At 63.5% G+C, this 56,615-nt stretch carries 52 protein-coding genes and 1 CRISPR repeat array (2 of these 53 only partly in view); of the genes, 37 read left to right on the top strand and 15 right to left on the bottom strand.

The window, feature by feature from the left end:
- Positions 1-1,020 carry the 5' portion of an acyl-CoA dehydrogenase gene (locus tag C7A17_RS11510; protein ID WP_106738165.1) on the bottom strand. It extends 159 nt beyond the left edge of the window, so 1,020 of the gene's 1,179 nt are visible here — the first part of the coding sequence; the start codon lies at positions 1,018-1,020; its stop codon lies off the left edge, out of view.
- Positions 1,021-1,200: 180 nt separating this feature from the next.
- Between C7A17_RS11510 and C7A17_RS11505 the strand changes: the two genes are divergently transcribed.
- The 10 genes from C7A17_RS11505 (at position 1,201) to C7A17_RS11460 (ending at position 9,740) form a co-directional block, all read left to right on the top strand.
- Complete coding sequence (locus C7A17_RS11505) at positions 1,201-2,097, top strand: LysR substrate-binding domain-containing protein (RefSeq protein WP_106738164.1); 897 nt, start codon at positions 1,201-1,203, stop codon at positions 2,095-2,097.
- Between the two features lie 469 nt (positions 2,098-2,566).
- Positions 2,567-3,688 (top strand): Re/Si-specific NAD(P)(+) transhydrogenase subunit alpha, encoded by a 1,122-nt coding sequence (locus C7A17_RS11500; RefSeq protein ID WP_106738163.1) that lies wholly within the window; start codon positions 2,567-2,569, stop codon positions 3,686-3,688.
- An 11-nt stretch (positions 3,689-3,699) separates the two neighbouring features.
- Positions 3,700-4,014 (top strand): NAD(P) transhydrogenase subunit alpha part 2, encoded by a 315-nt coding sequence (locus C7A17_RS11495; protein WP_016490057.1) that lies wholly within the window; start codon positions 3,700-3,702, stop codon positions 4,012-4,014.
- Positions 4,015-4,016: 2 nt separating this feature from the next.
- Positions 4,017-5,453: an NAD(P)(+) transhydrogenase (Re/Si-specific) subunit beta gene (locus C7A17_RS11490; RefSeq protein ID WP_106738162.1), complete on the top strand. Its 1,437-nt coding sequence runs from the start codon at positions 4,017-4,019 to the stop codon at positions 5,451-5,453.
- A 354-nt stretch (positions 5,454-5,807) separates the two neighbouring features.
- Positions 5,808-6,023: a DUF1127 domain-containing protein gene (locus C7A17_RS11485; protein WP_106738161.1), complete on the top strand. Its 216-nt coding sequence runs from the start codon at positions 5,808-5,810 to the stop codon at positions 6,021-6,023.
- A gap of 225 nt (positions 6,024-6,248) precedes the next feature.
- Positions 6,249-6,452 (top strand): DUF1127 domain-containing protein, encoded by a 204-nt coding sequence (locus C7A17_RS11480; RefSeq protein WP_106738160.1) that lies wholly within the window; start codon positions 6,249-6,251, stop codon positions 6,450-6,452.
- A gap of 83 nt (positions 6,453-6,535) precedes the next feature.
- A complete protein-coding gene (locus tag C7A17_RS11475; RefSeq protein ID WP_106738159.1) occupies positions 6,536-6,859 on the top strand; it encodes a DUF2388 domain-containing protein in 324 nt (107 codons plus the stop codon).
- 91 nt (positions 6,860-6,950) lie between these two features.
- The gene (locus tag C7A17_RS11470) at positions 6,951-7,337 is read left to right on the top strand and encodes a DUF2388 domain-containing protein (RefSeq protein WP_234035910.1); all 387 of its coding nucleotides are present in this window, start codon (positions 6,951-6,953) and stop codon (positions 7,335-7,337) included.
- 130 nt (positions 7,338-7,467) lie between these two features.
- Positions 7,468-7,788 (top strand): DUF2388 domain-containing protein, encoded by a 321-nt coding sequence (locus C7A17_RS11465; protein ID WP_106738158.1) that lies wholly within the window; start codon positions 7,468-7,470, stop codon positions 7,786-7,788.
- Positions 7,788-9,740: a DUF7844 domain-containing protein gene (locus C7A17_RS11460; protein ID WP_106738157.1), complete on the top strand. Its 1,953-nt coding sequence runs from the start codon at positions 7,788-7,790 to the stop codon at positions 9,738-9,740. Before C7A17_RS11465 ends, C7A17_RS11460 begins: the two co-directional genes overlap by 1 nt.
- Position 9,741: 1 nt before the next feature.
- Here the strand turns inward: C7A17_RS11460 and C7A17_RS11455 are convergent, their stop codons facing one another.
- The 4 genes from C7A17_RS11455 to C7A17_RS11440 form a co-directional block, all read right to left on the bottom strand.
- Positions 9,742-11,406 carry a M48 family metallopeptidase gene (locus C7A17_RS11455; protein ID WP_106738156.1) on the bottom strand — a complete coding sequence of 555 codons (1,665 nt, stop codon included), beginning with the start codon at positions 11,404-11,406 and terminating at the stop codon, positions 9,742-9,744.
- Between the two features lie 14 nt (positions 11,407-11,420).
- Complete coding sequence (locus tag C7A17_RS11450; protein WP_106738155.1) at positions 11,421-11,786, bottom strand: hypothetical protein; 366 nt, start codon at positions 11,784-11,786, stop codon at positions 11,421-11,423.
- 2 nt (positions 11,787-11,788) lie between these two features.
- Complete coding sequence (locus C7A17_RS11445; protein WP_158704658.1) at positions 11,789-13,060, bottom strand: CHASE2 domain-containing protein; 1,272 nt, start codon at positions 13,058-13,060, stop codon at positions 11,789-11,791.
- Positions 13,061-13,247: 187 nt separating this feature from the next.
- Positions 13,248-13,652, bottom strand: a complete 405-nt coding sequence (locus C7A17_RS11440; RefSeq protein ID WP_106738153.1) for a GFA family protein — start codon at positions 13,650-13,652, stop codon at positions 13,248-13,250.
- Between the two features lie 68 nt (positions 13,653-13,720).
- Between C7A17_RS11440 and C7A17_RS11435 the strand changes: the two genes are divergently transcribed.
- Positions 13,721-14,626 (top strand): AEC family transporter, encoded by a 906-nt coding sequence (locus C7A17_RS11435; RefSeq protein ID WP_017676125.1) that lies wholly within the window; start codon positions 13,721-13,723, stop codon positions 14,624-14,626.
- A 20-nt stretch (positions 14,627-14,646) separates the two neighbouring features.
- On the opposite strand, the gene C7A17_RS11430 is transcribed toward C7A17_RS11435, so the two are convergent.
- Entirely contained in the window at positions 14,647-15,360 is a 714-nt protein-coding gene (locus C7A17_RS11430) for a substrate-binding periplasmic protein (protein WP_234035909.1), read from the bottom strand.
- 214 nt (positions 15,361-15,574) lie between these two features.
- Here C7A17_RS11430 and C7A17_RS11425 point away from each other — a divergent pair, with 214 nt between their 5' ends.
- Both C7A17_RS11425 and C7A17_RS11420 read left to right on the top strand, forming a co-directional pair.
- The gene (locus C7A17_RS11425; protein ID WP_106738151.1) at positions 15,575-16,705 is read left to right on the top strand and encodes a PilT/PilU family type 4a pilus ATPase; all 1,131 of its coding nucleotides are present in this window, start codon (positions 15,575-15,577) and stop codon (positions 16,703-16,705) included.
- Positions 16,706-16,810: 105 nt separating this feature from the next.
- Positions 16,811-18,451, top strand: a complete 1,641-nt coding sequence (locus C7A17_RS11420; RefSeq protein WP_106738150.1) for a Na/Pi cotransporter family protein — start codon at positions 16,811-16,813, stop codon at positions 18,449-18,451.
- 4 nt (positions 18,452-18,455) lie between these two features.
- Here the strand turns inward: C7A17_RS11420 and C7A17_RS11415 are convergent, their stop codons facing one another.
- Entirely contained in the window at positions 18,456-19,412 is a 957-nt protein-coding gene (locus C7A17_RS11415; protein WP_106738149.1) for a TAXI family TRAP transporter solute-binding subunit, read from the bottom strand.
- 142 nt (positions 19,413-19,554) lie between these two features.
- Here C7A17_RS11415 and C7A17_RS11410 point away from each other — a divergent pair, with 142 nt between their 5' ends.
- From C7A17_RS11410 to C7A17_RS11390, 5 genes are all read left to right on the top strand, one after another.
- Entirely contained in the window at positions 19,555-20,592 is a 1,038-nt protein-coding gene (locus tag C7A17_RS11410) for an AraC family transcriptional regulator (protein ID WP_106738148.1), read from the top strand.
- 104 nt (positions 20,593-20,696) lie between these two features.
- Entirely contained in the window at positions 20,697-21,008 is a 312-nt protein-coding gene (locus C7A17_RS11405) for a DUF465 domain-containing protein (protein ID WP_234035908.1), read from the top strand.
- Between the two features lie 223 nt (positions 21,009-21,231).
- Positions 21,232-23,484: a putative bifunctional diguanylate cyclase/phosphodiesterase gene (locus C7A17_RS11400; protein ID WP_106738147.1), complete on the top strand. Its 2,253-nt coding sequence runs from the start codon at positions 21,232-21,234 to the stop codon at positions 23,482-23,484.
- A gap of 198 nt (positions 23,485-23,682) precedes the next feature.
- Positions 23,683-24,684, top strand: a complete 1,002-nt coding sequence (locus C7A17_RS11395) for an LLM class flavin-dependent oxidoreductase (RefSeq protein WP_106738146.1) — start codon at positions 23,683-23,685, stop codon at positions 24,682-24,684.
- A gap of 179 nt (positions 24,685-24,863) precedes the next feature.
- A complete protein-coding gene (locus C7A17_RS11390) occupies positions 24,864-25,289 on the top strand; it encodes an OsmC family protein (protein WP_106738145.1) in 426 nt (141 codons plus the stop codon).
- A gap of 231 nt (positions 25,290-25,520) precedes the next feature.
- Here the strand turns inward: C7A17_RS11390 and C7A17_RS11385 are convergent, their stop codons facing one another.
- Complete coding sequence (locus tag C7A17_RS11385) at positions 25,521-25,943, bottom strand: PA0061/PA0062 family lipoprotein (RefSeq protein WP_106738144.1); 423 nt, start codon at positions 25,941-25,943, stop codon at positions 25,521-25,523.
- 123 nt (positions 25,944-26,066) lie between these two features.
- On the opposite strand from C7A17_RS11385, the gene C7A17_RS11380 reads away from it, so the two are divergent.
- Together C7A17_RS11380 and C7A17_RS11375 are read left to right on the top strand one after the other, a co-directional pair.
- A complete protein-coding gene (locus C7A17_RS11380) occupies positions 26,067-27,128 on the top strand; it encodes an aminopeptidase (protein ID WP_106738143.1) in 1,062 nt (353 codons plus the stop codon).
- A 64-nt stretch (positions 27,129-27,192) separates the two neighbouring features.
- A complete protein-coding gene (locus C7A17_RS11375) occupies positions 27,193-27,423 on the top strand; it encodes a DUF1161 domain-containing protein (protein WP_106738142.1) in 231 nt (76 codons plus the stop codon).
- A 166-nt stretch (positions 27,424-27,589) separates the two neighbouring features.
- On the opposite strand, the gene C7A17_RS11370 is transcribed toward C7A17_RS11375, so the two are convergent.
- Positions 27,590-28,237, bottom strand: a complete 648-nt coding sequence (locus C7A17_RS11370; protein ID WP_106742875.1) for an HAD family hydrolase — start codon at positions 28,235-28,237, stop codon at positions 27,590-27,592.
- A 312-nt stretch (positions 28,238-28,549) separates the two neighbouring features.
- Between C7A17_RS11370 and C7A17_RS11365 the strand changes: the two genes are divergently transcribed.
- From C7A17_RS11365 to C7A17_RS11355, 3 genes are read left to right on the top strand one after another with little or no spacing between them, the layout of a single operon-like run.
- Positions 28,550-29,719 carry an efflux RND transporter periplasmic adaptor subunit gene (locus C7A17_RS11365; RefSeq protein ID WP_106738141.1) on the top strand — a complete coding sequence of 390 codons (1,170 nt, stop codon included), beginning with the start codon at positions 28,550-28,552 and terminating at the stop codon, positions 29,717-29,719.
- Positions 29,713-31,671, top strand: a complete 1,959-nt coding sequence (locus C7A17_RS11360; RefSeq protein ID WP_158704657.1) for a MacB family efflux pump subunit — start codon at positions 29,713-29,715, stop codon at positions 31,669-31,671. The genes C7A17_RS11365 and C7A17_RS11360 overlap by 7 nt, the downstream gene beginning before the upstream one ends.
- Positions 31,672-31,682: 11 nt before the next feature.
- Positions 31,683-33,053, top strand: coding sequence for an efflux transporter outer membrane subunit (locus C7A17_RS11355; protein WP_106738140.1), 1,371 nt, complete (start codon positions 31,683-31,685; stop codon positions 33,051-33,053).
- Between the two features lie 9 nt (positions 33,054-33,062).
- Here C7A17_RS11355 and C7A17_RS11350 read toward each other — a convergent pair whose 3' ends face one another.
- Positions 33,063-34,022, bottom strand: coding sequence for a hypothetical protein (locus tag C7A17_RS11350; RefSeq protein WP_106738139.1), 960 nt, complete (start codon positions 34,020-34,022; stop codon positions 33,063-33,065).
- Positions 34,023-34,278: 256 nt separating this feature from the next.
- Positions 34,279-34,546: a CRISPR direct-repeat array (repeat unit 28 nt; unit sequence CTTCACTGCCGTGCAGGCAGCTCAGAAA).
- 54 nt (positions 34,547-34,600) lie between these two features.
- Here C7A17_RS11350 and cas1f point away from each other — a divergent pair.
- The 8 genes from cas1f (at position 34,601) to cas6f (ending at position 44,676) form a co-directional block, all read left to right on the top strand.
- Positions 34,601-35,569, top strand: a complete 969-nt coding sequence (gene cas1f / locus C7A17_RS11345) for a type I-F CRISPR-associated endonuclease Cas1f (RefSeq protein WP_106738138.1) — start codon at positions 34,601-34,603, stop codon at positions 35,567-35,569.
- Positions 35,566-38,805, top strand: coding sequence for a type I-F CRISPR-associated helicase Cas3f (gene cas3f / locus C7A17_RS11340; protein ID WP_106738137.1), 3,240 nt, complete (start codon positions 35,566-35,568; stop codon positions 38,803-38,805). The genes cas1f and cas3f overlap by 4 nt, the downstream gene beginning before the upstream one ends.
- A gap of 125 nt (positions 38,806-38,930) precedes the next feature.
- A complete protein-coding gene (locus C7A17_RS11335) occupies positions 38,931-39,182 on the top strand; it encodes a helix-turn-helix domain-containing protein (protein WP_106738136.1) in 252 nt (83 codons plus the stop codon).
- Positions 39,179-40,465, top strand: coding sequence for a HipA domain-containing protein (locus C7A17_RS11330; RefSeq protein WP_106738135.1), 1,287 nt, complete (start codon positions 39,179-39,181; stop codon positions 40,463-40,465). The genes C7A17_RS11335 and C7A17_RS11330 overlap by 4 nt, the downstream gene beginning before the upstream one ends.
- A 326-nt stretch (positions 40,466-40,791) precedes the next feature.
- Entirely contained in the window at positions 40,792-42,108 is a 1,317-nt protein-coding gene (gene csy1, locus C7A17_RS11325) for a type I-F CRISPR-associated protein Csy1 (protein WP_106738134.1), read from the top strand.
- Entirely contained in the window at positions 42,095-43,069 is a 975-nt protein-coding gene (gene csy2, locus C7A17_RS11320) for a type I-F CRISPR-associated protein Csy2 (protein ID WP_106738133.1), read from the top strand. The genes csy1 and csy2 overlap by 14 nt, the downstream gene beginning before the upstream one ends.
- Positions 43,070-43,081: 12 nt before the next feature.
- The gene (gene csy3 / locus C7A17_RS11315; RefSeq protein ID WP_106738132.1) at positions 43,082-44,110 is read left to right on the top strand and encodes a type I-F CRISPR-associated protein Csy3; all 1,029 of its coding nucleotides are present in this window, start codon (positions 43,082-43,084) and stop codon (positions 44,108-44,110) included.
- 2 nt (positions 44,111-44,112) lie between these two features.
- Positions 44,113-44,676: a type I-F CRISPR-associated endoribonuclease Cas6/Csy4 gene (gene cas6f / locus C7A17_RS11310; RefSeq protein ID WP_106742869.1), complete on the top strand. Its 564-nt coding sequence runs from the start codon at positions 44,113-44,115 to the stop codon at positions 44,674-44,676.
- 445 nt (positions 44,677-45,121) lie between these two features.
- On the opposite strand, the gene C7A17_RS11305 is transcribed toward cas6f, so the two are convergent.
- Positions 45,122-45,625 (bottom strand): GNAT family N-acetyltransferase, encoded by a 504-nt coding sequence (locus C7A17_RS11305; RefSeq protein ID WP_394337066.1) that lies wholly within the window; start codon positions 45,623-45,625, stop codon positions 45,122-45,124.
- Positions 45,622-46,164, bottom strand: coding sequence for a gamma carbonic anhydrase family protein (locus C7A17_RS11300; RefSeq protein ID WP_106738131.1), 543 nt, complete (start codon positions 46,162-46,164; stop codon positions 45,622-45,624). Before C7A17_RS11300 ends, C7A17_RS11305 begins: the two co-directional genes overlap by 4 nt.
- Positions 46,165-46,296: 132 nt before the next feature.
- Between C7A17_RS11300 and prlC the strand changes: the two genes are divergently transcribed.
- Both prlC and C7A17_RS11290 read left to right on the top strand, forming a co-directional pair.
- On the top strand, positions 46,297-48,345 hold the full coding sequence (gene prlC / locus C7A17_RS11295; RefSeq protein WP_106738130.1) for an oligopeptidase A: 2,049 nt from the start codon (positions 46,297-46,299) through the stop codon (positions 48,343-48,345).
- Positions 48,342-48,614 (top strand): YheV family putative zinc ribbon protein, encoded by a 273-nt coding sequence (locus C7A17_RS11290; RefSeq protein ID WP_106738129.1) that lies wholly within the window; start codon positions 48,342-48,344, stop codon positions 48,612-48,614. Before prlC ends, C7A17_RS11290 begins: the two co-directional genes overlap by 4 nt.
- 263 nt (positions 48,615-48,877) lie before the next feature.
- Here C7A17_RS11290 and C7A17_RS11285 read toward each other — a convergent pair whose 3' ends face one another.
- On the bottom strand, positions 48,878-49,669 hold the full coding sequence (locus C7A17_RS11285) for an AraC family transcriptional regulator (protein ID WP_106738128.1): 792 nt from the start codon (positions 49,667-49,669) through the stop codon (positions 48,878-48,880).
- A gap of 81 nt (positions 49,670-49,750) precedes the next feature.
- Here C7A17_RS11285 and C7A17_RS11280 point away from each other — a divergent pair, with 81 nt between their 5' ends.
- The 4 genes from C7A17_RS11280 (at position 49,751) to C7A17_RS11265 (ending at position 53,350) form a co-directional block, all read left to right on the top strand.
- On the top strand, positions 49,751-50,746 hold the full coding sequence (locus C7A17_RS11280; RefSeq protein WP_106738127.1) for a bile acid:sodium symporter family protein: 996 nt from the start codon (positions 49,751-49,753) through the stop codon (positions 50,744-50,746).
- A gap of 55 nt (positions 50,747-50,801) precedes the next feature.
- Positions 50,802-51,308, top strand: coding sequence for a hypothetical protein (locus C7A17_RS11275; protein WP_106738126.1), 507 nt, complete (start codon positions 50,802-50,804; stop codon positions 51,306-51,308).
- A gap of 72 nt (positions 51,309-51,380) precedes the next feature.
- Positions 51,381-52,442, top strand: coding sequence for a PA0069 family radical SAM protein (locus tag C7A17_RS11270; protein WP_106738125.1), 1,062 nt, complete (start codon positions 51,381-51,383; stop codon positions 52,440-52,442).
- Positions 52,443-52,621: 179 nt separating this feature from the next.
- Positions 52,622-53,350: a carbonic anhydrase gene (locus C7A17_RS11265; RefSeq protein WP_106738124.1), complete on the top strand. Its 729-nt coding sequence runs from the start codon at positions 52,622-52,624 to the stop codon at positions 53,348-53,350.
- A gap of 250 nt (positions 53,351-53,600) precedes the next feature.
- Here C7A17_RS11265 and oadA read toward each other — a convergent pair whose 3' ends face one another.
- Both oadA and C7A17_RS11255 read right to left on the bottom strand, forming a co-directional pair.
- A complete protein-coding gene (gene oadA / locus C7A17_RS11260) occupies positions 53,601-55,409 on the bottom strand; it encodes a sodium-extruding oxaloacetate decarboxylase subunit alpha (RefSeq protein WP_106738123.1) in 1,809 nt (602 codons plus the stop codon).
- A gap of 8 nt (positions 55,410-55,417) precedes the next feature.
- On the bottom strand, positions 55,418-56,615 hold the 3' portion of the coding sequence (locus C7A17_RS11255; RefSeq protein WP_106738122.1) for an acetyl-CoA carboxylase biotin carboxylase subunit. Its footprint extends 218 nt past the window's final position; only the last 1,198 of its 1,416 coding nucleotides appear in the window; its start codon lies off the right edge, out of view — the gene reads right to left on this strand; its stop codon occupies positions 55,418-55,420.

Genomic DNA, 56,615 nt, shown 5'->3' with positions numbered 1-56,615 from the left:
GCGGGCGATATCCAACGCCTTGCCGCAACTGTTGCGCTTCATGATCGAGGTGATTTCCACGGCAGCGGTGCCTTCGTCCTTCATCCGGCCGAGGCGCAGGCAGCCTTGCAGCGCCAGCGTGATCTCGGTCTGCATGTCGGCCAGTTTCTTCTGGATCAGCTGATTGGCCGCCAGCGGGCGACCAAACTGGTTGCGATCGAGTACGTACTGGCGCGCGGTGTGCCAGCAGAATTCGGCGGCGCCCAGCGCACCCCAGCTGATGCCGTAACGAGCGGAGTTCAGGCAAGTGAACGGACCACGCAGGCCACGTACATCCGGGAAGGCGTTCTCTTCAGGGCAGAACACATTGTCCATGACGATCTCGCCGGTGATCGACGCGCGCAGACCGACCTTGCCGTGAATCGCCGGAGCGGAGAGGCCTTCCCAGCCTTTTTCCAGGACGAAGCCGCGAATCTCGCCAGCGTCATCCTTGGCCCAGACCACGAAGACATCGGCGATCGGACTGTTGGTAATCCACATCTTGCTGCCGGTCAGGCGATAGCCGCCTTCGACCTTCTTGGCACGCGTGACCATGGCGCCGGGATCGGAACCATGGTTAGGCTCGGTCAGGCCGAAGCAGCCGATGTACTCACCGCTGGCCAGTTTGGGCAGGTACTTCTGCTTGGTCGCCTCATTGCCGAACTCATTGATCGGCACCATCACCAGGGACGACTGCACGCTCATCATCGAACGGTAACCGGAGTCGATGCGCTCCACTTCTCGCGCGATCAGGCCGTAGCACACGTAGTTCAGGCCGCTGCCACCGTAGGCTTCGGGGATGGTGGCGCCGAGCAGGCCGGTTTCGCCCATCTCGCGGAAGATCTTCGGATCGGTCTGCTCATGACGGAAGGCTTCCAGCACGCGGGGCGCCAGCTTGTCATCGGCGAACTGCTGGGCGCTGTCACGCACCATGCGCTCTTCTTCGGTCAGTTGCTGATCCAGCAGCAGCGGGTCGATCCAGTTGAAGCTTGCCTTGGCCATTACGAGAAACCTCGAAGCAGTGATGTGAGTGGTCGATCCAGCCGACCCGGAATGACATTCATCCTAGGCCGGCTTCAGGCGATGGACAAACGCAGATTTTGCACAGACCTGTGCTTTTTCCTCACTTCAAGCTAGCTTAACCAGCCATAAACACTACTGTTGAGTGAGGCTTTTGCATCAATGCGCCGCAAGATTCCCAGCACTGCTGCCCTCGTCGCCTTCGAATCGGCCGCACGCCATCAGAGCTTCACCAAGGCAGCCGACGAGCTGAACCTCACGCAGAGCGCGATCTGCCGGCAGATCGGCGGACTGGAGAGCTTTCTCAATGTGGAACTGTTCCGCCGATCACGGCGCGGCGTTGTGCTAACCGAGGCAGGAGTTGCCTACAGTCGCAAGGTCGCAGCGCAGCTCGATGCCGTGGAGCGCGACACCCTAGCCTTGATGGGCAATCAGGGCACGACCAGCATAGAACTGGCAGTGGTGCCGACCTTTGGCACTCAGTGGCTGCTCCCCCGCCTGCGCGCCTTTCAGCGCCTGCACCCGGAAGTGACGGTGCACCTGACCAACCGCACACGCCCGTTCCTGTTCGCCGACACCCACTTCGATGCCGCCATCTATTACGGCGATGCCGAATGGTCAGGCACCGAAGCGCACTTTCTGATGCACGAACACCTGCTGCCGGTTTGCAGCCCAGCATTGCTAGGCGACACCCCGGTGACAGTCGAGCAAATCGCCGCTCTGCCACTGCTGCAGCAAACCACCCGCCCCTACGCCTGGCGCCAGTGGTTCGCCGCCCAGGGCATGAACGTCGCCCGAGACATGACAGGCCCTCGCCTGGAACTGTTCTCCATGCTGGCCCAGGCAGCGAGGCACGAAATGGGCATCGCCCTGATCCCGCCCTTCCTGATCCAGCGTGAACTGGACGAGGGCAGCCTGGTGGTCGCCCTCGACCTCGCCGTGTCGAACAATGACCGCGCCTATTACTTGATGGTGCCGGAGCGCAAGGCCGAATCGGCAGCACTGAAGGCTTTTCGAGACTGGCTATTAGGCGAAGCGCACGCTTACCAGCAGCGATGACCAACTCGCCTTCAGTGCCACCATAAACCCCCAGCCCCCATAGAAAGAACAAATAGGGACTGGTAGCAAACAAATAGTCACGCTACATAAGCAATTGCCGCGAAAGTACGCCAAAGCCACTACTTTCGGGCTATAGCACTATTTCGAACACCCTGTGCATTACCTTCCACACCCGACACCAATCGACCAACGGTCATTCCCGTCATGAATGCCTGAGCAACGCCCTAGGCAGCGTCTTGCCTGCCGTTCCCCAGAATCCACGCGGGCTGCGCGCAGTATAAAAATCCCTCATAGACCCATTACTTGTAGTAATCCATTTTTTTTACTCCATAACTTCTTGTAAGGGTCTGCGTTCGATTGCACAATCGCCGCGCTCGCCACCTTCCGGCGGGTTATGTGCTGATCCCCAATCACCGGCGTGCCAGCGTAGTGCGCAGGTTCACCCAAAAGATCACGCAGGAGATTAGAAGTGCACATCGGTGTTCCTCTCGAAACCCATGCCGGGGAGACGCGGGTTGCCGCGACGCCCGAGACCGTCAAGAAGCTGGTTGGCCAGGGCCACCAGGTGACCGTCCAGGCCGGTGCCGGCATCAGTGCCAGCATCCCGGACAGCGCCTTTGAAGCCGCTGGCGCTACCATTGGCAACGACTTGGCCGCACTTGGCGCCGACCTCGTGCTGAAAGTGGTCGCGCCGACCGACGCCGAACTGGCTCACATCAAGCGCGGCGCCGTGCTGGTTGGCATGCTCAACCCGTTCTGCAACGACACCATTGCACGCATGAACGCTCGCGGCATCACTGCCTTCGCCCTGGAGGCCGCACCGCGTACCTCCCGCGCGCAGAGCCTGGATGTGCTGAGTTCGCAGGCCAACATCGCCGGCTACAAGGCTGTGATGCTCGCGGCCAACCACTATCCACGCTTCATGCCGATGCTGATGACCGCTGCCGGCACCGTTAAAGCCGCGCGCGTGCTGATTCTTGGTGCTGGCGTGGCCGGCCTGCAGGCCATCGCCACGGCCAAACGCCTGGGTGCGGTGATCGAGGCCTCCGATGTGCGTCCGGCGGTCAAAGAGCAGATCGAGTCGCTCGGCGCCAAGTTCGTCGATGTGCCCTTCGAGACCGACGAGGAACGTGAGTGCGCGCAAGGCGTAGGCGGTTATGCCCGGCCGATGCCGCAGTCCTGGATGGAGCGTCAGGCCAAGGCTGTGCACGAGCGCGCCAAACAGGCCGATATCGTCATCACCACTGCGCTGATCCCGGGCCGCAAGGCGCCGACGCTTCTCCATGAGAGCACAGTGGCCGAAATGAAGCCCGGCTCCGTGGTCATCGACCTCGCAGCCGCGCAAGGCGGCAACTGCCCGCTGACCGAAGCAGACCAGGTGGTGGTCAAGCATGGCGTGACCCTCGTCGGCCACACCAACCTGGCCGCACTGGTGCCGGCAGATGCCTCCGCCCTGTACGCACGCAACCTGCTGGACTTCCTCAAGCTCATGATCGACAAGGAAGGCCAGTTCCAGCTCAACCTCGAAGACGACATCGTCGCGGCCTGCCTGATGTGCAATGCCGGCGAAGTCGTGCGCAAGAACGGCTAAGGAGTAGGGACATGGATCTGATTTCCGACGGCATCTACAACCTGATCATCTTCGTGCTGGCCATCTATGTCGGCTACCACGTGGTGTGGAACGTCACCCCGGCCCTGCACACCCCGCTGATGGCCGTGACCAACGCCATCTCCGCCATCGTGATCGTCGGCGCCATGCTGGCCGCCGCGCTCACCGTCACCCCGCTGGGCAAGGCCATGGGCACCCTGGCCGTGGCACTGGCAGCGGTGAACGTGTTCGGTGGCTTCCTGGTCACCCGACGCATGCTGGAAATGTTCAAGAAGAAAGCGCCGAAAGCGCAGGCGGAGAAGCACTGACCATGAGCATGAACCTGATCACTGTTCTCTACCTCGTCGCCTCGGTGTGTTTCATCCAGGCGCTCAAAGGCCTGTCGCACCCGACCACATCGCGTCGCGGTAACCTGTTCGGCATGATCGGTATGGCCATCGCCGTACTGACCACCGTAGGCCTGATCTACAAGCTCGGCAGCGAGCTGGCCGTTCAGGGCCTGGGCTTCGTCATCGTCGGCCTGCTGGTCGGTGGCAGCATCGGCACCATCATGGCCAAGCGCGTCGAGATGACCAAGATGCCGGAGCTGGTCGCCTTCATGCACAGCATGATCGGCCTGGCGGCTGTGTTCATCGCCATCGCCGCTGTCGTCGAGCCGCAGTCGCTGGGCATCGTCGCCGCGCTGGGGGATGCCATCCCGGCAGGCAACCGCCTGGAGCTGTTCCTCGGTGCTGCCATCGGCGCCATCACCTTCTCCGGTTCGGTGATCGCCTTCGGCAAGCTGTCGGGCAAGTACAAGTTCCGCCTGTTCCAGGGCGCCCCCGTGGTGTTCAAGGGTCAGCACTTGGTCAACCTGGTGATCGGCCTGGCGATTCTGGGCCTGGGTCTGTACTACACCTTCACCGGCGACATCACCGCCTTCGCCGTGCTGGTCGCCCTGGCCTTCGTCATCGGCGTGCTGATCATCATCCCCATCGGCGGTGCCGACATGCCGGTGGTGGTGTCGATGCTCAACAGCTACTCGGGCTGGGCGGCTGCCGGTATCGGCTTCTCGCTGAACAACTCGATGCTGATCGTCGCCGGCTCGCTGGTCGGCTCCTCGGGCGCCATCCTCTCGTACATCATGTGCAAGGCGATGAACCGCTCGTTCTTCAACGTCATCCTCGGTGGCTTCGGTGCCGATGCCGACTCTGGTGGCCCGGCCGGCGCGCAACAGGAGCGCAACGTCAAGTCGGGCTCCTCCGACGACGCCGCTTTCCTGCTGACCAACGCCGACACCGTGGTCATCGTGCCCGGCTACGGCCTGGCGGTAGCGCGCGCCCAGCACGCACTGATGGAACTAGCCGAGAAGCTGACCCACCGCGGCGTCACCGTGAAGTACGCAATCCACCCGGTCGCCGGCCGCATGCCCGGCCACATGAACGTGCTGCTGGCCGAGGCCGAAGTGCCGTACGAGCAAGTGTTCGAGATGGAAGACATCAACTCCGAGTTCGGCCAGACCGACGTGGTGCTGGTGCTCGGCGCCAACGACGTGGTCAACCCGGCCGCGAAGAACGATCCGAAGTCGCCGATCGCCGGCATGCCGATCCTCGAGGCTTACAAAGCCAAGACCGTGATCGTCAACAAGCGCTCCATGGCCAGCGGCTACGCCGGCCTGGACAACGAACTGTTCTACATGGACAAGACCATGATGGTCTTCGGCGATGCCAAGAAGGTCATCGAAGACATGGTCAAGGCCGTTGAATAAACGCTGACCATCCCGACAGGAAACCCGGCTTCGAGCCGGGTTTTTTGTACCTGCCTGCAAGAAAAATCTGATTTTCAGGTCAGCTAGCAGAACAGATCAATTTGTAACTGTACTGCTCGAAAGCTTAAGTAAAGAAGGCCTCAAACAGGAAATTCTCCTGGTATTCAGCTATAGTTACAGGATATTCACTTATAGGCAGTACAGTTATATTAAAAAACTGCATAACACTTACAAAGCAAACTATCTAATAGCCATGCAATTTTCTATAGCTGTGACTACGTCATCGGTGGCCTGCTCGGGATAATGAACCCATCAACAGCACACCAACCCGCCACAAGCGGAAGGATGACCACCATGGAACGTATCCTCGGTTCCGCCCTGCTCCCTCAACGCACTGCTTCCAGCAATCATGCCTCGCTGCCGCTGCGCCTGATCGCTACCCTCGTTCTCTGGCAGCGCCGCATCGTCAGCCGTCGTCAACTGGCTCGACTGGATGCCCGCCTGCTCGCCGACGCCGGCATAAGCGAGAACCAGCGCTACACAGAACTGAACAAGCCGTTCTGGCGCTGATTCACCGTTTTGCTCCCTCCCAAGTTGGGATCTTCTGAGAGCTCCACCGTCTCTGCTGCGGTGGGGCTTTCGTTTTATCCGCAACAGTCAGCGCCATCAGGGCCGGTACAGTTGTCAAAAAATCACAACTGACCCTGCACAATTCCCCCTCATTGCCTCTGCACGCGCAAAGGCTCGCATACGATCATGTACTACCTATCCTTGTCTCTCGGCAGGAGAGCCGCCATGGAACGTACGCGCGAGCAACACTCGGAAATCATCCAATCCACTACATTTGACTGGCTGGGACTCTATGCCAGAGTCAGCCTCTGGTACCGCAACCTGCGCACACGCCGCCAACTCGCCCGCCTGGATGCACGGCAATTGGCCGATGCCGGCATCAGTCATGCTCAGCGCAGCGAGGAACTGGAGAAACCCTTCTGGCGCTGAGCCAGCAATGGAGCGAGCAACAGCGTTGGGCTAAGCTGCGCCAGCGAGCACCCTCTGCGCTCGCATCGTCTGGAGTGCCCTGCATGCATCTGAAGAAAACCCTGTTCGCCAGCCTTTTCATACTGGGCATGGCTGGTAGCGCCTGCGCCAGCAGCCTGGTTGCGACAACGGATACTTTGCTGGGAGCAGTGGCGGCCAGTGCCGAAGCCCTCTCGGACGCGACCAGTTCACTGCATGACAGCAAGGTGGTACGCGCCGCACGTGACGATGCTGCAAGCTTCGTCGCCAGCGCCGGAGCCATCCGTGGCGCACGCTTGGAAGCCGCACTGGCTCACATCCGCGGCCACGCCCCCGAACTGGCGAATACCGGAGATCTGCAACTGGCGCAGGCCATCCTCAGCCAGTAAGGCAGAAAGCATTCTGTGAAGCCTGCCGCCGCAGGCTTCACCTGAACGCCGTACACTCACCCCCTTCGCTACAACTATCCAAGGTTCATGGATGAACGCTCGTTTGCGCACAGGCAGCCTGGTGCTTTGCCTGTTTCTGCTTTGCCCCTTAAAACCCGCACACGCCCAGTCCAGCGATAGCTACGAAGGCTGGTTGATCCTGATGATGTCCTGGATAACCACGGTAGTTCCGATCATCGGCCCAACGATCCTGGCCAATGACCTCACCTCGGAACCGATAACCGAATCCAGCCAGGCCAGCCTACGCGACAAGAAGATGCTATTAGCTGCTCGGGACGAGGCGGCAGCATTCGTGGCAAGCCACGGCGCCATCATGGGCGTACGCCTGGAGGCCGCCCTGCAGCACCTGCGTCCGCACTACCCCGAGACCAGTGATGATCAGCTAGCGCAGGCCATCCTCGCCTGGGAGGACAGCTGAACGGCGACAGCTTGGCCCTCCCCACGGATTCCGCTAGCCTAGCGCCCGCTGGCGAAGCCGCGCGGTATCCGGGAACCGGCCGGCATCTACTTCGTCCAAGCCTTCATCCGCCGTTCTTCGGAGTCACTCCATGCGTCGTTCACTTATCACCTTCGCCGCCGTCTGCGCCCTGTTCAGTGGCCTTGCCCAGGCTCAAACCGTGGTCGCCACCAGCAACATCGTGGTGCGCGCTCTGGATCGCAGCATCAACTTCACCTCCGACACCACCACCTCGCTGCGCGATATGAAAGCCGTGGTACAGGCTCGCGACGACGCCGCCAGCTTCGTCGCCAGCGCGGGTGAGATTCGCGGCGCGCAACTGGAAGCTGCGCTGCAGACCATCCGCCAGCAATTGCCCGAAACGCAGAACGCCAGCGACCTGCAACTGGCCGAAGCTATCCTCGCGCTGTGATGCGCCTGTGCGTCTGGGGCTTCAGCGCTCTGCTGACCATCGCTGCAGGCGCTACCCAGGCGCAGCTACGCCTCGAACTGGACGAGCGTGGTCTGGCGCCTGCCGAACGCCAGGCCAGCCAGCTTCTGCTGGAAGAAGCCATGGCAGCCCTGCCGCCGCGCTTCATCGAACGCCTGGATCGCCCTGTGCGAGTCAGCTGGCGTGAGGACATGCCAGAAGCGGTCTACGGCCAGGTAGGGCGCCTCAGCGGTATCGAACTCAATGCCAGCCTGCTGCCGAAGTTGGTCGACGGCTCTGCCGCGCGCCAGCAGACCGGTCGCCCCCATGGCACTCAAAGCCGTGAACTACTCGCCACGCTGATTCATGAACTGACCCATCTCTATGACCGGGCACGCTTGTGGCCTGCAGATCAGCGCAGACAACTTCGGCGCTGCCGCCAGCGCGCCGCCAGCCTTGGAACGGTCGGCCTGCCGGACGACTGCCGCGGCCAGACCGAGCGCCGCTTCACCCTCAGTGATGATCCGCGCCTGCTCGATCTTGCAGGTTGGCCGCAACTGGTTGGCAAGCGCGGCGCGCGTGAGATGGACAATGGCCAGGTCGCCCGCAGCCCCGATCCATACGAGCTGAGCAACCCGCTGGAGTTCGTCGCGGTCAACCTCGAATATTTTCTGCTCGACCCCAGCTACGCCTGTCGGCGTCCGTCGCTGGCGCGCTACTTCCGCGAGCATTTCGACTGGTCGCCGACAAACGCCCCCTGCGCCGACGGTTACGCCTACCTCAATGCCGGGCGCGACTTCGCCAGCCAGCCGCTGGCCCGCCTCGATCCGGAGCGCGTCTACCAGGTCGACTACCTGCTGGCCGAGGCCAACGAAGCCTGGATGAGTCGCTGGGGCCACAGCATGCTGCGCCTGGTGATCTGCGCACCCGGTAGGCCACGCGGCCCGGATTGCCGTCTGGATCTCGACCAGCACCTGGTGCTGTCCTATCGCGCCTTCGTTGGCGACCTGCAGCTCTCCAGCTGGGACGGTCTGACCGGCGTCTATCCTTCGCGGTTATTCGTCCTGCCACTGGAGCAGGTGATCGACGAATACACCAAGGTGGAACTGCGCAGCCTGTCTTCGGTTCCGCTGAAGCTCTCGCGTGATCAACTGGAGCAACTGGTCGCACGCTCCGCCGAACAGCACTGGAGCTATGACGGCGACTACTACTTCATCTCCAACAACTGCGCGGTGGAAACCCTCAAGCTGCTGCGCAGCGGCACCGATCACCCGCAACTGCAGGCGCTGGACAGCATCCTGCCCAACGGCCTGCTGGAACTGATGAACGCCCGCGGCCTGGCCGATACCCAGGTACTGGACGACCCACGCGAGGCACTGCGCCTGGGTTATCGATTCGACTCCTTCCGCGAGCGTTACCAGGCCATGTTCAAGGTGTTGCGAGAGCGCCTGCCGATTACCCAGGACAGCGTCGAAACCTGGCTGGAACAGTCTGCCGAAACACGGCGCCACTGGTTCGCGCAGGCCGACCTGCGCGCCAGCGCTGCTTTGCTGCTGTTGGAGCAGGCCGCCCTACGCCGTCAATTGCTGCTGGCCCAGGATGAACTCAAGCGCCGCTACCTGACAGGTCGCGCTGCCGGCGACCCAAGCCTGAACAAGGCTGGCATCGCGCTTGAACAGATCCTAGCCAACAGCGGCTTTCTCAGTCGCCCTGCAGAGTTGCTCGAAGGCGGCTACGGTTTGCCGCAACAGGCGGAGTGGGAGCGCCTGGAAGCCAGCAGCCGCGATCGCCAGCAGCAACTGCGCCAGCTCAGCGATGAGCTGGATGGAGAAGTGCGCAACCTGCTGCAACCACAGCGCCTGGCCGAGCTGGAGTCCAACGAGGCGAATCTGGTCGCCCTCGGCGAGCATCTGCGCGCCTTGCACAAGGCCAGTGGTGGGCTGGAGCTGCCCTGAATCAGCTGCCTAGCAACTTGCCCATAGACGGCAGCCCCAACTGCTCCAATGGGTTGGTAGGCGCTTGTTGTTGCGGTTTGAAGCGACCAATCGCCGATTCACACTGAGCCAGCAGACCTTTGCTCGTGCTGCTCAGACATGACTGATAGGCCTGCTGCGCCTGCACTATCCGCTCACCTTGCAGATGCACGGAAATCTCCAGTGGCGCCATCAACTGATTGCCCCAATGCGCCTGACCGCGCTGCAAGTAGCGCTCGGCCTGGGCTTGCCGGTCGAGGCTCAGTGACAACGTGATGATCTGGTCATAACTGGAGAGCGACGCGTACTGCCACTCACTTTCCGGAACCTGCTCCAGATTGGCCAGTGCATCCTTGTAACGCCGCTGCTGAACAGCCAAGACGAACTGCAAGGTCTGCGCACGCATGCTCTTGGCTGCCGGCCCTTGCGCCACTTCCCTAGCCAATCTGCGTGCCTCGTTCAGATCACCCGTGTCGATAGCCTTGGTCGCACGATTGATCAGAACCTGTCCGGCGAGAACCTTGCCACTCTGTCCGCCTAACAGCTGCCGCTGATAGCTGGCAAGCTGCGGGCTTCGGCGCCGCTCGCTGCGATACTCACTGGCGATATAGCGTGCTAGTGCCTCTTCTCGCTGGGCTGGCAGTTGATGGGTTTTGCCAAAGTCCTTCCACACATCCACAGCCGCCAGTTGCGCTGCAGTCACACCGCTCTGGATACCCTGCTCTAGTAGACCGCTGACGCCTTTCTTCTGTATCGCCTGGCTGAATAGCTGTTTCTGCTGAGCCTGATAACGCTGCAACTGGCTGACATTACTGCCTTCGAAGCTCTGCAAGCGCTGGATACCATGCACCGCGCCACGCGGGGAGTAGCCCGCACGGCTGAGCAGATCGACGGACAGCAGGTCGGCCTCGTCTTCCTGCGCGCGCGTCCAACTGCTATTCCAGAAGTTGTCGGATACCGCTTTGAGCAGCGTGCCCGAGAGGCTGCTCTGGACGATGGTCTTGCCTACAGCATCGGGGTTACCTATCACCAGCTTGCGCGAGGTGCCACTCTTCTGACTTTCCAACCCGGCCAGGGTGGCGCCCAGGCTGACAGCCGTCACCGAGGCATCCAGCAGCTTCTTCTGCTGATTGAAGAAATGCTCACGGTCGAGGTGCCCCAGTAACAAGTGAGCCGCTTCGTGCCCAAGCATTGCGGCCAGCTCATCCTCGCTTTCGATCGCCTGCAAAGTACCCAGGTTGAGGTAGATGACATTATCTACTGTGGCCCTTGCACCGAAGCTCTCCGATGCGCTGAAACGCACCTTGATATCAGGTTTGGCGTGTGGCCAGTGCACCAGCAAACGGCCCAGCACCTGATCGCAATAGGTCTGCAACTGTGGCACCTGAAAGCTTTCGACCTGCGCCATCTGCTCGGTCAGATCCAGCTTACCAAAGCCGCGAACTTCATCCGGGTCGGCGGCACCCGCCAGGCGATCGACGAGGGCATTGTTCAACCAGGGGTTGTTCGTCATCGGCTGCAGCGCCAGTGGTCGAGCCCGCGGGCTGTCGATGAACTTGCCTTCCAAGGGCGGCTTGCTACCCGCGGGCATCTGCTGACAACCGAACAACGACAGGCAGGCGACTGCCAGAACCATTTCCTTACGCATGAATCCTCCCTGTCTTACTTGCCGCAGGCTTTCGAATAGCCCATCACACCGTTGGTCTTGCTGTCTGCCAACAGGCTGGTTTCAGCGATCTTGCGGCAGTCGAAGGCAACGGTCTTGCCCTGGTTGAGCTTCACATCCAACGGATCGAGCCAGACCTGACGCTCGCCCACGGCAATCAACAGCAGGTTCTTTTCCTCACTGAAACTGATCACCGGCACCTCTGGTGCAGGCAGTTGATCACGGCTCATATCGCCCAGAAACTCGCCCTGTTCGTCGTACAAAGCGACCTTCTCCAGTGGGTAGCCGATAATCTTCAGCGGCTCCTGCGCCCATGCCGGCATGCTGCACAGCAACAGCCCGAATACTGTGGCTTTGAACATTGCTAGATCTCCCTTTCCGTTGAAGTACGACGCTTACGCTGGTGCCACCATTCGGCAACCCTGGCCTCACCGAGATAGGCGTAGAACAGGCCGATCATCAGCACCAGCCCCAGCCAGTCGAATGGCGCGATATGCAGCCAGCGCGCGAGATAGAAGCTGATCAGCAGGGCGATGCTGCTGAGCAGAGCGAACCAGAACAGGTAATGACTCGCACAGCGATAGAGGCGGCCGCCGTCGGTTCGCGGCTGTACCGGAATCCATAGCGCGACTAGACCGGCCAGCAGCAGCAGGCCGATTTCCAGCCAGTCACTCAGGCTGATGCCGAGCCAGCCATCCGGCGCCGCGCGCCAGTAACCACGCCCCTGCGTCAGTAGGTTATCCAGTGCCATCGCATGCACGTATACGCCCGGCAACAGGCCCTGCACCGGGCTGCTGACCAGATCTGGAATACCGCGGATATGCGCCCCCAACAGCACATGCTTGCCACGCAAGATGTCGGCGACACTTGGGTCACGCAACTGGTTGGAATACAGGGTACGGGTGTAAGGACAAGGCTGTGGTCGCTCAACCTCACCGGCGGCGCGCTGCGAGCGGAACGCATCGGCAGCCAGCATGCTGAATAACTGCCCCCAGTCACCACGCTGTCCACGCACGTCACAGCCGGCCAGGTCGACGAAGCCCTGCATGCCCGCATCGCTCCAGTAACCCCAGCGCACCAGCAGCGGCGCCTCGAACCCTTCCGCTGAACAGCCCTGAGCCTGGCACCCTACCTGGTACATCTGCAGCGCTGGTGTGGGCAGCTCACCCTGCGGGCTCTGCAACAACAGCGGATAGCGCTCACCATAGCCGCTCCAGTTGACCGCAGCGGTACGTGCCACGGAGGCAAATTCGGGTAATACCAATGAGCGCCCATGGGCATCATGGTAATCGGCAAGAATCAGCGGCACGCCCTGCTCATGAAAGCTGCCTAGAGCTCGCTGCAAGCCAGCGGTGGGGCCACCGTCGTAGCGCTTCTGGGTATAGAGCAGGTCGACAAAGAGCGACTTGGGCTGATAGCTGAGCAACTGGCGCAACAGACGCGCCTGCTCGCCATAACGCAGCGGCCAACTGGCCCCCATGCTCGCCAACGCCTGATCGTCGATCAGCACCACCACCACCTCTTCCTGCCCAGCTTCGGGGTAGAAAGGCGCCAACATGCGCAGCAACCAGGTTTCGCTATGACGATCAGAGGCGTCCCGCAGACCGAACGGGTTGAAGAAAGCCACGAAAAGCATCAGCAGCAAACCCAGTACAGCACCGGGTTTGCTGAACAATGGGGCAAGAAAAATCTGCCTGAGGCGCATCCCTGAGAGCACAAGAACATCCCTGATATAGCCAGGGCAGGAATGTGACACAGCTCACAGGCAAAGCAAACATCATTTTGACATCAAAATAATGGCACACACCCTGACGCCTACTGGCTCAAGGCATGCTCTCTCCGTCCTCTCGTGGCAATTGCTCGTCCAGTTGCAGCCACGACAGCCGGCTGCCAACCCAGATATGCCGATTCGCCGGTGCCTGCTCGGGCTCGTCCAGCGTGGCGATAGTGACGTCCAGCGTGTCCGGACTGAGGTCGGTAAAGAGCGCCAGGTGCGCGCCGCAGTCGCCGCAGAAATAACGCGTGCAGCTGGCCGAAGAAGCAAAGGCACGTGGCGTGCCGCTCAGCCACTGGAATGAATCACGCGCGATGGTGACCCAGGTAGTGAGAATGCCTCCGCTGCTACGTCGACAAATCGAGCAATGGCAGTGGGCAATGTCCTGCAACGGTGCCTCGATGCGGTAGCGCAGCCTGCCGCACTGGCAGCCGCCTTCATGTCGTTCGCTCATGCCCTCTCCGTCTTGCAATGCGGCGGTGCGCTGACCAAGATAGGTGCTCACCGCTACCGGGGGTTCCCGTGATTGACCTGTTGCTGGCCCTGTGGCCGCTGTTCGCCATGATAGTCGCCGGCTACTGGCTGCGTTTACGAGAGTTTCCCAGCGAGGCTTTCTGGCCCGGTGCCGAGCGCCTCAACTATTTCATCCTGTTCCCCGCCCTGTTGTTCTCCAGCCTGGCCAAAGCGCCGCTGAACAACCCGGCACTGCCGCGTTTGGCACTGGCCGTGCTGCTCGGCCTGGGCATCGCCTGGCTGGCCCTGTTGCTGGTGCGACGGCTACGTGGCTGGCCAGCCGGACGCTTCGGCGCCTTCACCCAGGGCATTCTGCGCTTCAATACCTACCTCGGCCTGGCTGCGGTGGGCAGCCTGTTCGGCCAGGAAGGGCTGACCCTGGCGGCGATCATGCTCGCCCTCATGGTGCCGACGGTTAACGTGCTCTCGGTCTGGTCGCTGACGGCAGAACGCGGCGTCAGCGCCCGCAGCTTGCTGCTGCCGATCCTGAAGAACCCGCTGATCCTCGCCTGTGCTGGCGGCGCGCTGTTCAACCTCACCGGTATCGGTTTGCCGGGCGGCACGGATCGCCTGCTCAGTCTGCTCGCGGCCGCCAGTCTGCCGCTGGGCCTGCTCTGCGTCGGCGCTGCACTCAAGCCCGAACAGTTGGGCGGTGAAGTTCCAGCGTTGGGTTGGAGCAGCGCGCTGCGTCTGTTGGCCATGCCACTGCTGGCCTGGGCCGTGGCCTGGGGCCTGAACCTGCCTGCGATGGAAAGCGCGGTGCTGGTGCTGTTCTTCGCCCTGCCCACCGCACCGACCGCCTACGTGCTGACCCGCCAGCTCGGTGGCGACAGCCAGTTGATGGCCGGCATCATCACCCTACAGACGCTGCTGGCAGCTGGCAGCCTGGTGGCGATCATGACGCTGCTGGCCTAAGCGGCAATATCGGCTTAGCGCTACTCCACGTAACTCTCGATCAGGCGCTGATACTCACCCCGCGCCTTGAGCGCTGCCAGACCACGGTCGAAGCGTTCGATCAACTCGGTCGCGCGCGGATGCTGCCGAGACACGATGAAGTGCAGTGTGTTGCTACGAAACGCCGAGGTCGAACGGTGAAACTGATTCGCGGCGGCGCCAGTACTGCGCAGGGCGCTTTCGCCAAGGTGGCGATCCGAGATGAAGAGGTCGTCGCGCTGCAGCAGCAACAGGCGCGCGCATTCCTTCAGGCCCAGCGGTGAGTGTCGCCGTAATACCCCTTGCTCGATCAACGCCTGAACCGCCAACGGAGGCTGCCAACCCAGCGGGTAGCACAGGTGCTTACCATGCAGACGAGGCAGGTCGTCGAGCTCGATACGATCGCCAGCGCGGCTGAACACATGCTGCTCGGCAATGTACAGCGGCGCCGAATAGAGAAACTCCGCCTCACGTTCGGCAGAGCGTACATAGGGGAAGGTCGCGTCGTATTGCCCACGCTGCGCCTTCAGATAGCCGCGATTCCAGGGCAACCAGTCGAGCGTGATCGCCACACCCTGATCGGCCAGCGCCGCCCTCACCACCTGGGTCAACATGCCCTGGCCTGGCAGGGCTTTGCCGGTGAACGGTGCGTAATCGTCGCCTGTCGCCAGGTGCAAGCTCTCCGCCCGCACCGCGGTGCTGATCAGCAGGCTCAACAGAGCCGCCAGCCAATATCCCACCCTGCCCCTCCAGCCTCTGACACTCGCCTACCTGAGTGCACCGATGATTGACTCTTGTCCGCGATACCACGGCTGTCCAGCCTGATTCGCCTATAGGGCGACAATCCGCCCCGGTTTCTTGATGCAAAACAATCGAACGGCTCAGACGCCCGCTATCCTTGCCGCAACAACAACACGCAGCGGCCCACCGATGAACGATACGCACAGCCCGGATCAGCCCGACGTATTCCCCTACCTGCAGTTGATGCACCAGCATGGAGGCTCCGACCTGTTCTTCAGTGTCGGCGCACCACCGCACATGAAGGTCGAAGGGCATAGCCAGCCGGTCGGACAGCGTGTACTCAAGGCCGGTGAGGTGCAACAACTGGCCTATCAATTGATGACCCAGAAGCAGGTCGCCGAGTTCGAGCGCGATCTGGAGATGAACCTGGCGGTAAGCCTGCAGAATGCCGGACGCTATCGGGTCAACGTCTACTACCAGCGTGGAGAAGTCGCCATGGTGGTGCGCTTGATCAAGAGCCAGATTCCCAGCTTCGAGGCCCTCGGTCTGCCAGTAATGCTGGAAAAGCTGGCCATGCAGGATCGCGGCCTGATCCTGGTCACCGGGGCCGCTGGCTCGGGCAAGTCCACCACCCTGGCGGCGATGCTGGATTTTCGTAACCGCCACAAGAGCGGGCATATCGTCTGCATCGAAGATCCCATCGAATTCCTGCACAGCCACCAGCGCTCGATCATCGACCAGCGCGAGGTGGGCCTCGATACCCACAGTTTCGACGACGCCCTGCGCAATGTGCTGCGTGAGGCGCCAGACGTGATCATGCTCGGCGAGATTCGTGACGCCGCCACCATGCAGCATGCTCTGCACTACGCCGAAACCGGCCACCTGTGCGTCGCTACGCTGCACGCCACCAGCAGCAGCCACGCCATAGAGCGCATCGCGCGTTTCTTCCCGGACGAGGCGCGCAAGCAGGTGCTGGCCGATGTGGCGCACAACCTGCTGGCGGTGATCGGTCAACGCCTGGTGCCCGGTATCGCGCAAAAGCGCGTGGTAGCGGTAGAACTGATGCTGGGCACGCCCTATATTCGCGACCTGATCCAGCGCGACGAGCTGGAAGAGTTGCGCGAGGCCATCGCGCGGGCTGCCGAACAGGGCCTGCAGACCTTCGACCAGCACCTGTTCACCCTGCTCGAAGCCGGCCGAATCAGCCTGGCCGAGGCCCTGAAATTCGCTGATTCGCGCACCGACCTCAGCCTCAAATTCAAGCTCGAACGGGGCTTCTCTGCCGACGATGCCGAGCTCAAGGTGCTGCGCGACGGCTGAACGGATTTCCCCTCGTCACTGGCGCATCGGCGATTTTCGACCGATGCTCAGTAAAGGCCGGATCGCTCGACGCTCCAACCGGCCGGCTTCGGGGGGAGCCGCCTTATGCTGACCCTGCTGAATCTTCTATCTGCCATCGCCCTGCTGGTCTGGGGCACCCAAATCGTCCGCACCGGTATCCTGCGCGTGTTCGGCTCGCAGTTACGCACGGTGCTCAGCCACAACATCCGCCGCCGACCCCTAGCCTTCGCGGCCGGTATCGGCGTGACCGCGCTGGTGCAGAGCAGCAACGCTACCGCGCTGCTGGTCACCTCGTTCGTCGCCCAGGGGCTGATGGCTCTGGCACCGGGCCTGGCAATCATGCTCGGCGCCGACGTCGGTACAGCGCTGATGGCGCGGGTGCTGACGCTCGATCTGAGCTGGCTCAGCCCGCTGCTGATCTTCATCGGGGTGATCTTCTTCCTCTCTCGTAGACAGACCCGCGCCGGCCAGCTCGGCCGCGTCGCCATCGGCCTGGGCCTGATGCTCCTGGCACTGGAGCTGATCGTCGCCGCCGCCACGCCGATCACCGAGGCACGCGGTATCCGCGTGCTGTTCGCCTCGCTCACCGGCGACCTGATGCTCGATGCGTTGGTCGGCGCACTGTTCGCACTGCTCACCTATTCCAGCCTGGCTGCCGTGCTGCTCACCGCAACCCTGGCCGGCGCCGGGCTGATCAGCCTGCCGGTGGCCATCGGTTTGGTAATCGGCGCCAACATCGGCAGCGGCCTGCTGGCCTTTCTCACCAGCAGCCTGCAGAACCCGGCTGGCCGCCGCGTGGCACTCGGCAGCCTGCTGTACAAACTGATCGGCCTGCTGCTGGTGTTGCCGGTGTTACAGCCACTGGCTACCTGGCTGGACGGCCTTAACTGGCGTCCGGCGGAGCTGGTGATCTTCTTCCACCTGCTCTACAACAGCCTGCGCGCACTGCTGATGTTGCCTACGGTCGGCTTGATGGCGCGTTTCTGCAACTGGCTGCTGCCTGATCGCAGCGAAGACCTCGACAGCGCCCAGCCCCGCCATCTGGATCCGACCGCGCTGTCCACGCCCAGCCTGGCGTTGGCCAATGCCGTGCGTGAAACCCTGCGCATCGGCGATCAGGTGGATACCATGCTCGGTCACCTTCTGCCGGTGCTGGCGACCAACCAGCCGGCGCTGAACAAGGAAATGCGCCGCCTCGATGACGAGGTCGGCAGCCTGTGCCGGGCCGTGAAGCTGTATCTGGCGCAGATCCCGCGCGAAGCACTGAGTGAGCAGGAGCGCCAGCGCTGGGCGGAAATTCTCGAGCTGGCGGTCAATCTGGAGCAGGCCGGCGACCTGATTCAACGCATGCTGAACAAGCTGCAGAACGAGAAAACCGCGCAACGGCGCGCCTTCTCCGAGAAGGGTCTGGAAGAGCTCACCACCCTGCATGCGCAACTGATGGCCAACCTGCGCCTAGGGCTGAGCGTGTTTCTCAGCGCGGATCGTGCCAGCGCCAGCCAACTGCTACGGGAGAAACGCCGCTTCCGCGCGCAGGAGCGGCGCCTGGCGCACGCGCACATCGGTCGCCTGCAACGTCAGGTGGTGCAGAGCATCGAGACCAGCTCGCTGCATCTGGAGCTGATCGCCGACATGAAGCGCCTCAACTCGCTGTTCTGCGCCAGTGCCTATGTGGTGCTGGCCGACGGCGAAACCGGTGCGCTGCAACTCGAAGGTGGCGAATAGCGCACTACAGCCAGCCACGCTCGCGGTAGTAGCGCTCGGCGCCTTCATGCAGCGGCGCCGTCAGGCCAGTGCCGATCATTTCACTGGCCTGCAGCTCGGCAAGGGCGGGATGCAATTCGCGCAGCCGCTCCAGGTTATCGAACACCGCCTTGACCAGCTCATACACCACCTGCGGGTCGGTATTGGCCGATGTCGCCAGCACCGCTCTTGTTCCAATCGACGGCGTTGCCTGTGGGTTGCCCTTGTACAAACCAGCGGGAATCTCCGCGCGGCTGTAATACGTCCTCTCGGCCAGCAGACGCTCGACAGCTTCGTCGGTGACCGGCACCAGAACCGCATCCACCGTATCCGTAGCCTCTTGAATCGCACCGTTGGGATGACCGACGAAGTAAGTCATGGCATCGATGTTGCCCTCACCCAGAGCGCTGGCCTGTTCGGCCGCCTTGAGTTCACTGGCGAGGGCGAACGTGGAGTGATCCCACCCCTTGGCGGTCATGATCTCCTCCAGCGTATCGCGCTGACCCGAGCCGGGGTTGCCGATATTGATGCGCTTGCCCTGAAGATCTTCCAGGCTCTGGATCCTGGCATCGCGCCGGGCCAGCACGGTGAACACTTCACGCTGCAGTGAGAACAGTGCGCGAATGTCGCTCATCGCCACCTCACCGTGAAACGGGCCGCTGCCTTCGCGGGCCTTGAACAAGTGATCGGCCTGCATGACGCCGAAGTCGAACTCACCGTTGCGCATGCCGTGTACGTTGGCGATACCACCGCCACTGGCCGTGGCGTTGCAACGAATGCCGTGCTCGCTGGAGCGCTGGTTGAGAAAGGCGCAGATGGACTGACCTGTGGCGAAATAAACGCCGGTCTGCCCCCCGGTACCGATGGTGACGAAGGTTTCCTCGGCCTCGACGACGCCGGCCAGCACCAGCCCCGCCAGCCATACCATGGCTCTGCCTTTCATGTGCACATCTCCTTTTCTCGATTGCGCTGAAGCCCGGCGCGCTGCGCAAGTGCTGAAAACAGACTAAACACTCAGCAGCAACCTGCCAGCGATACACGGCGACGCACTATCGCCGGCTCTACGCATTGGGCAGAATCGACGCATGCCAATCCCTCTCGCCAATGCCACGCAGGCCTCGGTCAGCGCCAGCCTGACCCAGGCGGTTCTGCACGCCGCCAGCCGTCTCGGCCTGGATCGCCAGGCACTGCTGGCCACCTGTGGATTACAGGAACAACAACTGATCGACCCCGATGCGCGCGTGCCGTTCAGTGCCCAGGAGCGCCTCTGGCAGGAACTGGACTGCCGTCTGCAACACCCGGAGCCCGGGCTGTTGCTGGGGCGCAACCTCACGCCCGGGCCATTCAGCGTGCTCAGCTACCTGCTGCAAAGCAGCGCCACGCTGGGTGAGGCGCTGACCGCCGCGCTGCGCTACCAACGCCTGGGCGGCGAAGGTGGCGAGTTGCAGGTCGAGGAACAGGATGCCGCCCTGCTGCTGATCTATCGCCCGCTGCATCCCGAGCACCCGGCCACGCGCATTCGTGTGCTGGCCATGCTGGCCTGCTGGGTGCAGATCACTACACCGCTACTCGACGACTTTCATCTACTCGGGGCCCAGTTCCGCCATGCCGAACCGTCGAACCTGACGCCCTATCAGGACGTGTTCGCCTGCCCGCTGCAGTTCTCCGCCAGGGATTACGCCATCGCCGTGCCCCGGGTGCTGTGCCAACGACCGCTGATGCAGGCCAATCCACCGTTGCAGCAATTGCTGCGACAACACGCCGAAGCCCTGCTCGCGCGCCTGCCCAGCGCCAGCCTGAGCGCCCAGGTGATTGGCCTGCTCGGCGAACAACTGGCCCATGGCGAGCCGGATCGCGGCGATCTTGCGCGCAAGCTGAACCTGAGCGAGCGCACCTTGCAGCGGCGTCTCGCCGAAGAAGGTTACAGCTACCAGCAACTGCTCAGCGACACCCGGCGGCAACTGGCCGAACAGCATCTGCGCGAAGGCCGCCTGCCCGCTGCCGAAATCGCCTTGCTGCTGGGCTACTCCGAACCCAGCGTGTTCTTCCGCGCCTTCCGCCAATGGAGCGGGCTGACGCCCGGTGAATACCGGGCCCGCCATTGCAAAGAAGCGTCACGCTGAACCGATTCGCGTCGAGTGTTACAGCGGCTCACTGACCCTGATCAATAAACCACCAGCGGTAGCGCTCTAGCATTGCTAGCCATTTGCCATACAGCGCGACCACCATGCCTCAGACCCATCTGCTGCTCAGTCTGCCGGATGCAGACGCCTGCCAACGGGTAGCGCATCTGTTGCACCGTCAGGCGCCTCAATGCCAGGTCATCGCCGAGATCGAGAGTTGCCGGCAACAGCCTCTCTGTCAGTGGGTACAGCGCCTGCCGACAGCCAGCCTGGGGGATGTCCATGCCAGCCTGGATGACGCCATCGATGTGCTGGAACGTAGTCGCCATGCCTTCAAATCCGTACAACTGGCCGAACTGCGTAAACGCCTGTGTCAACTGCGCGAAGAGTTGTCCCGCCTGGGGCAATTGCGGTAAAAGCTAGCCGCAGTAGGTTCCGCCGCATGCGGAGACCGGCTTTGCCGGGCAGGACACAGGGCCTGCAAGACAGAGCGCCGCTGGCCGCCTTCCTTCGAGGAAGCGCGGCCGGCGGCGCTTTTTTTTGGCCTGCCATTTGTGGCAGGCACCCAGCGGGCTGCCGCAGAGCACCTAGAAACGCTCCCGGCGCTCTTTAGCGCTGAAGGATAAGCACGAGGCCGAGATGGGCAACGAACAAGAATTCCAGGATCTGCTCCAACATATCGCCCCGGATCTGGATGAGCTACGCCAGCGCCTGCGCTTTCTCGACTGGCGCCAGGTCGACAACGAGCGTTTGTCACGCTGTGCGCAGCGAGTCGAACGCGCCAACCAGTACTTCGTCGACACCCTTTATCAACAGCTCGCGGACTATCCGGCGCCGGCCGCCATCCTCGGCGACCCAGCCGTCACCGAGCGCCTCAAGCGTCGCCAGGCCGACTACTACCGCGGTCTGTGGCAAAGCCCGTTGGACGGGGACTACGTGCTGGAGCGCCTGCGCATTGGCTGGGTGCATCAGCGCACGGGGGTCGACCTGAAGTGGTACCTGGGCGCTTATCGCCTGTACCTGGATCGGCTGCTCGGCGAGCTGCTCGGCTCCTCGGTGGCCAGCGATTGCTTCTCCAGCCTGATCAAGAAGGTGTTCTTCGACATCGGCCTGGCCCTGGACAGTTACGGCGCCGCCCAACGCAAGGCACTACAGGACAGCGAGGCCCGCTATGCCCGTGCCATGCGCGGCGCCAACGACGGGCTGTGGGAATGGCAGTTGGAGCAGGATCAGCTGTACCTCTCCGAGCGCTGGATTCGCATGCTCGATCTCGACCGCGACAGCCTTTCGCCCACCAGCCACAGCTGGTTCAGCCGCGTCCATGGTGATGACCTGCCCGGCCTGCGCCAGGCCATCGACAGCCATCTGCGTGGCCTCACGCCCTTTCTTCATCACGAATACCGCATCCGTCGGCAGGACGGCAGCTACCTGTGGGTACTGGTGCGTGGCGTGGCCGATACCGGCAGCGGCGGCCTGCGGCGCATGGCCGGTTCGCAGAGCGACATCAGCCAGCGACGCGCCGCCGAGGAGCAGTTGCACCACGCCGCGCGCCACGATCCGCTCACCGGCCTGGCCAACCGCGCTCGAATCGGCGAGCTGCTGCAACAAGCCGTACAACGCCAGCAACGTCCGGGGGCTCGTGAGGCAGCCCTGCTGTTCATCGATCTGGATCGTTTCAAGCTGATCAACGATAGCCTCGGCCATCAGATCGGCGATCGCGTACTGGTGGAGGTAGCCGAGCGGCTCAGCCACTGCCTGCGCCCCGGGGATCATCTGGCACGCTTCGGGGGCGACGAGTTCGTCGCCCTGCTCGATGACCTGGCCTGCATGACCGACGCCGAGCGCGTCGCCCAGCGCATGCTCGAGAGCCTGCACGCGCCGCTCAGGCTGCAGGAGCAGACGCTGGCAGTCAGTGCCAGCATCGGCATCGCCGCGTTACAGGAGAGCGGCCAGCCACTCGATCCGCTGCAGGCTGCCGACCTGGCCCTGTATCGGGCCAAGAGTGCGGGCAAGGCCCAATTCGCCCGCTACAGCAACGAATTGCAGCAGCAGGCGCAGCGCCAGCTGGAGTTGCAGAATGCACTGGCCCAAGCCAGTGCACGTGGCGAGCTACGCCTGGCGTACCAACCGATCTGCCAACTCGACGGCGATCAACCACAACTGATCGGCGTGGAGGCGCTACTGCGCTGGCAGCATGCCGGACACGACATCTCGCCGCTGGAGTTCATCCCCTGCCTGGAAGAGTCCGGTGAAATTCTCGCGGTGGGTGACTGGGTGCTGCAGCAGGCCTGCCGCCAGGTACGCACCTGGCAACAGACAGGGCAACCGCAACTGCGTTGCTCGGTCAACCTGTCCAGCCGCCAGCTGCAGCAGAACGACTTCGCCGCGCGGGTCGCCGACATCCTCAGCGAAACAGGCCTGCCGCCTTCCAGCCTGGTGCTGGAAATCACCGAAACCCAGCTCATGGAGGACAGTGCGCAAAACCTGGCCTGCCTGCGCGAGTTGGCCAGCCTCGGCATACAGCTGGCCCTCGACGATTTCGGCACGGGCTACTCCTCGCTCGGCTACCTCAAGCGCTTCCCGCTGCACATCATCAAGGTGGACAAGAGCTTCATCGCCGGCGCCCCGCAGGACACCGAATCACTGGCCATCAGCCGAGCGATCATCGGCCTGGGCCACAGCCTGGGACTGGCCGTGGTGGCCGAGGGCGTCGAGAAGCAGGCGCAACTGGACTTCCTCGGCAGCGAAGGCTGTCATTACGCTCAGGGCTACTGGTTCAGCCGCCCCCGCAGCCCGCTGGAACTGCAACGCCTGCTCAGCGGTGAAGATTGCTTCGATGGCCTCTGGTGCCCGCTGGGTAGCGAAAAGTGCGCGCCAGGCCTACAGGCATGAAACACCCTGCGCGCAGATCGCACACCGTGAGTCTGGCAGCACCCGCCAGGCCGCGCCGAATGCCGCTCACAGCCCGGCCTGCAGGGCCTCAATAAATCCTCGAATCACCTTCGTCGATGATAACTATGCCTCGGCGCGGCGTGCGTAGCCTGAACCCAAGGGGTTAGAGTAGGCGGCCAAGCAACGAGGAGACTCCCCATGAGCCGACTGGCTTCCATCAAGCTCTCCACCCTCGACCTGGCGCCGATCCGCGACGACGGTGACGCCGCTCAGGCCCTGCATAACTCGCTGGCGCTGGCCAAGCATGTCGAACGTCTGGGCTTCGAACGATTCTGGGTGGCCGAACACCACAACATGGACGGCATCGCCAGTTCCGCCACATCCGTACTGATCGGCTACCTGGCCGCCGGTACCAACAGCATCCGCCTCGGCGCGGGCGGCGTGATGCTGCCCAACCATGCGCCACTGGTGATCGCCGAGCAGTTCGGCACCCTGGCTACCCTCTATCCGGGCCGGATCGAACTGGGCCTGGGTCGTGCGCCCGGCGCCGACCAGTACACCGCCCATGCGCTGCGCCGCAGCCGCGATGGCAGCGCCGAAGACTTTCCCAATGACGTCGAAGAGCTACAGGCCTACCTCGGCCCACGCCAGGAAGGTCAGCGGGTGATCGCCATGCCCGGCACAGGTACCAACGTGCCGATCTGGTTGCTCGGCTCCAGCCTGTTCAGCGCGCAGCTCGCCGGCATGAAGGGCCTGCCCTACGCCTTCGCTTCGCATTTCGCTCCGCGCTACCTGCATGAAGCGATCCGCATTTACCGCAACCATTTCCGTCCCTCGGCGGTGCTGGACAAGCCTTACGTGATGCTCGGCGTACCCCTGCTGGCAGCCGACAGCGACGAGCAGGCGCAGTACCTGGCCACCTCCGCCTACCAACGCATTCTTGCCCTGGTACGCGGCCAAAGCCTGGTGCAGCGCAAGCCAGTGGCAAGCATGGACGGCCTGTGGCTGCCGCACGAACGCCAGGCAGTGGGTGAGTTTCTCGGCCTGGCCGCCATCGGTGGGCCGCAGACCGTGCGCCAGCGTCTCGAGCAACTACTCGAGCAGACCGAAGCGGACGAACTGATCTTCACCTGCGACATGTATGACTTCGCCGACCGCCTGCACGCCTTCGATATCCTCGCCGAGCTGCAACGCGGCTAGCAGGCCGTTGAAAAGCGTAGGCGACGACTGCATGGACGCAGGAGGTAGAGCGACGCAGGAAGCCAAAGCCGAGGTAGTTTTTCAACAACCTGTTAAGTTCGAACTTGTGCGCCTGACAGCCCTCTGAATCAGAACAGGCCGCCACACCGGCGGCTTCGTTCATTCGATGGGAGACGCACATGAAAAAGACAGCTTCGGCCCACTGGCAAGGCGGCATCAAGGACGGCAAGGGCACCATCTCGACCCAGAGCGGCGCCCTCAAGGACTCGCCCTACGGCTTCAATACCCGCTTCGAAGACAAGCCCGGCACCAACCCCGAAGAGCTGATCGGCGCCGCGCATGCGGGCTGCTTTTCCATGGCACTGTCCAAGGAACTGGGCGAAGCCGGGATGACCGCCGAGAGCATCGACACCCAGGCTCAGGTGACGCTGGACAAGGTCGATGGCGGCTTCGAGATCAGCGCCGTGCATCTGTCGCTGCGCGCGAAAATCCCCGGCGCAGACCGCGCCGCCTTCGAGAAGGCCGTGGAAACCGCCAAGACCGGCTGCCCGGTGTCCAAGGTACTCAACGCCACGATCACCCTGGAAGCCGTGCTCGACAGCTGACCTCGACTCGCGCTACGCAGCTGGTAGGGTGGGTTAGCCGTCTGACGCAGTACCGATTCGATACGTAGGAACGGGTGCGTCGGATGGCCGCCCCGCGATAACCCACCATCGGCGCAACGCGATCCAGCGCCTGGAGGGTTACGCGACGCGGCACGAGCGCATCGGCTGTTGATCCGTGTTCAGCGTCGCTAACCCACCCTACAAGGGCACGACATTCAATATAACCATCCGCTAGATGGCCGTGCCGCAGCGCAGCACCTCACCGCGTGCCAACACGTTGCGCTGATCGTCGTACAGCCAGGCTTGCGCCTTCATCTGCATCTGACGGGCTTCGAGGCGGTAGCGTTGACCGGCGGCAAAACCGTCGTAGCGCACGCGAATCTCGCAGGTCATGCGCAACGGCTCGCTCATCATGCCAAGCCCGCCACCGCCACGTACTTCGAACTGGAAACGGGTTTCCAGCTCGTGCTTGCCGGGCGGTACCTGAAAGTAGCGGCCATCAGGCCAGCGCTTGTCATCCAGGCGGTCGGCCATCAGCAGCGTATCGGCAGTGGAATACAGCTCGACCCAGGCCTGTTGAGGATCAGGCTTGGGCAGGGGCGACGCACAGGCCCCGAGCATCAGTAGGGCGGGAGCGAGAAGCAGGGCGCGCATGGCGACCTCCGATAAGGGTTCAGGCACCAGCCTACACCGGGAGGCGGGCAAAACCGAGGAGCAACGGGCGTATTCATACGCGCAGGGCTGGAGACAAACGACACGATCAGCTAGCGTGACGGCATGCCCAACGCCTCCTTTATCGACCTGCCGCGCCGCGTCGCGGTTCCCCTGCTCGCACTGCTGCTGGGTGGCTGCTCGACCCTCGATTATTACGCTCATCTCGGCCAGGGTCAGTGGCACTTGCTACAAGCGCGCCAACCGATCAAACGCCTGCTGAGCGACCCTGCTACCGACCCCGACCTGGCCAGGCGCCTGAGCCTGTCACAGCAGGCCAGGGACTTCGCCAGCGCACGGCTGCACCTGCCGGACAACCGCAGCTATCGCCTGTACGCCGATCTGGGCCGACCCTTCGTGGTGTGGAACGTGTTCGCCACACCGGAGTTCTCCCTCGATCCCGAGCTGCACTGCTTCCCCATCGCTGGCTGTGTCGCCTATCGCGGCTACTACCAGCAAGGCCGCGCCCGTGGTGCCGCCGCACTGCTGCATCAGCAGGGACTGGACACCTATATCGGCGGCGTGGAGGCCTACTCCACCCTGGGCTGGTTCAACGACCCGCTGCTCAACACCATGCTGCGCTGGAGCGACGAGCGTTTCATCGCGGTGATCTTCCACGAACTCGCGCACCAGCAGTACTACCTGCCAGGTGACACCGCCTTCAACGAATCCTTCGCCACCTTCGTCGAACGCGAAGGGCTGCGCCAATGGCATGCCGCCCGTGGGGAAACGCCACCGGCCAGCGACGACCGTCAGCGTCAGCAGTTCATCGAACTGGTACTGGCCAGCCGTGAACGCCTGCAGCAGCTCTATGCCAGCAACCTACCGGCGGAGAGCATGCGCACCGCCAAGCAGGCCGAGTTCGAGCGCCTGCGCCGCGACTACCGCGCCCTGCGCCAACGCGAGTGGGGCGGCAAGGGCCGCTATGACGCCTGGGTCGAAAGCCCACTGAACAACGCCAAACTGCTGCCCTTCGGACTCTACGACCAATGGGTGCAGGCTTTCGCTCGGCTGTTCGAACGCGAAGGACGGGACTGGCCAGCCTTCTACGCTGCCGTGGCCGCGCTCGGTCGGCTGCCGGAGGCGAATCGTCGGGCTGAATTGGAAAGCCTGCTGCAAAAGGACTAGAACTGATTGGCACATTGCCAGTCCAACCTATTCAGGTTTTCGCCCAACACCGGAGGTACAAGCGATGCAACGACTGATTCCCGCCCTGGCCCTGATGATGCTTGCAGGCGGCGCGCTGGCCGCGCCCAAGCCCTGCGAAGAACTCAAGCAGGAAATCGAAGTGAAGATTCAGGCCAACAACGTGCCCAGCTACACCCTGGAAATCGTGCCCAACGCCGAAGTACAGGATCAGAGCATGGTCGTCGGCAGCTGCGACGGTGGTACCAAGAAGATCATCTATCAGCGTAACGGCTGAGGCTTGTCCTGATTGGCTCCCGCCTGACGGCGGGGGCCAGTTCTTGCACTCCGACCTTCCTGCTCCAGCATCTCCGCCCACCCATGGCGGCATCCTTTCGTGGGCTGAAGCGGAGCCCTACCTATTTATATTCACCCCGTAGGGTGGGCTTCAGCCCACCGAATACTTAGCGACTGAACGCCTGGTGCAACTGCACCAGCGTATCGAAGTGATAGGCCGGCGCCTCGCCCACCAGCTCCTCGCGACTGCCGAAGCCATAACCCACCGCCGCCGCATGCAGGCCGTTACTGCGCGCGCCGATCAGATCGTGCTTGCGATCACCGATCATCAACGCCGAGTCCGGTGCCAATCCTTCGCTCTCCAGTAGATGCGCCAGCAACTCAACCTTGTTGGTGCGCGTACCGTCCAGCTCGCTACCGTAGATGCGCTTGAAGTAGCGGGCGAAACCGAAGTGGCGGGCAATTTCCTCGGCGAACACCGTCGGCTTGCTGGTGGCGATATACAGCGTGCGCCCCTGCGCCACCAACGCCTCGAGCAGCGCCTCCACGCCTTCGAATACGCGGTTCTCGTACAAGCCGGTCACCCGGAAGCGCTCACGGTAGTGGTTGACTGCCTGCCAACCCGTGGCCTCGTCCAGCGCATAGGTGGCCATGAAGCACTGCAGCAGTGGCGGGCCGATGAAGTGCTCGAGCGCGGTCAGATCCGGCTCGTCGATACCCAGCTTACTCAGTGCGTACTGCACCGAACGGGTGATGCCCTCGCGCGGGTCGGTCAGGGTGCCGTCGAGATCGAAGAGGATATGGCTGTAGTGCATAGCGCGTCGTACTTCACCGTTGCGGAGGGAGACGAAGGATAAGGCAATTGCGAACAGCACCCAACGCTCCGGATTCCTCTTGATCACGACACAGGCAGCCTGAAACATATTGTTTCATTTACACCGACGAACGGGCAGCGGCTTTGCGCCCCTCGTCCGTCTTTGTAGTTAGGAACGCCAGTTCTACCCTCTCGGCGCCGCCAGAACAGGGCGGCCCGTTCCCTTATCCGCATCACGTCCCCGTGCACCACGCAGCTGCTGCGCAGGTTCATGACCGGTATTTCAGCGCTCAGGCAGAGGTCGAGCTTCAGCATGGTGTTTTCCCGCTTTTCCCCGCGTCGCCTGGTTTTGCTGGCTGCAATCGTATCGATCCTGCTGACCCTGACCGGTTGGCTCCACCGTTCGCCGACCATCGCCTATGAAACCGTCCCCGTATCACGCGGCGACGTCGAGGCCACGGTGGTCGCCATCGGCACCCTGCAACCACGCCATTCGGTGGAGGTCGGCGCGCAGGTGTCCGGGCAGATCATGCGCCTGCATGTGGAGCCGGGCGATCAGGTGGAAAAGGGCCAACTGCTCGCCGAGATCGACGCCAGCCTGCATGAAGCCACGGTCGAGGCCGACCGCGCCGCCCTCGATGGTCTGCGCGCGCAACTGGCCGAGCAACAGGCACAGCTAGACCTGGCGCAGCAGCAACATCGTCGCCAACAGCGCCTGCTCGCCGACGAAGCCACCCGCGAGGAAGACGTGCAGATCGCCGTCGCCAACCTGCGCTCCGCCCAAGCCCGCCTGAAACAACTGCGCGCACAGATCGCCGAGGCCCAGGCGCGCCTGCGTGGCAACGAAGCACAGCTCAGCTACACGCGCATCTACGCGCCCATCGCCGGCTCGGTGCTGGGGGTCGACGTGAAACAGGGCCAGACCCTCAATGCCACCTACCAGACGCCTACGGTGATGCGCATCGCCGACCTGTCCAGCATGACCGGCTGGACGCGCGTTTCCGAAGCTGACATCCGCCGGGTCAAGACCGGCCTACCGCTGTACTTCACCACCCTCGGTGGCGATGAGCGGCGCTGGCACAGCAGCGTGCGCCAGGTGCTGCCGGCACCACCGGTGCCCGCCGGCAGCCAGGGCGAATCGAGCAGCAGCGCCAGCGAAACCGAGAAAGTGGTGCAGTACACCGTGCTGTTCGAGGTGGACAACGACGACGGCGAGCTGATGCCACAGATGACCGCCCAGGTGGTGTTCGTCACCGCCTCGGCCAAAGGCGTGCTCACCGCACCGCTGGACGCCCTGCAAGGCAAACCGGGCGACTATCAGGTACGCGTTCTGGCCAAGGGCGAGCAGCCCGAGCTGCGCTCGGTGAAGGTCGGCGCGCGGGATCGCCAGGTAGCGGAAATCACCGAGGGCCTGGTCGAGGGCGAACGCCTGGTGACCGGCGAAGCGCCGGCCGATGACGGCATGTCGAGGTTTCAGTGGTAGCTCAAGCAACAGCACCGCTGATCGAACTGCGGGGCATCCGTCGCACCTACGGTGGCGACAACGGCGCACCGGCAGTCGATGTCCTGCGCGGCATCGACCTGACAGTGCAAGCCGGTGAGTTCGTCGCCATCGTCGGTACCTCCGGCTCCGGCAAATCGACCCTGATGAACATCCTCGGCTGCCTGGATCGCCCCAGCGCCGGCAGCTATCGCTTCGCCGGCGAGGACGTCGCAGCCTTCGACGCCGACCAGTTGGCCTGGCTGCGCCGCGAGGCATTCGGCTTCGTCTTCCAGGGCTACAACCTGATCGCCACCGAGACGGCGCGCGAGAACGTCGAGGTGCCCGCCGTCTACGCCGGCATGCCGGCCGAACAACGCCATGAGCGTGCCTGTGCGCTGTTGCAGCGACTGGGCCTGGACGAGCGCCTGGAACACCGCCCCAGCCAGCTCTCCGGCGGTCAGCAACAGCGCGTGTCGATTGCCCGCGCGCTGATGAACGGCGGGCGCATCATCCTCGCCGACGAGCCGACCGGCGCGCTGGACAGCCGCAGCGGCAAGGAAGTCATGGCGCTGCTGCATGAACTGGCCGACGCCGGCCACACCATCATTCTCATTACCCACGACCGTGACGTCGCCGCCCAGGCGCGGCGCGTGGTCGAAGTGCGCGACGGTGAGGTGATCAGCGACAGCGGCGCAGCCGTGCCGAGCAATGTGCTGCCCGCTCCGGATATGCGCCAGGCCGGGCGCGACAGCGGCGCGTCGTTCTTCAGCGAACTGGGCGACATGCTGCGCGGCGCCATGCGCGTAATGCTCATCCATCGGTTCCGCACCGCGCTGACCCTGCTCGGCATCGTCATCGGCGTGGCCTCGGTGATCGTCATGCTCGCGGTCGGCGAAGGCGCGCGGCAGAAGGTGGTCGCCGAAATGGGCGTGATGGGTGCCAACATGATGTACATCGGCAGCGACGTGCCGCGTACCGGTGGCCCGATCGGCGTGCTGACCCTGGATGACTTCGCAGCCATCGGCGAACTGCGCGAAGTGGCCGAAGTGATGCCCATCCTGCGTGACCCGGCACTGATCCGCCATGGCCAGGAGGCGCTGCAGACCGAGGTGCTCGGCGTTGGCGACAAGCTGCCGCAGATCCACCACTGGCCGGTGGCGCGCGGGCGCTTCTTCAGCGCTGCGGAAAACCGCGAGATCGCCCCGGTCGCCGTGCTCGGCCACGAGGTCTACGAGACAGTGTTTCCCGATGGCAGCGACCCGCTGGGCAAGATCATCCTGATCAACAGCTCGCCCTTCGAAGTGATCGGGGTAATGAGCGAGAAAGGCAGTGAAGCCGGCGGAAACTACCCCGACCAGCAAGTGCTGGTGCCGCACAGCACTGGCGTGGTGCGGGTGTTCCCCAAGCTGCGTGATGAAAGTTACGGTGCGATCCAGGTGCGCAGCAGCGACCTGGTCATGCAGGCGCAAAGCGCCATCGAAGAGCTGATGCAGCAACGCCACGGCCGCACGGATTTTCGCGTGTACAACTCCGCCGCCAAGCTGCAGGCCGAAGCCAAGACGCGGCAGAGCATGACCCTGATGCTCGGCCTGATCGCCGCCGTGTCGCTGCTGGTCGGCGGCATCGGCGTGATGAACGTGATGCTGATGACCGTGCGCGAGCGTACCCGCGAGATCGGCATCCGCATGGCCACCGGCGCACGCCAGCGCGACATCATGCGCCAGTTCCTCACCGAGTCGGTGCTGGTCACCCTGCTCGGCGGCAGCGTCGGCGTGGCCAGCGGGCTGCTGTTCGGCGCCCTGCTGATCCTCTGGGACGTACCGCTGGTGTTCTCGCTGTCAGCCATGCTGCTGGCCTTCGCCTGCTCGGTGGGCACCGGCCTGGTGTTCGGCTACCTGCCGGCCAAGACCGCCGCGCGGCTCGACCCGGTGGTGGCCCTGGCCGCGCAATGACAGGATTTTTCATGACCCGCTATCTCATTCCGGCACTGTGCGTAGCCCTGCTGCTGAGCGGCTGCAGCCACAAGCCCGAAACACCTGCCGAGCTGCCCGCCGCACCTGCACAGTGGCGCCATGCGCAGGCCGGCGAAGCCGTGACCGATACCTGGTGGCGCAGCTTTGCCAGCACCGAACTGGACGCGCTGATCGACCAGGCGCTGCGCAACAATCAGGATCTGGCTGCGGCCGCCGCTCGCCTGCGCCAGGCCGAAGCCAGCAGCCGCGCCGCAGGCGCCCCGCTGCTGCCACGTCTGGACGGCAACCTCGGCGCCAGTCGTGAAGGCCGTCTTGGCGGCAATGGCGAAGCCGTCGGCAATCGCTACAGCGGCGGCCTCGTCGCCAGCTATGAAGTGGATCTGTGGGGCCGCCTGGCCGCCGACTACGACGCCGCACAGGCCGAGCTGGCCGCCAGCCGCTTCGACCGCGATGCCCTGCGCCTGAGCCTGACCGCCAGCCTGGTGGAAACCTGGCTGCGCCAGGTCGCCCTCGACGAACGCCTGCGCCTGGCCGATCTCAACCTGAACAATGCCGAGCGGGTGCTGGCCACCGTGCAGGCACGCGCCAATGCAGGTGCCGCCACCCCGCTGGAACTGGCCCAGCAACGCGGCCTGGTCGCCGAGCAACGCCGCAGCCGAGCAGAACTGCGCCAGCAGGCCGATGACGTGCGTAGCAACCTCGCCGTGCTGCTCGGCCAGGGCGAACCGGCGGCAACTTCCTCGACCTCGCTCGTCACCCTGCAAGCGCCTTCGCTGACCGTCGGCCTACCCAGCGAGCTACTGCTGCGCCGCCCGGATCTGGCCCGCGCCGAAGCTCAGCTCAGTGCCGCCGACGCCAACCTGCGTGCAGCGCGCGCCGCCCTGCTGCCGCGTCTGAACCTCTCTGCCGGTGCCAACGGCTCGGCCGGCAGCCTGAGCCGTGTATTCGCCGATCCGCTGTATTCGCTGACCACCGCACTCACCGCGCCGATCTTCGATGGCGGAGCCCTGGCCGCCGAACGTGACCGCAGCGACGCCAGGCGCGAAGAGCTGCTGGCCAACTATCGCCAACGCATCATCGAAGCCTTCGCGGATGTACAGGTGGCGCTCAATGCCGGCAGCGGCGTGGAAGCGCAATGGCAGGCGCAGCAGGACGTACAGGCCCAGGCCGAGCGCGCCCTGCAACTGGCCGAACGGCGTTACCAGGCGGGCGCCGACGATCTGCTCAACCTGCTCGATGCGCAGCGCACGCTGTATGCCGCCGAAGATCAGAGCGCCCTGCTACGCCTGGCCCGCCTGCAAAGTGGCGTGGCACTGGCACGGGCGCTGGGCGGTGGCTGGAGTGCGGCTCCAGCTCAGTGAGTTAGCCCGTCAGACAGCGGCCTGCGCCCGGTAACCCCAACGCAGCCCCAGACGGGTAAAGGGCCAGAGCAGCACCAGTTGCAACAGGCCCAACAGAATCAGCAAGACGCTCTCGCCACGGCCGCCGAAGAGCAACAGCACCAGCATGACTGCGGCGCACACCAGCGCAGTGCCGATCCACAGCAGCATGGTGATCAGGCAGGCCAACGCCAGACGCCCGCCATTGAAACCCAGCGCCTGCTCAGGCAAGGCGCCACGCGCCGCAAAGAACGTCACCAGCAAATTGATCAGCCCATGGCCAAGGACGATCCAGCCTTCCCAACCTTCCAGCGCATCGCTGTACAGCATGCCGCTGAGCAGTTGCATGGCCAGGGCACACAGTTGCAGATAGACCACCACAACGCCCAGCGCGAAACACCAGGCCAGTGTTTGCCCTGACATTTTCAAAGGCGCGGAAACCTTCTCGGCGCTGTAGCGAAACAGATAAAGCAGCAGCCACAGCGGCAGCAGCGCTTCGATACCAAAGCGCAGCAACTCCGAGGCCCACCAGAACAGGTTGGTCAGCGCGCCATGACTCAGTTGCTCGTAGCTCCACATGAACAGGGAGCTGATCGCGTAACCACCCATCCACGACAGGCCCAGATACACCAGGCCATAACCGACCAGCAAACCGGCGGGCTGCCGATAGTCACCCAGACCATTGCGCTCCAGATAGGCCTGCGTCAGCCAATACACGCACAGGCCTGTCATCAGCAGATGGCTGATCCAGTTCCTCACCCCGTAGCGCAGCATCCACTCACCCAGGTTCTCCATGGGCGAATTGAACAGCAGGCCGGTGATCGTCATCAGGATGCCGATCACCCCGACCAACAGCGCAACGCCCACCAGATAAAGTGGCAGCGCGGGAGACTCACGCGTAGCGGCAGGTGCTGACGGCGGGGCAATGTCGAAAGGGTTGGCCTGGGTCATGAACGATCCTTGTCGTTAGATGCATGTATCGAATGTGCGCGAGCATAGCCGCCATGCCTTGCAGGCAAAAGCACCACCCACCGATTGCGTGCGGCAACCCACATGGGCCTCGAAACCGGACTAATACCCTTTTTCTGAGCCCATACCCAGTCTCTTTAAAAATCAAAGAGTTGGAGATAGCCCTGAAAAAAGGGTCAAACCGCCAGAAAAGGGGCTCCAGCGTTGAGAAACAGCAACTTGGGCGCTATCGTCTCTACTTCACTGCCGTGCAGGCAGCTCAGAAAATGTGAACTGCGACGAGCTGGACGAGTTCGAGCTTCACTGCCGTGCAGGCAGCTCAGAAAAGCCGCCCTCGCGATCCATTTCGCCGGCCGCCCTTCACTGCCGTGCAGGCAGCTCAGAAATTCTACGATGATCGCGGGATCGCGAAGGTCGTCTTCACTGCCGTGCAGGCAGCTCAGAAAACGGTCACCCTGACGGCAGACAGCAGCACCGCCTTCACTGCCGTGCAGGCAGCTCCGCACTTGGCACCTCGGATCAAAAGGGCTTAACTGCCAGCATTGCCCTGGGAGCCCTTCATGGACGACATCAGCCCCTCCGACCTCAAGACCATCCTCCACTCCAAGCGCGCCAATCTCTACTACCTGCAGCACTGCCGGGTGCTGGTCAACGGTGGGCGGGTGGAGTACGTCACCGATGCAGGCAAGCAATCGCTGTACTGGAATATCCCCATCGCCAACACCACCACCATCCTGCTCGGTACCGGCACTTCGATCACCCAGGCGGCGATGCGTGAGCTGGCCAAGGCCGGCGTGCTGGTAGGTTTCTGCGGCGGGGGCGGCACACCACTGTTCTCGGCCAACGAGATGGATGTGGAGGTGGCCTGGTTCACGCCGCAAAGCGAATATCGCCCGACGGAATATCTGCAGAAGTGGGTGAAATTCTGGTTCGACGATGACCAGCGCCTGGAGGCGGCCAAGGCCTTTCAACTGGCACGGTTGCAACGTATCCGTCAGGGCTGGCTGAACAGCCGGCCACTGAAGGATGCCGGTTTCCAGATCGATGCCGCCGCCCTGGAGAACGCCCTCGAAACTTCGCAGCGCGCCATCGTGGCGGCACCGGACAACACCTTCCTGCTTACCGAAGAAGCCCGCCTGAGCAAGCAACTGTTCGCCCTCGCCGCGCGTGCCGTCAGCTATGGCGATTTCACTCGCGCCAAGAAAGGCAGCGGTAGCGATCCGGCCAACCGCTTCCTCGACCACGGCAACTACCTGGCCTACGGCCTGGCCGCCAGCGCCACCTGGGTGCTGGGCATCCCTCACGGCCTGGCCGTGCTGCACGGCAAGACGCGGCGCGGTGGCCTGGTGTTCGACGTGGCCGATCTGGTCAAGGACGCCACCATCCTGCCGCAAGCCTTCGTCAGCGCCGTGCGTGGCGATGAGGAGCAGGAATTTCGCCAGGCCTGTATCGAGAACCTCACCCGCGGCGAATCACTGGACCTCATGATCGACACCCTCAAGGCCGTGGCCGAGCAGGTTGGCGCATGAACGTATTGCTGATCAGCCAGTGCGACAAACGCGCACTGGTGGAAAGCCGGCGCCTCCTCGATCAGTTCGCCGAACGCCGGGGCGAACGCACCTGGCAGACACCGATCACCCAGGCGGGGCTGGATACCTTGCGCAAGCTTTTGAAGAAGACTGCCCGACGCAACACCGCCGTGGCCTGCCACTGGATACGCGGCAAGGATCACAGCGAACTGTTGTGGATCGTCGGCGACGCCAGCCGCTTCAACACCCAGGGCGCGGTGCCGACCAACACCACCCGCCGCGACGTGCTGCGCAAGGATGACGAGAACGACTGGCACAGCGCCGAAGACATCAAACTGCTGGCACAGATGGCGGCGTTGTTCCACGACATCGGCAAGGCCAACACCGCCTTCCAGGCCAAGCTGCGCGGCAAGGGGCCGCTGGCCGATGCCTACCGCCACGAATGGGTATCGCTGCGCCTGTTCGAGGCCTTCGTCGGCAGCGGCGCCAACGATGCGGACTGGCTGCAACGACTGGTCGAGGGCGATGCCGATTGGTTCGCCCGCCTGCGCGCCGATCATGAACAAACTCAGCCCAGCCCCTTCATGCAACGGCATCTGCCACCCCTGGCCCAGGTGATCGGTTGGTTGATCGTCAGTCATCACCGCCTGCCCAGCGGCAAACTCCCGGCAGCAGGGCTGAAACTGCTGCCAGCGCCGATAAAGCCCGACTGGTGCGGTGCACGCCCGGACTCCAGTGCGGCGGAAAAGGCCGCCTGCTGGCAGTTCCCATCCGGTCATCTGCCATTTTCCAGCGCCACCTGGAGCAAACGTGTCGCGGCCTGTGCCCAGACCATGCTGGAGCGCCCCGGGCTGCTGCAAAACGCGCCGCAGTGGCTGGTCGATCCTTACGCCATGCACCTGTCGCGTCTGGTGCTGATGCTCGCCGACCACCACTACTCCAGCCTGCCAAGCGATGCCCGCCTCGGCGATCCCAACTTCCCCGCCCATGCCAACACGGACAAGAGCGGTGCGTTGAAACAACGCCTCGATGAACACCTGCTCGGCGTCGCTCAAGGCGCCCGGCGCATCGTCGGCCTGTTGCCACGCCTGGAACGCAGCCTGCCACGCATCGCCCGGCACAAGGGTTTCAAACGCCGCGTCACGGACGAGCGCTTCCGCTGGCAGGACAGAGCCTTCGACCTGGCCTGTGGTCTGCGAGACGCCGCCAGGCGGCAGGGCTTCTTCGGCATCAACCTGGCCTCCACCGGCTGCGGCAAGACCCTGGCCAATGGTCGAATTCTCTATGCCCTGGCCGACCCGGAGCGCGGTGCACGCTTCTCCATCGCCCTCGGCCTGCGCACCCTCACCTTGCAGACCGGTGAGGCTTACCGGGAAAAGCTCGGCCTGGACGAAGACGACCTGGCCATCCGCGTCGGCGGCACGGCGGTACGCGAGCTGTTCGAGCTGAGCGCCAGGGCGCGACAGGCTGCAGCGCAGGGTAGCGAGTCGCTGGCGAACCTACTGGACAATGGCCATGTGCACTACGAAGCCAACCTGGAAGACGGCCCGCTCAAGGACTGGCTGCAGCACGATCCGCTGGTGCACAAGCTGGTCAGCGCACCCGTCCTGGCCTGTACTGTCGATCACCTGATCCCAGCCTGCGAAAGCACTCGGGGCGGTCGGCAGATCGCACCGATGCTACGTCTGCTCACCTCCGACCTGATCCTGGACGAACCAGACGACTTCGACCTGGCCGACCTACCTGCCCTCACCCGCCTGGTGCACTGGGCCGGGTTGCTCGGCAGCCGCGTACTGGTGTCATCGGCCACCCTGCCACCGGCACTGGTGCGTGCCTTGTTCGAGGCTTACAGTGCCGGGCGCACCGCCTATCGCCGACATCGTGGCGAACCCGGTACCTCGGCAGACATCTGCTGCGCCTGGTTCGACGAATTCGCCTGCAGCGCCTCGCTACAGGTCGATGGCGACGGCTTCGCGGCGCAACACAGCGCTTTCATCGACAAGCGCCTGACCCCTCTGAGTAAACAACCGGTGCGCCGCCGCGCCCGTATCGTTCCAGTCAGCGCCAGCAGCAAGGAACGCCCGGCCATCTGCGCCGAGCTGGCGCAGCAACTACCGGGCTGGATGAACGAACTGCATCAACACCATCACAGCACGGCCAGTGATGGTCGGCGCGTCAGCTTCGGCCTGCTGCGTCTGGCCAATGTCGACCCGCTGATCGAATTGGCCCAGGCGCTGTACGCCCAGGGCGCGCCCGAGGGCATGCGCCTGCATCTATGCGTTTACCACTCGCGCTTCCCGCTGCTACTGCGCTCGGCCATCGAGCGCCAACTGGACAGCCTGCTGCGCCGCCATGAGCCACAGGCCGTGTTCGACCAACCCACGGTGCGCGACGCCCTGGCTCGCTACCCTGAGACCGATCACTTGTTCGTCGTGCTCGCCTCGCCGGTGGCCGAGGTGGGCCGCGACCACGATTACGACTGGGCCATCGTCGAGCCTTCATCCATGCGCTCGATCATCCAGTTGGCCGGGCGCATCCGTCGCCATCGCCCAGGCGCCTGCGAGGGCGACAATCTTTACCTGCTGTCGCATAACCTCAAGGCCTTGCAGGGCAGCAAAGAGGCGTTCATCCGCCCCGGTTTCGAGAGCGATAGCATGCGCCTGGCCAGCCATGACCTGCGCGAACTGCTACCGGCCGAGATGCTCACCATCGACGCCGCGCCACGCATCGTCGAGGCCAGTCCCCTGCAACCGAAAAGCCGCCTGGTGGATCTGGAACATGCGCGCCTACGTGCCGAATTGCTCGGCATGGGCGCCAGCAACGTCGATCTGACCGCAGCATTCTGGTGGCAGACGCCAGCGCCTTTGAGCGGCGTGATGCAACATGCGCAGCCCTTCCGCAAGGGCCGCCCGCAACTCGATTACGCCCTGCTGCCCGACAGTGACGACGAGCTACCCTGCACCTTCCACCGTGACGAAGAGGACGGCACCTGGCGCCCATTGAACAACCTGCTGAGCGACCTGCCCTTGCAATACGGCCCACGTATTCAGCGCTGGGGGCACGCCGGCTATGAAGTGGAGCTGGCCACTCTGGCCGAACGCAAGGGCCTGAATCTGCGCGCCTGCGCCATGCGTTATGGGCAGATCAGCCTCGACTGCCAGCGCAATGACAGCGGCACCTTGACCGACCAAACCTGGCGCTGGCATGAGACCCTGGGTTTCACGCGTGGTCGATAATCCTCACGATCATAAGGATATGACTGGCGGCAGAGCGAAGAACCCAAGAATCCTCACAATCGTGAGGATTCACTTGATCCACGCTGTATTACGTGACAAATTCCTCACGATCATGAGGATTTAATATGCAAACCACACTCAAGAGCGCGGCCGAACTGGGCGAGTTGATACGCCGGGCACGCAAGGCACAGAACATCCGCCAGGATGACGCCGCCGGCAGCATTGGCGTCAGCGAAAACTTCCTTGGCAAGGTCGAGCGCGGTAGCGAGAGCGTGCAGTGGGGCAAACTGTTCCAGGTGCTCGATGGCCTCGGACTGAGGTTGATCGTCGATCTGCCGGATGAAGTGGAAAAACTGCCCGGTGAACCTGAAGCATGAAGCGCGAGCTGCTGGCCTGGATCGGTGATCGCCTGGTGGGGCATCTCTACGACGACAATGGCGTATGGAGCTTCCGCTATGCGGACGACTGGGGCGCTTTCGACCTGTGCCCGAACCTGCCACGGGCACAGGGCACCATCCTCGACAACAGCAGCCAGCGTCCGGTGCAGTGGTACTTCGACAACCTGTTGCCCGAGGAAGGCCAGCGCCAGTTGCTGGCTGCCGATGCTCGTCTGGAAGCCAGCGACGCCTTCGCTCTGCTGGCGTACTACGGCGCCGAATCGGCCGGCTCACTGACCCTGCTGCCGCCGGGCGAAGCGCTGCCGAAAGGCGAGCTGCGCGTCCTGACGGACGAAGCACTGGCCAGACGCATCGCAGCCATGCCGCGCCTGCCGCTGACCCACGAAGCTCACAAGCGCATGTCCCTGGCCGGCGCCCAACACAAGCTGGCCGTGGTGCTCAAGGCCGGCCAGTTGTACGAACCGGTCGGCGCGGCCCCCTCGACGCATATCCTCAAACCGGATCACCCCGAGCCAGCCTTCGCCCACTCGGTGGTCAACGAATGGTTCTGCATGCGCCTGGCCGCCCGCGTCGGCCTTGCCGTGCCCGGTGTCAGCCGTCATTACGTGCCCCAGCCGGTCTACCTGATCGAACGCTTCGACCGCCAGGCACAGGGCGAAACCTGGCAACGCCTGCACAGCATCGACGCCTGCCAGATGCTCGGCCTGGATCGTCATTTCAAGTACCAGGCCGGCAGTATCGAACGCCTGGTTCAGCTACTGGGGCTGACCATTGCCCCGGCAGTCACCCGTACTCGCCTGTTCAACTGGCTGCTGTTCAACGTGCTGATCGGCAATACCGACGCTCACCTGAAGAACATCAGCTTTCTGGTCGGCTCACGCGGTCAGCAGTTGTCGCCGTTCTATGACCTGTTGAGTACCGCCGTCTACGAAACCCGCGCCTTCGATCAGGATCGCTGGCCGCAAGCGACCACCCTGGCCTGGCCGATCCTTGGCGAGTCGCGCCTCGCACATATCGACCGCCAGCACCTGCTCGACGCCGCTGAAGCGTTGGGCCTGAAACGCTCCCCGGCCAATGCGCAGTTGCAGCGCATGCAGGAGCGCATCGCCGCGCACGCCGATGAATTGCTGGCACAAACAGAGCGGGAAAATGCCGAACTGGCAGCCGAACGCCCGGAGCTGCGCGCCACCTTTGCCGGCGAGATGCGTTGCCTGCGGGCGATTCGGGCGCTGGTGGCGGAGCAGGCCGCTCGGCTGCAATAGACAACGTGTAAAAGAAACGCCGTTTTCTTTACACGTAATGCCCGACGCATAAAGAAAACGGCGATTTCTTTACATGAGGCTGCTTACTCAGCAGTCAAAACGGAACATATAGGCGCAAAGCAATATTTCTGAGCTACCTGAACGGTAGTTTGCTCAGAATAGTTCACCTATTGATTTGCACCTTTTTGTTTTTGAAAAAGACAGAACTTGCACGCTGTTCAATCTGCACTAGCCTATCCAGGCAGCCATCAAGATGATGGCACAGCCACTCCGAGGACAGGCAGTCCCTCCGAGACTCGCATGCTTTCGCCTAAACAGGAGGTTCCATGGCGACGAAGAGCACAGCCGAATCAGCCGCCCTGCGCGATCTGATCCACACCTTCATCCACACCCGCCTACAGGCCAAGCTCGACAAGCTGGCCGACGATGATCCCAAGCGCCAGCCACTGCTCGAAGCCCACCAGCCAGACGCCTGGCTCGCCGATGCCGCACGGCGCGTGGCGCAGATCCAGCTCGCCACTCACACCCTCAAGCCCATCCACCCCGACGCCCGTGGCAGCAACCTGCATGCCCCGCCGCCCGCGCTCGATCTGCCGGGGCTGGTGTCCAGCCATTGCCTGGCAGGGCAGTGGGACGATGACGTGGTGGGCAACGCAGCAGCGCTGGACGTGTTCAAGCTCCTCAAGCTGGAACACGCAGGCCGGACTTTGCTGCAACGCATGCTGGAGCACGATGCCGACCTGCTTGCCGCTCTCAGTGACGACGCCGAGCAGGCCGAAACCTGGCGCGCCAGCTTTGCCGCCATCACCGAAAGCCGTGGCACGCCGGCCTCCCATACGCTGGCCAAACAGGTCTACTTCCCCTTGCCGGATGGCAGCTACCACCTGCTGGCGCCGCTGTTTCCCACCAGCCTGGTGCACCGCGTGCAACAGCGCATGCGCGAGGATCGCTTCGGCGAAGCCGCCAAGGCGGCGCGCGATGCACGCAAAGCAAAACAGCCGCACCCGCATGGATACTGCGAATACCTCGACCTGGCGATCCAGAAGTTCGGCGGCACAAAACCGCAGAACATCAGCCAACTCAACAGCGAGCGCTACGGCGAAAACTGGCTGCTCGCCTCGCTGCCGCCGCAATGGCGCACCCTCGACCTGCGCCCGCCCCTACGCCGCGACTCGGCGTTCGAGTTTATCTACCGCAACGACAAAGCCCTGCGCGCACGCGTGGCCGAGTTGCAGCACTTCTTGCGCGATACCAGCCACAACAATTGGCAGATTCGTCGCAAACGCGCGCGCCTGCTCGGCGAAATCAGCGATGCCTGCCACCAGTACGCCGCCGCTCTGCTCGAAGCCAACCGCAACGGCGAGCTGGCCGCCGGCTGGAGTGCGCACGCCGACTGCCGCCTGGACGACAGCGAACGGCATTGGCTCGACCCGCTGCGCGCTCAGGATGATGAAGCGTTCAAAAGCACCCACCTGTGGCGCGACTGGCCGGAGCAGGCCAGCAAGCGCTTCGGCAACTGGCTCAACGCCAAGCTCGACCACGACGCCCTGCGCCTCGGCGAAGACGAAGCCAATCACTGGCGGGGCGTGCTGCACGACGAACTCACACTGTTCAAGGAGATGCTCGACGATGGACGCGCCTGAAGCCCTGCTCCTGCTGCCGCGCCTGCGCGTGCAGAACGCCAATGCCATTTCCGGCCCACTGACCTGGGGCTTCCCCGCCGTCACTGCCTTCACCGGCTTCGTCCATGCCCTGCAGCGCAAGCTCAGCCAGGACATGGACATCGCCCTCGATGGTGTGGCCATCATCTGCCACCGGCATCAAACGCAAACCTCACAACCAGCCGGCAAGCGCACTCAGGTGTTCCACCTGACGCGCAACCCGGTAGGCAAGGACGGCTCGACGTCCGCCATCGTCGAAGAAGGCCGCATGCACCTGGAGGTCAGCCTGCTGATCGGTGTCTCCGGCATGGCCCTCTACGACGGCATGCAGGATGAAAAGACAATCGCCCAACGCGCCTGGGACACCGCCCTCGGCATGCGCCTGGCCGGTGGCAGCCTGCTGCCGCCGACCTGGGTACTCGGCGATCGCAGCCAAGCTTCGCTTGAAATCTGGCCCGGCAATGCCGAGGAAGCTTCCCGCCTCAGCCGCAAACTGGCGCGCCGTCTGCTGCCGGGCTTCGCCCTGATACCGCGCAATGACCTGCTGACACGACACACCGCCGCCCTGCGGGAGCAGGACACCAGCCTGACCAGCCTCGACGCCCTGCTCGACCTCACCCGCCTGAACGTCGACCCGCCTGGCTCCACCGACGAAAACGGCGCGCCGCGCGAGGCCTGGCAAATACGCCAACGCGCCGGCTGGCTGGTGCCGATTCCGCTGGGTTATCGCTCGCTGTCGGAGCATGTCCCTGGCAGCGTGCGCAATGCCCGCGACCGCGAGGTGCCGTTTCACTTCGTCGAAAGCCTCTACGGACTCGGCGAATGGCGCAGCCCGCTGCGTTTCGGCGATATCCGCGAACTGCTCTGGTATCACCAGGCCGAGCCAGATGTCGGCCTGTTCCGTTGCAACACGCCCTTTCTCGATCTCGAAGCCCACGCATAAGGACATCCGACCATGGCCAAGACCACCACGCTGACCACCGCCTCCGTACTCGCCTTCGAGCGCAAGCTCGACCCCTCCGACGCACTGCTTTATGCAGGACGCTGGAGTCAACGCGACGCCGGCATCTGGCAGCCTGTGCATATCCGCGAGAAATCCGTGCGCGGTACCATCTCCAACCGCCTGAAAACCAAGGATCGCGACCCGGCCAAGCTGGACGCCTCGATCCAGGCACCCAACCTGCAAACCGTTGATGTCGCCGCCCTGCCCGCCGATGCCGACACCCTCAAGGTGCGCTTCACCTTGCGTGTGCTGGGCGGCGCCGGTACTCCCTCGGCCTGTAACGATGCCGACTACCAGGCCAAGCTGCTGGCCACCGTGCAGGGCTATGTAGCCGAACAAGGCTTCGCCGAACTGGGCCGGCGCTACGCCGCCAACCTGGCCAACGGCCGCTTCCTCTGGCGCAACCGCATCGGCGCCGAAGCCGTTGAAGTGCGCATCGCCCGCCTGCAGAACGGCGAAGCGGTGCAGCGCTGGACGTTCGATGGCCTGGCGCTGCCGCTGCGCGCCTTTGCCGCCCACGCCGAGGTCGACAGCCTGGGCCAGGTGATCGCCGACGGCTTGGCCGGCAAGGGCCATCTGCTGCTGGAGGTGGTGGCCTTCGTGCGTATCGGCGACGGCCAGGAAATCTTCCCCTCGCAGGAGCTGATCCTCGATCGGGGCGACAGCAAAGGCGGCAAGAGCAAGACGCTCTATAAGGTCGGCGATGTGGCCGCCATCCACTCGCAGAAGATCGGCAACGCCCTGCGCACCATCGACACCTGGTACCCGGAGGCTGGCGAACGCGGGCCCATCGCCGTCGAGCCCTACGGCTCCGTCACCTCCCAGGGCAAGGCCTACCGCCAGCCCAAGGACAAAGCCGACTTCTACAGCCTGTTCGATGCCTGGGTGCTCAACGACACCGTGCCGAGTGCCGAGCAGCAGCACTACGTGATCGCCAACCTGATCCGTGGCGGCGTATTCGGGGCCGCCGAGGAGAAATGACCGTGGATCACTACCTCGACCTCAAACTGCTACCCGATCCGGAATTCCCGGCCACGCAGTTGATGAGCGCCCTGCTGGCCAAACTGCACCGGGGCCTGCATGACCTGCGCCGTAGCGATGTGGGCATCAGCTTCCCGGATGTGGAAAGCGCCAGCCACGGCCTCGGCACTCGCCTGCGCCTACATGGCAGTGCCGAGGCCCTGGACAGGCTACTGGCGCTGAACTGGCTCACCGGCATGCGTGACCACCTGCACCTGGGCGAGCTGGCGCCGATCCCCGCGCAAGTGCGCTGGCGTTGCGTCAGCCGCGTACAGGTGGACAGCAACCCGGAGCGCGCCCGCCGCCGCCTGATCAAGCGCCACGGTATCAGCGAGGAGGAAGCGCGCCAGCGCATCCCCGACAGCGCCGGCAAACGTTGCGACCTGCCCTACGCCACCTTGCGCAGCAACGGTAGCGGCCACAGCTTCCGCCTGTTTATTCGCCACGGCCCGCTGCTCGACACACCAACCGCAGGCACCTTCGGCGCCTATGGCCTGAGCCCACAGGCCAGCATCCCCTGGTTCTGACCCTCTTTTCTGACCACAACCGGAGCCCTTGCAAAATCAAGCACTTGCAAGCGGCTCCGAAAAAAGGGGTAAGCCGGGCAACGCAGAGGAGGTTCTTTAATAATCAATGTGTTAGCGACTTTTAGCGCTACTTCACTGCCGTGTAGGCAGCTCAGAAATTGCGTGAGGCGCGGCAGACGCTGGAGGAGGCCTTCACTGCCGTGTAGGCAGCTCAGAAATTCATCGCCGCCTGGGTTTTCTTGTTCGCCGCCTTCACTGCCGTGTAGGCAGCTCAGAAATCCCCATTACCGGGAGTGAGCACAGTCATGTCCTTCACTGCCGTGTAGGCAGCAATTGGCGGGCTGTTCGCTTCGCTCCTGAGCCCGCCCTACGCAAGCATCCATGTCCGGAACCAAGCAGTTCGCTTAAGCGGGATTGCAGATACGACTCGCTGCCGCACGGGCTTTCAGGCGTCCAAACTACGAAACATCACATGGCAGTCCACCAACCCATGTCGCGCATGGCGATAGGCCTTGGGCAGGGTGCCGACGATTTCGAAGCCGTGCTTCTGCCACAGCGCCACAGCGACCTCGTTGGTCGAGACCACGCTGTTGAACTGCATGGCGCTGAAGCCCAGCTGCCGGGCCACATCCAGCGAATGGGCACAAAGCTTACCGGCGATGCCCTGGCCACGAGCGGCGGGGGCGGTCATGTAGCCGCAGTTGCACACGTGATCGCCCGGCCCGGCGGCATTGGCCTTGATGTAGTAGGTGCCGAGTATCTGCCCGCCCTGTTCGGCAACGAAGGTCGCGCGCGGCAGTTCGACCCAGGTCTTCCAGGCGGTTTCACGATCCATGTGCGGGTCGAAGGCGTAGGTTTCCTGCGCCTGCACCACGTCACGGATGATCGGCCAGACCTGGTCGAAGTCGGCAGCCTCGATAGGCCGGATGACCAATGTGGCGGCGCTCACTGGTCGTAGCCTTCTGCCAGATGCAGATCCTTGAGCTTCACGTAGTTAGCGGCGGTATAACTGAAGAAGTTGCGTTCCTTGTCGGTCAGCGGGCGGGCCTGTTTCACCGGGCTGCCGACGTACAGGTAGCCGCTCTCCAGGCACTTGCCCGGTGGCACCAGACTGCCGGCACCGATGATCACTTCGTCCTCGACCACCGCGCCGTCCATGACAATGCTGCCCATGCCGACCAGAATCCGGTTGCCCAACGTGCAGCCATGCAGCGTGACCTTGTGCCCGACGGTCACATCGTCACCGATGATCAGCGGGTAGCCATCCGGGTTGAACGGCCCGGCGTGGGTGATATGCAACACGCTGCCGTCCTGCACGCTGGTACGTGCGCCGATGCGGATGCGGTGCATGTCGCCGCGGATCACGGTCATCGGCCAGACCGAGCTGTCCTCGCCCAGTTCGACGTCACCGATGACCACGGCGCTGGCGTCAACGAAGGCCCGTTCGCCAAGCTGTGGAGTGGCTTGTTGGTAAGTACGAATCGCCACGATAGAAATCTCCTGGGCTGCGGGAAAACTTGATTCTAATTAAGATGGCCCCCATGTCGGTTGCTATCGCGCCAGAATTATTGCCGCTCTCTGCGCCGCAACCCTACCTTCATTCGCCACAGGTGCCTCGTCGTGACCGCGAACAATCCCCTGCTGCAAGACTTCGACCTGCCGCCCTACTCGCTGATTTTGCCGGAACACGTCGAGCCCGCTGTCGACCAGATCCTCGCTGACAGCCGCACCGCCATCGCCAAGCTGCTCGAAGCGCAGCAGGCCAATCCGAGCTGGGACGGCCTGGTGCTGGCGCTGGACGAACTCGGCGCACGCCTGGGCCGCGCCTGGAGCCCGGTCAGCCACCTCAACGCCGTGCGCAACAGCCCTGAACTGCGCGCCGCCTACGAGGCCTGCCTGCCCAAACTGTCGGAATACTGGACAGAGATGGGCCAGAACAAGCCGCTTTTCGACGCTTACGAGGCCCTGGCCAACAGCCCGGCTGCGGCCAACTTCGATGTGGCGCAGAAGACCATTCTCGAACACGCCCTGCGCGACTTCCGCCTGTCCGGCATCGACTTGCCGGCCGAGCAGCAGAAGCGCTACGGCGAGATCCAGATGCGCCTGTCCGAACTGACCAGCAAATTCTCCAACCAACTGCTCGACGCGACCCAGGCCTGGACCAAGCTGATCGATGACGAAAGCCGCCTGGCCGGCCTGACCGACTCGGCCAAGGCACAGATGAAACAAGCCGCCGAAGCCAAGGAATTGGAAGGCTGGTTGATCACCCTGGAATTCCCCAGCTACTACGCGGTGATGACCTACGCCGACGACCGCGCCCTGCGCGAAGAGGTGTACGCCGCCTACTGCACCCGCGCCTCCGACCAGGGGCCGAACGCCGGGCAGAACGACAACGGCCCACTGATGGCGGAGATTCTCGACCTGCGCCAGGAGCTGGCGCGCCTGCTCGGCTTCGCCAACTACAGCGAGCTGAGCCTGGCCAGCAAGATGGCCGAGAACACCGACCAGGTGCTGAGCTTCCTGCGTGACCTGGCCGTACGCAGCAAGCCGTTCGCCGAGCAGGATCTGGCCGAACTGAAAGCCTTTGCCGCCGAACAGGGCCTGAGCGACCTGCAGAGCTGGGACGTCGGCTACTACAGCGAGCGCCTGCGCCAGCAGCGCTACAGTATTTCGCAGGAAGAGGTTCGCGCCTGGTTCCCGGTGGACAAAGTGCTCAGCGGCCTGTTCGCCATCGTGCACAAGCTCTACGGCATCGAGATTCGCGAGCTGAAAGACTTCGACACCTGGCACCCGGACGTGCGTCTGTTCGAGATCAGCGAGAACGGCCAACACGTCGGGCGCTTCTTCTTCGATCTCTACGCCCGGGCCAACAAGCGCGGCGGTGCCTGGATGGACGGTGCCCGCGACAAGCGCCGTGACGCCCACGGCCAACTGGTCGCCCCGGTGGCCAACCTGGTGTGCAACTTCACCCCGCCGGTCGGTGGCAAGCCGGCGCTGCTGACCCACGATGAAGTCACCACGCTGTTCCATGAGTTCGGCCATGGCCTGCACCACCTGTTGACCCGCGTCGAGCATGCCGGTGCCTCGGGCATCAACGGTGTGGCTTGGGATGCGGTCGAGCTGCCAAGCCAGTTTATGGAGAACTGGTGCTGGGAGCCGGAAGGCCTGGCGCTGATTTCCGGCCACTATGAAACCGGCGAAGCGTTGCCGCAGGCCATGCTGGACAAGATGCTGGCGGCGAAGAACTTCCAGTCCGGCCTGATGATGGTGCGCCAGCTGGAATTCTCCCTGTTCGACTTCGAACTGCACGCCACCCATGGCGACGGCCGCAGCGTGCTGGACGTGCTCGAAGGCGTGCGCAGCGAGGTCTCGGTGCTGCGTCCGCCGGCCTACAACCGCTTCGCCAACGGCTTCGCGCACATCTTCGCTGGCGGCTATGCAGCCGGTTACTACAGCTACAAGTGGGCTGAAGTGCTCAGCGCCGATGCCTTCTCGAAATTCGAGGAAGAAGGCGTGTTCAACGCCGACACCGGCCGTGCCTTCCGCGAGGCGATCCTCGCCCGTGGCGGCTCGCAGGCGCCGATGGTGCTGTTCGTCGATTTCCGTGGCCGTGAGCCGAAGATCGACGCCCTGCTGCGCCACCTTGGCCTGAGCCAGGAGGCCGCATGAGCGAGGTTACCCCGAAGCGCTTCATCGCCGGCGCCGTGTGCCCGGCGTGCAGCGAGACCGACAGCATCAAGATGTGGAACGTCGACGGCGTGCCGCACCGCGAATGCGTCCGCTGCGGCTATGCCGACACCCTCGACGCGCGCGGCAACTCGGTACCCAAGGAGATCCCCACGCGGGTCAACGTCAGCGGCCTGAAACCCAAGGCCAGTGCAGGCGTTCAGGCCGTGCAGTTCTTCCCCAATCCCAAGCTGAAGAAGCCGAAGGAATAACGCGTCGTCCGCATGCAATCCGGGGATGGCATGCCGGACATTGTCCTGGCGGAACCCATATTCGTAGGGTGGGTTAGCGGCGCCGAACGCCAATCTTGCATACGCAGATACAGACGGCGCGCCGCGTAACCCACCAGACGATAGATCGTGTTGCGTCAATGGTGGCTTACTCCACCGTAGGCACAGCGTTTTTTAACCTCCGTGACAAGCGGCACCCTACGAATCGGGGCGATTGCTGCAGGCGAGTTGCACTCACCTCGACCTTACTCGCGGAAAAACTCCCCCGGCGTCGCGCCGAACTGGCGACGAAAGGCAGCGATAAAGGCCGATAACGAGTCGTAGCCGCAGGCCAGCGCCACATCGGTGACACGCTCGCCCTGCTCCAACGGGGTCAGCGCATCCAGCAAGCGTTGGCGCTGGCGCCATACGCGAAAACTCAGGCCCGTCTCACGCAGGAACAGCCGGCTCAGGGTCTTTTCCGAAACCCCCAGGCGCTCACCCCATTCGCCCAGGCCCAGTTGGCGCAGCGTCGCATCCTCCAGCCCCTGACACACCTCACGCAGCCGCGCGTCCTGCGGTAACGGCAGCACCAGCGCGACGTCCGGTGCGGCGCGCAATTCGTCCAGCAACACCGCCGCCAGCCTGCCCGGTGCGCCCTGCTCGTCGTACTCGGCCGGCAACGCGCTGAAACCGCGAATCAGCTCGCGCAGCAGCGGGCTGACAGCAAGCACTCGGCACTCGGCCGATCCCCAGGGCACCGCGCTACCGTCGATGTACAGGCTGCGCATCTCGGTACGCGGCGAGCTGAACACCTGGTGCTCGACGCCCGCCGGCACCCATACCGCCCGCTGCGGCGGGGCGACGAAACGGGCGTCAGCGGTCTGCACCTCCAGCACACCGGCGATGGCGTAGGACAACTGCACCCAGGGATGCGTATGGCGAAAGGTCAGGGCACGGTTGGTCAGCGATTCGGTGCGGCCATAGAGCGGCCGAGGCAGGCTCGGCAGCTCGGGCAGGCTGCGATGCAGGGTGGCAGGATGTCTGTTTGGCGACACTTGCTGGCTCTTTGGCGTTAGCCGGAAATTTTCGATGACGATAGTGTGGCGGCCTCCTGTATCGCAAGTCCGAGATTCGCCATGTTTCTGCGCCGCCTCCTGCCCGATGCCTTCACCCTGACCCTGCTCGCCGTGGTACTAGCCGCCACGCTGCTGCCCGCCAGCGGCCAGATCGCCACGATCTTCGAATGGATCACCAACCTGGCCATCGCCCTGCTGTTCTTCATGCACGGTGCCAAGCTGTCGCGCCAGGCGATTCTCGCCGGCGCAGGCCACTGGCGCCTGCACCTGCTGGTGTTCGCATGCACCTTCATCCTCTTTCCCCTGCTCGGCCTGGCGCTCAGGCCGGCGCTGGAGCCCCTGCTGGGCAAAGAGCTGTACCTGGGCATGCTCTACCTCTGCGCCCTGCCGGCCACCGTGCAGTCGGCCATCGCCTTCACCTCGCTGGCGCGTGGCAACATCCCGGCAGCAATCTGCAGTGCGGCGGCCTCCAGCCTACTGGGCATCTTCCTCACCCCGTTGCTGGTGGCCTTCCTGATGGGCGTGCACGGCGACAATGGCTCGATCCTCGATGCCATCGGCAAGATCAGCCTGCAATTGCTGCTGCCCTTCGTCCTCGGCCAGATCGCCCAGCGCTGGATCGGCGGTTGGGTCAACAAGAACAAGAGTTGGCTGAAGTACGTCGACCAGAGCTCTATCCTGCTGGTGGTCTACACCGCCTTCAGCGCCGCGGTGATTGGCGGCCTGTGGCAGCAGGTACCACTGGTCACCTTGCTGCTGGTGATTGCCGCCTGCTGCGTCCTGCTGGCCCTGGCTCTGGTGCTGACCCACCTGCTGGGCAAATGGCTGGGCTTCAGCCTGGAAGACCGCATCACCATCCTGTTCTGCGGCTCGAAGAAGAGCCTAGCTACCGGCGTACCGATGGCCCAGGTGCTGTTCGCCGGCAGCGCCATCGGCGTACTGATCCTGCCGCTGATGCTGTTTCACCAGATCCAGCTGATGGTCTGCGCCGTTCTCGCCCAGCGCTATGCGCGCCGTCCGGAATGTGACGTGATCGAGGGCAAGACCGCTTCCTGAGCAGCCCTGCGATGCGCTAGCGTGCAGGGCGTTACCCACACTCACAAGGATGTTTATGTGCCCTCTCGCACAGCTGATCGGCGCGGCCCTGCTCGGTGCCGCGTCAACCGCCCTGGCCACGGATTTCGGCCAGTCGATCTACGCGGGGATGGACGCCCGCTTCGATATCGCCACGACGCCGCCCTATCAGGATCCTGAACCCGAGCTGCGTATCCTGCTGCAGTCGAAGAAGGCCTACAGCACCCGCAACCACTTCTGCATCATCGGCTACCGCTGGCCGGACGGTCACTCCTTTGCCTCCGTACACTGGCGCGAAGGCGGGCTGATCGTGCGCTGGTATGGCGGCACGAGCTGGGAGGACGATGAGTTCGAGTGGTATTTCAACAAGGCCGTCAACCTGCAGACCGGCGTGATCGATGCCGATGACCCACAGGGCAGCACCTTCCTCGTCACCCTGCGCCAGGCAAACGGTACGCAGGAAGACTGCCGCCGCTACGGTCGCCAGTACGTGGTCGAGCCCTTTACCCCACCGCCACCACCACCTGTCGAAGAAGACTACTGAAAGGCGCGAAGCACTGGCGCGGATAGGACAACCCATATACTGTTCATACATACAGTATATGGAGTGTTTCACATGTCCCTGAACCTGCCGCCGCGCGGTCGCGGCACCGCCAGCAATCCGCACAACCGCTATGCGCCCACCCGCTCGCAGCAGGAAGATGATGGCTGGTATCAGGACGAGACGCCGCACAGTCGCGCCACCGAAGTGCGCCAGGAGAAGGCGAAGACGGCGATCACCCGCAACAATTCGCCGGATGTCGGCTTCGACCGTTCGGTGAATCCTTACCGCGGCTGTGAGCATGGCTGCATCTACTGCTTCGCCCGGCCGACTCACGCCTATTGGGACATGTCACCCGGCATCGACTTCGAAACCCGGCTGATCGCCAAGACCAACCTCGCCGAGCGCCTGGAAGAACAGCTGCAGAAACCTGGCTACGTGCCGCAGCCCATTGCCCTGGGCATCAACACCGACGCCTATCAACCCATCGAACGCGAACAGCGCCTGACCCGCCAGGCCCTGGAAATTCTGCTGCGCTACAAGCACCCGCTGCACATCATCACCAAGGGCTCGTTGATCCTGCGCGACCTCGACCTTCTCAGCGAGCTGGCCAGCCACAACCTGGTCAGCGTGGCCTTCAGCCTGACCACCCTGGATGACGAGCTCAAACGCATCATGGAACCGCGTACCGCCACACCTGCGGCGCGCCTGCGCGCCATGCGCACCCTGCACGAGGCTGGCGTGCCGGTCAGCGCCATCTGCGCACCGATGATTCCCATGATCAACGACATGGAACTGGAGGCGCTGCTCGAAGCCGCCCGTGATGCCGGCGCCCGCTCGGCCGGTTACGTGCTGCTGCGCCTGCCGCTGGAGATCGCCGGGTTGTTCGAGGAATGGTTGCAGGTGCACTTTCCGGATCGCGCTGCCCATGTGATGAGCCTGATTCGCCAGAGCCGCGGCGGCAAGAACTACGACAGCCGCTTCGGCAGCCGCATGCGCGGTGAGGGCCAGTTCGCTGATCTGCTGGAACAACGCTTTCGCCTGGCACGGCGCAAGCTCGGTCTGGATCGGCGCGGCAGCGTGATGCTGGACTGTTCGCAGTTCTGCCCACCGGGCGCGCAATTGAGCCTGCTCTGAACGCACGCCCCGCTCAGCCCTCTAAAAGCCACCCACCCGACCGCTGAAGCTGTGCATCAATTGCAAATATCTGCTGGTTGTCGCGCCGTCTGGCGCAGGAGAAACTTGCCGTGTGACTCGCACAGCGCAGCGACAGTCGTTCTAGCAGCGTATTTTCAGCTAACAAAGAGGTTCAGGGCATGCCTTACAAACACCAGGTGATTCCGCTTCAGACCCACGAGGGCAACGAGACCGCCGAGCAGGCGCTGCACAGCATCGTCGATGGCTTCAAGCGCTTTCGCAACGAGGTCTTCCCCCAGCAGGAAGAGCTATTCAAGAAGCTCGCCACCGCCCAGAACCCCCGCGCCATGTTCATCACCTGCGCCGACTCGCGCGTGGTGCCGGAACTGATCACCCAAAGCTCGCCCGGCGACCTGTTCGTCAACCGCAACGTCGGTAACGTGGTGCCGGCCTACGGGCAGATGATGGGCGGCGTCTCCACCGCCATCGAATACGCGGTGATGGCCCTGGGCGTGCAGCACATCGTCGTGTGCGGCCACTCCGACTGCGGCGCGATGAAAGCCGTACTCAACCCCGCGTCGCTGGAAACCATGCCCACGGTAAAAGCCTGGCTGCGCCATGCCGAGGTGGCGCGCACCGTCGTGGCAGAGAACTGCAACTGCAGCGACGACAAGGAAGCCCTGGCCGTACTCACCGAAGAGAACGTAGTGGCGCAACTCAACCACCTGTGCACGCACCCGTCGGTGGCCGCCAAGCTGGCGCGCGGGCAGCTGTTCATCCATGGCTGGGTGTATGACATCGAAACCAGCCAGATCAAGGCCTACGACGCCGAGCTGGGCAGCTTCCTGCCGCTCGATGGCGACAAGATCCCGATGGCTACGCCGCGCGCACGTTTTCCACAGGCCTGAAACGCGCCGGCCGGAGTCTGGGCTCCGGCCGGCTGAAGGAAAGGGCCATGCCCCGCGCCAGCGGTGCTGATCGCCCGCGCTGTGCTCACGCACCTGGGGCATGGCCAGAGAACTGAGGTAAAAAAAGGAGCCTTACGGCTCCTGGGTCTCAAACCCTATGGCGCCTCAAATGAGACGCCAGTGAATAAAAAAGGAGCCCGGGTTACGCCCCGTCAAATTTGCCCATCCAACAGGCCGGGCTCCATAGAGGTTAACCTTCGATTTCCACCAGTACTTCGCCTGGGTTGACGCGGTCGCCCTTGGCCACGTGAACGGCCTTGACCTTGCCGGCAACCGGCGCCTGCACTTCGGTTTCCATTTTCATCGCTTCGGTGATCAGTACTGCCTGACCGGCCTTGACCGTGTCACCTTCCTTGACCAGCACATCGACGATGTTGCCCGGCATGGTGGTGGACACATCGCCCGGTGCGCTGGCCTGCTTGCGCTTGCCACCGGCACCTGCAACGAAATCGTTGAGCGGCTCGAACACCACTTCTTCCGGCATACCGTCGATGGACAGGTAGAAATGGCGCTTGCCGTCGCCCTTCACACCGACGCCGGTGATGTCCACGCGGTAGCTCTCGCCATGCACATCGACCACGAACTCGGTCGGTACACCTTCGCCGCCGACCGGCGCAGCGCCCTGGCCGTTCGGCATGGGCAGCAACTCTTCCGGCTTGAGGGTGCCCGCCGCGCGCTCTTCGAGGAACTTGCGCCCGATATCGGGGAACATGGCGAAGGTCAGCACGTCCTCTTCGGACTTGGCCAGGCTGCCGATCTCTTCACGCAGGCGCGCCAGCTCGGGCTTGATCAAGTCAGCCGGACGCACGTCGATCACTTCCTCGCTGCCGATGGCCTGCTTGCGCAGTTGCTCGTCGACCTTGCCTGGGGCCTTGCCGTAGCGGCCTTGCAGGTACAGCTTCACCTCGTTGGTGATGGTCTTGTAGCGCTCGCCGGCCAGCACGTTGAAGAACGCCTGGGTGCCGACGATCTGCGAAGTCGGCGTTACCAGTGGCGGGAAACCGAGGTCGGCACGCACGCGCGGAATCTCTTCCAGCACTTCGTTCATGCGGTTCAGCGCACCCTGCTCCTTGAGCTGGTTGGCCAGGTTGGAAATCATCCCGCCCGGCACCTGGTTGACCTGCACGCGAGTATCCACGCCGGTGAACTCGCTCTCGAACTGGTGGTACTTCTTGCGCACGGCGTGGAAGTACATGCCGATCTCCTGGATCAGCTCCAGATCGAGGCCGGTATCGAATTCGCTGCCCTTGAGCGCGGCGACCATCGACTCGGTGCCCGGATGGCTGGTGCCCCAGGCCAGGCTGGAGATGGCGGTGTCGATATGGTCGGCACCGGCTTCGATGGCCTTGAGCTGGCACATGGCGCCGAGGCCGGCGGTGTCGTGGCTGTGAATGAACACCGGCAGGTCGACTTCGCTCTTCAGTGCCTTGACCAGTGCGAAGGTGGCGTACGGTGTGAGCAGGCCGGCCATGTCCTTGATGGCGATGGAGTCGATTCCCATCGCCTGCATGGCCTTGGCCTGGGCGACGAAGGCTTCGGTGGTGTGCACCGGGCTGGTGGTGTAGGCGATGGTGCCCTGGGCGTGCTTGCCGGCGGCCTTGACCGCCTCGATGGCCACGCGCAGGTTACGCACGTCGTTCATCGCGTCGAAGATGCGAAACACGTCGATGCCGTTGACCGCCGCCTTGGCCACGAACGCCTTGACCACGTCATCGCTGTAGTGGCGGTAGCCGAGCAGGTTCTGCCCGCGCAGGAGCATCTGCAAACGGGTGTTGGGCAGCGCGGCCTTGAGCTGGCGCAGACGCTCCCACGGGTCTTCCTTGAGGAAGCGAACGCAGGCGTCGAAGGTGGCGCCACCCCAGACTTCCAGCGACCAGTAGCCGACACGGTCGAGCTTGTCGCAGATCGGCAGCATGTCTTCGGTGCGCATGCGCGTGGCCAGCAGCGACTGGTGGGCATCGCGCAGGACGGTATCGGTAACGGTGATCTTCTTGCTCATGATGTCCCCTACAGGCCCGCGTGGGCAGCGATGGCGGTGGCGATGGCGATGGCCAGGTGCGACGGGTTGCGCTTGATCGAGTACTGGGTCAGTTCCGGATGGCTCTCGACGAAGCTGGTGTTGAACTCGGCACTGCGAAATTCGGCGTTACGCAGGATTTCCTGGTAGTACGGCGCAGTGGTCTTCACACCCTGTACGCGCATGTCGTCCAGCGCACGCAGGCCGCGATCCATCGCCTCTTCCCAGGTCAGCGCCCAGACGATCAGCTTCAGGCACATCGAGTCGTAATAGGGCGGAATGGTGTAGCCGGTGTAGATCGCCGTGTCAGTGCGCACGCCGGGGCCGCCGGGCGCGTAGTAACGGGTGATCTTGCCGAACGAGGGCAGGAAGTTGTTCTTCGGATCCTCGGCGTTGATGCGGAACTGCAGGGCATAACCACGGTGGATGATGTCTTCCTGCTTGACCGACAGCGGCAGGCCGCTGGCGATGCGAATCTGTTCGCGAACGATGTCGATGCCGGTGATTTCCTCGGTGATGGTGTGTTCTACCTGCACCCGGGTGTTCATCTCCATGAAGTACACCTCGCCCTCGGCGAGCAAGAACTCCACGGTGCCGGCGTTCTCGTAGCCCACCGCCTGCGCGGCGCGCACCGCCAGGTCACCGATATAGGCGCGCTGCTCGGGGGTGAGTTGCGGGCTGGGGGCAATCTCGATCAGCTTCTGGTTGCGGCGCTGGATCGAACAGTCACGTTCGTACAAGTGCACGGTATTGCCGTGGCTGTCGGCGAGAATCTGCGCCTCGATGTGCTTGGGATTGACGATGCACTTTTCCAGAAACACTTCGGCGCTGCCGAAGGCCTTGGTCGCCTCGGAAATCACCCGCGGGTAAGCCTGCTCCAGTTCCTCACGGCTGTTGCAGCGACGAATACCACGGCCGCCACCACCGGAAGTGGCCTTGAGCATCACCGGGTAACCGATACGCTCGGCTTCGCGCAGGGCTTCGGCCAGGTCGGCGACGTTGCCTTCGGTACCTGGGGTAACCGGCACACCGGCCTTGATCATGCTGCGGCGGGCTTCGGTCTTGTCCCCCATGCGGCGGATGACTTCGGCCGACGGGCCGATGAACTTGATCCCGCGCTCGGCGCAGATTTCCGCCAGCTCAGCGTTCTCGGAAAGGAAGCCATAACCGGGATGCAACGCGTCGCAG

Origin of the sequence: Pseudomonas mendocina, from assembly GCF_003008615.1 — a bacterium.
In the GTDB taxonomy this organism is placed as follows: domain Bacteria; phylum Pseudomonadota; class Gammaproteobacteria; order Pseudomonadales; family Pseudomonadaceae; genus Aquipseudomonas; species Aquipseudomonas mendocina_C.
The sequence above is the reverse complement of the archived record's forward strand: the minus strand, read 5'-3'. Positions and strand labels throughout refer to the sequence as shown.

Coding starts and splice junctions, on each gene's coding strand:
- C7A17_RS11355 (WP_106738140.1), top strand. CDS start 31,683: ATGACCCGCTATCTCATTCCGGCACTGTGCGTAGCCCTGCTGCTGAGC.
- C7A17_RS11460 (WP_106738157.1), top strand. CDS start 7,788: ATGCGCCTGTGCGTCTGGGGCTTCAGCGCTCTGCTGACCATCGCTGCA.
- csy1 (WP_106738134.1), top strand. CDS start 40,792: ATGGCGACGAAGAGCACAGCCGAATCAGCCGCCCTGCGCGATCTGATC.
- C7A17_RS11455 (WP_106738156.1), bottom strand. CDS start 11,406: ATGCGTAAGGAAATGGTTCTGGCAGTCGCCTGCCTGTCGTTGTTCGGT.
- C7A17_RS11490 (WP_106738162.1), top strand. CDS start 4,017: ATGAGCATGAACCTGATCACTGTTCTCTACCTCGTCGCCTCGGTGTGT.
- C7A17_RS11415 (WP_106738149.1), bottom strand. CDS start 19,412: ATGAAAGGCAGAGCCATGGTATGGCTGGCGGGGCTGGTGCTGGCCGGC.
- C7A17_RS11330 (WP_106738135.1), top strand. CDS start 39,179: ATGAAGCGCGAGCTGCTGGCCTGGATCGGTGATCGCCTGGTGGGGCAT.
- C7A17_RS11350 (WP_106738139.1), bottom strand. CDS start 34,022: ATGACCCAGGCCAACCCTTTCGACATTGCCCCGCCGTCAGCACCTGCC.
- C7A17_RS11275 (WP_106738126.1), top strand. CDS start 50,802: ATGTGCCCTCTCGCACAGCTGATCGGCGCGGCCCTGCTCGGTGCCGCG.
- C7A17_RS11335 (WP_106738136.1), top strand. CDS start 38,931: ATGCAAACCACACTCAAGAGCGCGGCCGAACTGGGCGAGTTGATACGC.
- C7A17_RS11270 (WP_106738125.1), top strand. CDS start 51,381: ATGTCCCTGAACCTGCCGCCGCGCGGTCGCGGCACCGCCAGCAATCCG.
- C7A17_RS11400 (WP_106738147.1), top strand. CDS start 21,232: ATGGGCAACGAACAAGAATTCCAGGATCTGCTCCAACATATCGCCCCG.
- oadA (WP_106738123.1), bottom strand. CDS start 55,409: ATGAGCAAGAAGATCACCGTTACCGATACCGTCCTGCGCGATGCCCAC.
- C7A17_RS11365 (WP_106738141.1), top strand. CDS start 28,550: ATGGTGTTTTCCCGCTTTTCCCCGCGTCGCCTGGTTTTGCTGGCTGCA.
- C7A17_RS11420 (WP_106738150.1), top strand. CDS start 16,811: ATGCTGACCCTGCTGAATCTTCTATCTGCCATCGCCCTGCTGGTCTGG.
- C7A17_RS11445 (WP_158704658.1), bottom strand. CDS start 13,060: ATGCTTTTCGTGGCTTTCTTCAACCCGTTCGGTCTGCGGGACGCCTCT.
- cas3f (WP_106738137.1), top strand. CDS start 35,566: ATGAACGTATTGCTGATCAGCCAGTGCGACAAACGCGCACTGGTGGAA.
- csy2 (WP_106738133.1), top strand. CDS start 42,095: ATGGACGCGCCTGAAGCCCTGCTCCTGCTGCCGCGCCTGCGCGTGCAG.
- C7A17_RS11265 (WP_106738124.1), top strand. CDS start 52,622: ATGCCTTACAAACACCAGGTGATTCCGCTTCAGACCCACGAGGGCAAC.
- csy3 (WP_106738132.1), top strand. CDS start 43,082: ATGGCCAAGACCACCACGCTGACCACCGCCTCCGTACTCGCCTTCGAG.
- C7A17_RS11480 (WP_106738160.1), top strand. CDS start 6,249: ATGGAACGTACGCGCGAGCAACACTCGGAAATCATCCAATCCACTACA.
- C7A17_RS11495 (WP_016490057.1), top strand. CDS start 3,700: ATGGATCTGATTTCCGACGGCATCTACAACCTGATCATCTTCGTGCTG.
- C7A17_RS11290 (WP_106738129.1), top strand. CDS start 48,342: ATGAGCGAGGTTACCCCGAAGCGCTTCATCGCCGGCGCCGTGTGCCCG.
- C7A17_RS11380 (WP_106738143.1), top strand. CDS start 26,067: ATGCCCAACGCCTCCTTTATCGACCTGCCGCGCCGCGTCGCGGTTCCC.
- C7A17_RS11425 (WP_106738151.1), top strand. CDS start 15,575: ATGAACGATACGCACAGCCCGGATCAGCCCGACGTATTCCCCTACCTG.
- C7A17_RS11370 (WP_106742875.1), bottom strand. CDS start 28,237: ATGCACTACAGCCATATCCTCTTCGATCTCGACGGCACCCTGACCGAC.
- cas1f (WP_106738138.1), top strand. CDS start 34,601: ATGGACGACATCAGCCCCTCCGACCTCAAGACCATCCTCCACTCCAAG.
- C7A17_RS11280 (WP_106738127.1), top strand. CDS start 49,751: ATGTTTCTGCGCCGCCTCCTGCCCGATGCCTTCACCCTGACCCTGCTC.
- C7A17_RS11410 (WP_106738148.1), top strand. CDS start 19,555: ATGCCAATCCCTCTCGCCAATGCCACGCAGGCCTCGGTCAGCGCCAGC.
- C7A17_RS11405 (WP_234035908.1), top strand. CDS start 20,697: ATGCCTCAGACCCATCTGCTGCTCAGTCTGCCGGATGCAGACGCCTGC.
- C7A17_RS11475 (WP_106738159.1), top strand. CDS start 6,536: ATGCATCTGAAGAAAACCCTGTTCGCCAGCCTTTTCATACTGGGCATG.
- C7A17_RS11375 (WP_106738142.1), top strand. CDS start 27,193: ATGCAACGACTGATTCCCGCCCTGGCCCTGATGATGCTTGCAGGCGGC.
- C7A17_RS11465 (WP_106738158.1), top strand. CDS start 7,468: ATGCGTCGTTCACTTATCACCTTCGCCGCCGTCTGCGCCCTGTTCAGT.
- C7A17_RS11450 (WP_106738155.1), bottom strand. CDS start 11,786: ATGTTCAAAGCCACAGTATTCGGGCTGTTGCTGTGCAGCATGCCGGCA.
- C7A17_RS11395 (WP_106738146.1), top strand. CDS start 23,683: ATGAGCCGACTGGCTTCCATCAAGCTCTCCACCCTCGACCTGGCGCCG.
- C7A17_RS11385 (WP_106738144.1), bottom strand. CDS start 25,943: ATGCGCGCCCTGCTTCTCGCTCCCGCCCTACTGATGCTCGGGGCCTGT.
- C7A17_RS11505 (WP_106738164.1), top strand. CDS start 1,201: ATGCGCCGCAAGATTCCCAGCACTGCTGCCCTCGTCGCCTTCGAATCG.
- C7A17_RS11440 (WP_106738153.1), bottom strand. CDS start 13,652: ATGAGCGAACGACATGAAGGCGGCTGCCAGTGCGGCAGGCTGCGCTAC.
- C7A17_RS11485 (WP_106738161.1), top strand. CDS start 5,808: ATGGAACGTATCCTCGGTTCCGCCCTGCTCCCTCAACGCACTGCTTCC.
- C7A17_RS11470 (WP_234035910.1), top strand. CDS start 6,951: ATGAACGCTCGTTTGCGCACAGGCAGCCTGGTGCTTTGCCTGTTTCTG.
- C7A17_RS11390 (WP_106738145.1), top strand. CDS start 24,864: ATGAAAAAGACAGCTTCGGCCCACTGGCAAGGCGGCATCAAGGACGGC.